At 44.6% G+C, this 57,671-nt stretch carries 56 protein-coding genes and 2 tRNA genes (1 of these 58 running past the window's edge); 43 read left to right on the top strand and 15 right to left on the bottom strand.

Features of this window, described 5'->3' with window-relative positions:
• From ARB69_RS15240 to ARB69_RS15210, 7 genes are all read left to right on the top strand, one after another.
• Positions 1-142: the end of a hypothetical protein gene (locus ARB69_RS15240; protein ID WP_050639007.1), read on the top strand. 1,298 nt of this gene lie to the left of the window's left edge; only the last 142 of its 1,440 coding nucleotides appear in the window; its start codon lies beyond the left edge, outside the window; the stop codon is at positions 140-142.
• A 113-nt stretch (positions 143-255) separates the two neighbouring features.
• Complete coding sequence (locus ARB69_RS15235; protein ID WP_157355652.1) at positions 256-1,173, top strand: ABC transporter permease; 918 nt, start codon at positions 256-258, stop codon at positions 1,171-1,173.
• Between the two features lie 212 nt (positions 1,174-1,385).
• Entirely contained in the window at positions 1,386-2,486 is a 1,101-nt protein-coding gene (locus ARB69_RS15230; RefSeq protein ID WP_055154038.1) for a hypothetical protein, read from the top strand.
• A gap of 62 nt (positions 2,487-2,548) precedes the next feature.
• The gene (locus ARB69_RS15225; RefSeq protein ID WP_055154036.1) at positions 2,549-3,343 is read left to right on the top strand and encodes a TPM domain-containing protein; all 795 of its coding nucleotides are present in this window, start codon (positions 2,549-2,551) and stop codon (positions 3,341-3,343) included.
• A 99-nt stretch (positions 3,344-3,442) separates the two neighbouring features.
• The gene (locus ARB69_RS15220; RefSeq protein ID WP_050639003.1) at positions 3,443-4,540 is read left to right on the top strand and encodes a hypothetical protein; all 1,098 of its coding nucleotides are present in this window, start codon (positions 3,443-3,445) and stop codon (positions 4,538-4,540) included.
• Between the two features lie 61 nt (positions 4,541-4,601).
• Positions 4,602-5,609, top strand: coding sequence for a TPM domain-containing protein (locus ARB69_RS15215; RefSeq protein WP_050639002.1), 1,008 nt, complete (start codon positions 4,602-4,604; stop codon positions 5,607-5,609).
• Positions 5,610-5,664: 55 nt separating this feature from the next.
• Positions 5,665-7,020 (top strand): SPFH domain-containing protein, encoded by a 1,356-nt coding sequence (locus tag ARB69_RS15210; RefSeq protein WP_055154034.1) that lies wholly within the window; start codon positions 5,665-5,667, stop codon positions 7,018-7,020.
• 166 nt (positions 7,021-7,186) lie between these two features.
• Here ARB69_RS15210 and glgD read toward each other — a convergent pair whose 3' ends face one another.
• Together glgD and ARB69_RS15200 are read right to left on the bottom strand one after the other, a co-directional pair.
• Entirely contained in the window at positions 7,187-8,302 is a 1,116-nt protein-coding gene (gene glgD, locus ARB69_RS15205; RefSeq protein WP_055154032.1) for a glucose-1-phosphate adenylyltransferase subunit GlgD, read from the bottom strand.
• A gap of 1 nt (position 8,303) precedes the next feature.
• Entirely contained in the window at positions 8,304-9,443 is a 1,140-nt protein-coding gene (locus ARB69_RS15200) for a glucose-1-phosphate adenylyltransferase (protein WP_050638999.1), read from the bottom strand.
• A gap of 378 nt (positions 9,444-9,821) precedes the next feature.
• Here ARB69_RS15200 and ARB69_RS15195 point away from each other — a divergent pair, with 378 nt between their 5' ends.
• The 8 genes from ARB69_RS15195 (at position 9,822) to ARB69_RS15160 (ending at position 17,473) form a co-directional block, all read left to right on the top strand.
• Positions 9,822-10,907 (top strand): 6-phosphofructokinase, encoded by a 1,086-nt coding sequence (locus tag ARB69_RS15195; RefSeq protein WP_050638998.1) that lies wholly within the window; start codon positions 9,822-9,824, stop codon positions 10,905-10,907.
• 61 nt (positions 10,908-10,968) lie between these two features.
• Positions 10,969-12,546, top strand: a complete 1,578-nt coding sequence (gene dnaX, locus ARB69_RS15190; protein WP_050638997.1) for a DNA polymerase III subunit gamma/tau — start codon at positions 10,969-10,971, stop codon at positions 12,544-12,546.
• Between the two features lie 2 nt (positions 12,547-12,548).
• Positions 12,549-12,902, top strand: a complete 354-nt coding sequence (locus ARB69_RS15185; protein ID WP_050638996.1) for a YbaB/EbfC family nucleoid-associated protein — start codon at positions 12,549-12,551, stop codon at positions 12,900-12,902.
• Between the two features lie 106 nt (positions 12,903-13,008).
• Positions 13,009-13,605: a recombination mediator RecR gene (gene recR / locus ARB69_RS15180; RefSeq protein WP_055154030.1), complete on the top strand. Its 597-nt coding sequence runs from the start codon at positions 13,009-13,011 to the stop codon at positions 13,603-13,605.
• A 32-nt stretch (positions 13,606-13,637) separates the two neighbouring features.
• Positions 13,638-14,738, top strand: coding sequence for a LacI family DNA-binding transcriptional regulator (locus tag ARB69_RS15175; protein ID WP_050638994.1), 1,101 nt, complete (start codon positions 13,638-13,640; stop codon positions 14,736-14,738).
• Between the two features lie 264 nt (positions 14,739-15,002).
• Positions 15,003-15,656 (top strand): fructose-6-phosphate aldolase, encoded by a 654-nt coding sequence (fsa, locus tag ARB69_RS15170; RefSeq protein WP_055154028.1) that lies wholly within the window; start codon positions 15,003-15,005, stop codon positions 15,654-15,656.
• Positions 15,657-15,710: 54 nt separating this feature from the next.
• Positions 15,711-16,547, top strand: a complete 837-nt coding sequence (locus ARB69_RS15165) for a transketolase (RefSeq protein ID WP_055154025.1) — start codon at positions 15,711-15,713, stop codon at positions 16,545-16,547.
• Positions 16,535-17,473, top strand: a complete 939-nt coding sequence (locus tag ARB69_RS15160) for a transketolase family protein (protein ID WP_055154023.1) — start codon at positions 16,535-16,537, stop codon at positions 17,471-17,473. Before ARB69_RS15165 ends, ARB69_RS15160 begins: the two co-directional genes overlap by 13 nt.
• A 66-nt stretch (positions 17,474-17,539) precedes the next feature.
• On the opposite strand, the gene ARB69_RS15155 is transcribed toward ARB69_RS15160, so the two are convergent.
• Positions 17,540-18,052 carry a hypothetical protein gene (locus ARB69_RS15155; protein WP_055154021.1) on the bottom strand — a complete coding sequence of 171 codons (513 nt, stop codon included), beginning with the start codon at positions 18,050-18,052 and terminating at the stop codon, positions 17,540-17,542.
• Between the two features lie 315 nt (positions 18,053-18,367).
• On the opposite strand from ARB69_RS15155, the gene ARB69_RS15150 reads away from it, so the two are divergent.
• From ARB69_RS15150 to ARB69_RS15130, 5 genes are all read left to right on the top strand, one after another.
• Positions 18,368-19,159: a transposase gene (locus tag ARB69_RS15150; RefSeq protein ID WP_050638989.1), complete on the top strand. Its 792-nt coding sequence runs from the start codon at positions 18,368-18,370 to the stop codon at positions 19,157-19,159.
• Positions 19,160-19,228: 69 nt separating this feature from the next.
• A complete protein-coding gene (locus ARB69_RS15145) occupies positions 19,229-20,386 on the top strand; it encodes a LysM peptidoglycan-binding domain-containing protein (protein ID WP_050638988.1) in 1,158 nt (385 codons plus the stop codon).
• A 52-nt stretch (positions 20,387-20,438) separates the two neighbouring features.
• Positions 20,439-21,632 (top strand): DUF5711 family protein, encoded by a 1,194-nt coding sequence (locus ARB69_RS15140; protein WP_050638987.1) that lies wholly within the window; start codon positions 20,439-20,441, stop codon positions 21,630-21,632.
• 8 nt (positions 21,633-21,640) lie between these two features.
• Positions 21,641-22,459: a CvpA family protein gene (locus tag ARB69_RS15135; RefSeq protein ID WP_050638986.1), complete on the top strand. Its 819-nt coding sequence runs from the start codon at positions 21,641-21,643 to the stop codon at positions 22,457-22,459.
• 294 nt (positions 22,460-22,753) lie between these two features.
• Positions 22,754-23,371: a class I SAM-dependent methyltransferase gene (locus ARB69_RS15130; protein ID WP_055154019.1), complete on the top strand. Its 618-nt coding sequence runs from the start codon at positions 22,754-22,756 to the stop codon at positions 23,369-23,371.
• A gap of 59 nt (positions 23,372-23,430) precedes the next feature.
• Here the strand turns inward: ARB69_RS15130 and ARB69_RS15125 are convergent, their stop codons facing one another.
• From ARB69_RS15125 to ARB69_RS15115, 3 genes are all read right to left on the bottom strand, one after another.
• A complete protein-coding gene (locus tag ARB69_RS15125) occupies positions 23,431-23,910 on the bottom strand; it encodes a GNAT family N-acetyltransferase (RefSeq protein WP_050638984.1) in 480 nt (159 codons plus the stop codon).
• A 370-nt stretch (positions 23,911-24,280) separates the two neighbouring features.
• Positions 24,281-25,261 (bottom strand): amidohydrolase family protein, encoded by a 981-nt coding sequence (locus tag ARB69_RS15120; protein WP_055154017.1) that lies wholly within the window; start codon positions 25,259-25,261, stop codon positions 24,281-24,283.
• A gap of 57 nt (positions 25,262-25,318) precedes the next feature.
• Entirely contained in the window at positions 25,319-26,308 is a 990-nt protein-coding gene (locus ARB69_RS15115; protein WP_055154015.1) for a 2-keto-3-deoxygluconate permease, read from the bottom strand.
• Positions 26,309-26,587: 279 nt separating this feature from the next.
• Here ARB69_RS15115 and ARB69_RS15110 point away from each other — a divergent pair, with 279 nt between their 5' ends.
• On the top strand, positions 26,588-27,181 hold the full coding sequence (locus tag ARB69_RS15110; RefSeq protein ID WP_055154013.1) for a TetR/AcrR family transcriptional regulator: 594 nt from the start codon (positions 26,588-26,590) through the stop codon (positions 27,179-27,181).
• Positions 27,182-27,187: 6 nt separating this feature from the next.
• On the opposite strand, the gene ARB69_RS15105 is transcribed toward ARB69_RS15110, so the two are convergent.
• A complete protein-coding gene (locus ARB69_RS15105; protein WP_055154011.1) occupies positions 27,188-27,760 on the bottom strand; it encodes a TetR/AcrR family transcriptional regulator C-terminal domain-containing protein in 573 nt (190 codons plus the stop codon).
• 202 nt (positions 27,761-27,962) lie between these two features.
• On the opposite strand from ARB69_RS15105, the gene ARB69_RS15100 reads away from it, so the two are divergent.
• The 3 genes from ARB69_RS15100 to ARB69_RS15090 are packed head-to-tail and all read left to right on the top strand — an operon-like array spanning position 27,963 to position 32,374.
• Positions 27,963-28,277, top strand: coding sequence for a hypothetical protein (locus ARB69_RS15100; protein ID WP_055154009.1), 315 nt, complete (start codon positions 27,963-27,965; stop codon positions 28,275-28,277).
• A complete protein-coding gene (locus ARB69_RS15095) occupies positions 28,274-30,346 on the top strand; it encodes an efflux RND transporter permease subunit (protein ID WP_055154007.1) in 2,073 nt (690 codons plus the stop codon). Before ARB69_RS15100 ends, ARB69_RS15095 begins: the two co-directional genes overlap by 4 nt.
• A 24-nt stretch (positions 30,347-30,370) precedes the next feature.
• Positions 30,371-32,374: a hypothetical protein gene (locus ARB69_RS15090; protein WP_055154005.1), complete on the top strand. Its 2,004-nt coding sequence runs from the start codon at positions 30,371-30,373 to the stop codon at positions 32,372-32,374.
• An 83-nt stretch (positions 32,375-32,457) separates the two neighbouring features.
• On the opposite strand, the gene ARB69_RS15085 is transcribed toward ARB69_RS15090, so the two are convergent.
• The 4 genes from ARB69_RS15085 to moaC form a co-directional block, all read right to left on the bottom strand.
• Positions 32,458-32,529 (bottom strand) — tRNA-Asn (locus tag ARB69_RS15085).
• Positions 32,530-32,572: 43 nt separating this feature from the next.
• Positions 32,573-32,645 (bottom strand) — tRNA-Ala (locus ARB69_RS15080).
• A 166-nt stretch (positions 32,646-32,811) separates the two neighbouring features.
• Complete coding sequence (locus ARB69_RS15075; protein ID WP_055154003.1) at positions 32,812-33,861, bottom strand: sulfate/molybdate ABC transporter ATP-binding protein; 1,050 nt, start codon at positions 33,859-33,861, stop codon at positions 32,812-32,814.
• A 1-nt stretch (position 33,862) separates the two neighbouring features.
• A complete protein-coding gene (moaC, locus tag ARB69_RS15070) occupies positions 33,863-34,351 on the bottom strand; it encodes a cyclic pyranopterin monophosphate synthase MoaC (protein ID WP_055154001.1) in 489 nt (162 codons plus the stop codon).
• 312 nt (positions 34,352-34,663) lie between these two features.
• Here moaC and ARB69_RS15065 point away from each other — a divergent pair, with 312 nt between their 5' ends.
• The 8 genes from ARB69_RS15065 to ARB69_RS15030 all read left to right on the top strand — a co-directional run bounded on the left by ARB69_RS15065 (position 34,664) and on the right by ARB69_RS15030 (position 42,718).
• Positions 34,664-37,402 (top strand): sigma 54-interacting transcriptional regulator, encoded by a 2,739-nt coding sequence (locus ARB69_RS15065; RefSeq protein WP_055153999.1) that lies wholly within the window; start codon positions 34,664-34,666, stop codon positions 37,400-37,402.
• An 83-nt stretch (positions 37,403-37,485) separates the two neighbouring features.
• Positions 37,486-37,905 (top strand): PTS sugar transporter subunit IIA, encoded by a 420-nt coding sequence (locus ARB69_RS15060; protein ID WP_050638980.1) that lies wholly within the window; start codon positions 37,486-37,488, stop codon positions 37,903-37,905.
• A gap of 4 nt (positions 37,906-37,909) precedes the next feature.
• The gene (locus ARB69_RS15055; protein ID WP_129879030.1) at positions 37,910-38,764 is read left to right on the top strand and encodes a sugar phosphate isomerase/epimerase family protein; all 855 of its coding nucleotides are present in this window, start codon (positions 37,910-37,912) and stop codon (positions 38,762-38,764) included.
• Positions 38,757-39,233, top strand: coding sequence for a PTS sugar transporter subunit IIB (locus tag ARB69_RS15050; protein ID WP_050638978.1), 477 nt, complete (start codon positions 38,757-38,759; stop codon positions 39,231-39,233). The genes ARB69_RS15055 and ARB69_RS15050 overlap by 8 nt, the downstream gene beginning before the upstream one ends.
• Positions 39,234-39,250: 17 nt before the next feature.
• On the top strand, positions 39,251-40,027 hold the full coding sequence (locus ARB69_RS15045) for a PTS mannose/fructose/sorbose/N-acetylgalactosamine transporter subunit IIC (RefSeq protein ID WP_025653611.1): 777 nt from the start codon (positions 39,251-39,253) through the stop codon (positions 40,025-40,027).
• Positions 40,008-40,829 (top strand): PTS system mannose/fructose/sorbose family transporter subunit IID, encoded by an 822-nt coding sequence (locus ARB69_RS15040; RefSeq protein ID WP_081732957.1) that lies wholly within the window; start codon positions 40,008-40,010, stop codon positions 40,827-40,829. The genes ARB69_RS15045 and ARB69_RS15040 overlap by 20 nt, the downstream gene beginning before the upstream one ends.
• Positions 40,830-40,853: 24 nt before the next feature.
• Positions 40,854-41,549, top strand: coding sequence for a transaldolase family protein (locus tag ARB69_RS15035; protein WP_050638977.1), 696 nt, complete (start codon positions 40,854-40,856; stop codon positions 41,547-41,549).
• A gap of 35 nt (positions 41,550-41,584) precedes the next feature.
• Positions 41,585-42,718 carry a glycerol dehydrogenase gene (locus tag ARB69_RS15030; protein WP_055153997.1) on the top strand — a complete coding sequence of 378 codons (1,134 nt, stop codon included), beginning with the start codon at positions 41,585-41,587 and terminating at the stop codon, positions 42,716-42,718.
• A 63-nt stretch (positions 42,719-42,781) separates the two neighbouring features.
• Here ARB69_RS15030 and ARB69_RS15025 read toward each other — a convergent pair whose 3' ends face one another.
• Positions 42,782-43,672: an AraC family transcriptional regulator gene (locus tag ARB69_RS15025; RefSeq protein ID WP_025653607.1), complete on the bottom strand. Its 891-nt coding sequence runs from the start codon at positions 43,670-43,672 to the stop codon at positions 42,782-42,784.
• A gap of 187 nt (positions 43,673-43,859) precedes the next feature.
• Between ARB69_RS15025 and ARB69_RS26740 the strand changes: the two genes are divergently transcribed.
• The 4 genes from ARB69_RS26740 (at position 43,860) to ARB69_RS15010 (ending at position 47,221) form a co-directional block, all read left to right on the top strand.
• Positions 43,860-44,012 (top strand): hypothetical protein, encoded by a 153-nt coding sequence (locus ARB69_RS26740; protein WP_153920760.1) that lies wholly within the window; start codon positions 43,860-43,862, stop codon positions 44,010-44,012.
• A gap of 340 nt (positions 44,013-44,352) precedes the next feature.
• Positions 44,353-45,405, top strand: a complete 1,053-nt coding sequence (locus ARB69_RS15020; protein ID WP_240285560.1) for an amidohydrolase family protein — start codon at positions 44,353-44,355, stop codon at positions 45,403-45,405.
• A 97-nt stretch (positions 45,406-45,502) separates the two neighbouring features.
• On the top strand, positions 45,503-46,492 hold the full coding sequence (locus tag ARB69_RS15015) for a 2-keto-3-deoxygluconate permease (RefSeq protein ID WP_025653605.1): 990 nt from the start codon (positions 45,503-45,505) through the stop codon (positions 46,490-46,492).
• Between the two features lie 114 nt (positions 46,493-46,606).
• Positions 46,607-47,221, top strand: a complete 615-nt coding sequence (locus ARB69_RS15010) for a TetR/AcrR family transcriptional regulator (protein ID WP_025653604.1) — start codon at positions 46,607-46,609, stop codon at positions 47,219-47,221.
• Between the two features lie 2 nt (positions 47,222-47,223).
• Here the strand turns inward: ARB69_RS15010 and ARB69_RS15005 are convergent, their stop codons facing one another.
• Together ARB69_RS15005 and ARB69_RS15000 are read right to left on the bottom strand one after the other, a co-directional pair.
• Positions 47,224-48,774, bottom strand: a complete 1,551-nt coding sequence (locus tag ARB69_RS15005; protein WP_025653603.1) for an acyl CoA:acetate/3-ketoacid CoA transferase — start codon at positions 48,772-48,774, stop codon at positions 47,224-47,226.
• 33 nt (positions 48,775-48,807) lie between these two features.
• Positions 48,808-49,722, bottom strand: coding sequence for a LysR family transcriptional regulator (locus ARB69_RS15000; protein ID WP_025653602.1), 915 nt, complete (start codon positions 49,720-49,722; stop codon positions 48,808-48,810).
• Positions 49,723-50,165: 443 nt separating this feature from the next.
• Here ARB69_RS15000 and ARB69_RS14995 point away from each other — a divergent pair, with 443 nt between their 5' ends.
• From ARB69_RS14995 to ARB69_RS14980, 4 genes are all read left to right on the top strand, one after another.
• A complete protein-coding gene (locus ARB69_RS14995) occupies positions 50,166-51,635 on the top strand; it encodes a UbiD family decarboxylase (protein WP_055153995.1) in 1,470 nt (489 codons plus the stop codon).
• Between the two features lie 124 nt (positions 51,636-51,759).
• Entirely contained in the window at positions 51,760-52,989 is a 1,230-nt protein-coding gene (locus ARB69_RS14990; protein WP_025653600.1) for a benzoate/H(+) symporter BenE family transporter, read from the top strand.
• Complete coding sequence (locus ARB69_RS14985; protein WP_055153993.1) at positions 52,986-53,558, top strand: UbiX family flavin prenyltransferase; 573 nt, start codon at positions 52,986-52,988, stop codon at positions 53,556-53,558. Before ARB69_RS14990 ends, ARB69_RS14985 begins: the two co-directional genes overlap by 4 nt.
• Entirely contained in the window at positions 53,552-53,917 is a 366-nt protein-coding gene (locus ARB69_RS14980) for a hypothetical protein (protein WP_055153991.1), read from the top strand. The genes ARB69_RS14985 and ARB69_RS14980 overlap by 7 nt, the downstream gene beginning before the upstream one ends.
• Before the next feature lie 244 nt (positions 53,918-54,161).
• Here the strand turns inward: ARB69_RS14980 and ARB69_RS14975 are convergent, their stop codons facing one another.
• Positions 54,162-55,067 carry a LysR family transcriptional regulator gene (locus ARB69_RS14975; protein WP_025653598.1) on the bottom strand — a complete coding sequence of 302 codons (906 nt, stop codon included), beginning with the start codon at positions 55,065-55,067 and terminating at the stop codon, positions 54,162-54,164.
• Between the two features lie 1,014 nt (positions 55,068-56,081).
• Here ARB69_RS14975 and ARB69_RS14970 point away from each other — a divergent pair.
• The 3 genes from ARB69_RS14970 (at position 56,082) to atpE (ending at position 57,499) form a co-directional block, all read left to right on the top strand.
• Entirely contained in the window at positions 56,082-56,438 is a 357-nt protein-coding gene (locus ARB69_RS14970; RefSeq protein WP_055153989.1) for a hypothetical protein, read from the top strand.
• Positions 56,435-57,163, top strand: a complete 729-nt coding sequence (locus ARB69_RS14965) for a F0F1 ATP synthase subunit A (RefSeq protein ID WP_025657886.1) — start codon at positions 56,435-56,437, stop codon at positions 57,161-57,163. The genes ARB69_RS14970 and ARB69_RS14965 overlap by 4 nt, the downstream gene beginning before the upstream one ends.
• Positions 57,164-57,277: 114 nt before the next feature.
• Positions 57,278-57,499: an ATP synthase F0 subunit C gene (atpE, locus tag ARB69_RS14960; protein WP_025657872.1), complete on the top strand. Its 222-nt coding sequence runs from the start codon at positions 57,278-57,280 to the stop codon at positions 57,497-57,499.
• Positions 57,500-57,671 lie beyond the last annotated feature (172 nt).

Genomic DNA, 57,671 nt, shown 5'->3' with positions numbered 1-57,671 from the left:
AGTTCCTGTAAGCGTACTGGAAAAGGACAGCCAGAACGCCGCTGTTATAGCAGAGCTTAGCAGAGAAGATCAGATTATAGTTTCATCGGAGAAATATGTGGAAGAAGGTGACCAGGTACGGATAATAGAAAACGCAAACTGACATTCTATCTATTGCTTGCCGCAGCGCTGATTCTGGCGGATCTGTGGCTACTCGGCCGCACACAGGCTGCGGAGACGTATTCCGGTTATCTGTCCCTGAGGTACCAGGAGGGGATGGTCCCGGAGGAATCCTTTGACCAGCTGATGGACAGTGAAGAAGCAAAAAAGCTTGCCTCAGCCGCGGTGTGGAAGAATCATGGCCGGAAGGAGATATCCGCAGAGCAGACGGGCAGGAAGCAGCAGGCAGACTGTTACAGTATCAAGGGACAGCCGGAGGCAGTGTTTGGAAAGACACTGCAGTCCGGCAGGTATTTTCTGAGCAGTGAAACCGATGTCTGCCTGCTGGATCAAAAGACTTCTATAGCCCTGTTTGGCGTCAAAGATGCCTCCGGAAATGTAATTCAAACAGGCGGGAAGACCTACCGCATAACCGGAATATTATCAGGAGAAGAGGCTGTCTGTATGATCCCTGCGGAAAAGGGAAGCGCATTTGACGGCATTTCTGTCCAAAGAAAAACGGACAGCAAGTCCGTGCAGAGTATTGTCAGCATGATGGAAGTATATCTGGGAGGATCCCATAAAGAAATCATAGACGGGCAGTTCTACTCGGCCACGGCAAAAATCATATTTGCAGTCAGTCAGGCTATGCTGTGCGCCGCCCTCTGTATTGCCGCTGGGGTATACGCAAAAAAAAACAGGAAACCGGCAGTTCTGTCCAGGTGCCTGGTGGCAGCAGGCTGGATCATGCTGCTGGTAATTGTAATTCTGGGAATCATGTTCTCCGGCCTGGGAAGAGACTATCTGCCCACTTACTGGTCGGATTTCGAATTTTTCAGCAGTCTTTGGAAAACGAAAACAGAGGCTGTCAGACAATTTGCAGCCTTTCAGCAGTTCTGGCCGGAACAGGAGCTGTACAATAATTGGAGGTTGGTTATGGGGGGCGGGGCAGCGATGACGGCAGTGGCTGCAATTGGAACATTATATGGAATCGTAGGCTTACGCCAATATAGAACTGGACAGACTCAGATATAAAAGAGAATATATTCCAACCGGGCAGAAATCCTTTCGGATGACTGCTCGGTTTTGCGTTTTTATCATATAAAATATAAAAATACTATGATATAATAAACGCAAAGTGAAAGCGGCATTTTTACTATAATGATAGGAGTACATCGTAAATGCTGCCTATTGAAAGGTGCCGCTGTTTGATTGGCGGTGTACAAGAGAGCAGAGGAGTGTGAACTATGAGTACAAGAGGCTATAAGTGCCCGTGTTGCGGCGGCAGCCTGGTGTTCAGCAGCGATACCCAAAAGCTTCAATGCCCGTCCTGCGATCATGAGATTGATATGGAAACAGTCCGTCAATATGCGGAGATCGTAGAGTCAGTAGAAGCGCAGGGGGATACATTCGAGTGGGGTGATGATGCCGGGGAGAGCCAGACTGAATGGGGAGTGAAAGAAGAAGAGGGAAGGAAACTTTATATCTGTCCTTGCTGCGGCGCGGAGGTGGATGCCGACGAGACCACCGCATCTACCACCTGTCTTTATTGTGACAGCCCCGTAATACTGCCGGGGCAAGTATCGGGGGAATACCACCCGGATCTGATTATACCTTTTCAGATGGATGAGGAGGGGGTAAAAGAGATATTTAAAGAGTACTGTAAAGGAAAGAAGTTTTTGCCAAAAGCTTTCCGGTCCGGGCGTAAAATACAGGAGGTAACCGGTAGTTATGTTCCATTTTGGCTGTTCAGCTGCCGGGCAAAGGGAACTTTTATTTATGATGCTCAAAAGATAAAAAAATGGCAGGATGATGATTTCGAATACACCCAGAGAGATTTATACCTGGTGACCAGAAAAGGAGATATGTTCTTCGAATACCTTCCTGTAGGCGGTTCCTCTGAGAAAGATGAAAGTTATATGGAATCCATAGAACCATATGGGATTGATAAAGCGGTTCCTTTTGAGGAAGGTTACCTGTCCGGTTATGAAGCAATTCGGTACGATGTGTCTAAAGATGAGTGCCGTAGCGTGGCAGAGGAAAGGATAAAGAGCTCACTTCAAAGAGCTATGAGCAAGTCAGTCAACCATAATGAGTATTATTCTATCTTTCAAAAAAGCTCCAGCATTGCCTGTACGAAAGGGAAGGTGCAGTATGCCTTGCTGCCGCTCTGGACGTTTCATGTGAAATATAAAGACAAAATATACCCCTTTGCAGTGAACGGACAGACCGGAAAACTGTCAGGTGATCTGCCGACTGATAAGGGGATGTACAGGAAAAATATGCTGGGAGTGTTTGCGGGAAGTACTCTGATTGTATATCTTCTTTTGCTTCTTATATTTTTCTAAGTCATAGACTTGCAGCGACATTAGGAATATGAAAACTACATATTACGGAAGAGGGACTGAGAATGAAACAAATACGATTTATGGCAGTACTGCTTATCCTGTTTCTGGTAAATGGAATGCCTGTTTCTGCGAATGAGGAGAGCAGCCTGCCGAAAGTGATTGATGAAGCGGAGCTTCTGTCCGAGGCAGAAGAGGCAGCACTGACAGAACAGATTTATGGCATTGGTGAAGAATATCAAATAGATGTAATTCTGGTAATGAAAAGGCAGATACAGGAAGCTGATTTAAATGCCGAGGCAAAAAATCTGTATAACCAGAATGGATATGGGATCGGGAACGACAAGAACGCAATTATGCTCATAATTGAATTGAACAGCGGCAATTGTAGAGTTGTTCAATTTGGAAATGAAAATACGTTTCTGTCCGGTGGTGATTTAACGCAGCTGCTTAAGAATGTGGCTGCCAATTATCTAAGCCCGGGTCAGTACAGCGAGGGCTTTCAGATTTATCTGGAGGGGATTGCAGAACTATATAGAAAAAAGCAGCCGGCAGACGGAGGCGCGGCCAAAGATACAAGCCAGACTCAGGAGGATGTGAAAACTGCTCCGAAGAAAAAATCTCCCTTAATTTACCTGATTCCCGCAATGATATGCGGAGGGATTATCACCTTAATTTGGAGGGGATTTATGAACAGAAAACCTGAGTCGGAGTATGATCAGAGTAATGCAGATGCATACCGGAACACAGATGCGTTGTTTCATACTCGTAAAACGGCGGTATTCTTAACAAGCGATATCACGAAAAAACCTATTGAAAAGGAAAAGGATCAGTCCGGAGAAGAAAAGAAGAGAGGGTAATATCAAATTCTCAATGGCTATGATATAATAAATGCAAAGCAATATAGCGAAAACGATATTTCTACTAAAATAAGACGAATGAGAATAGGAGTGTGGAAGATGAGTACAAAAGGCTATAAGTGCCCATGTTGTGGGGGGAGCCTGGTGTTCAGCAGTGATACCCAGAAGCTTCGGTGCCCATCCTGCGGCAATATGATTAGTATGGACGCAGTTCGGCAATATGCGGAGACCGTAGAGTCAGTGGAAGAGCAGGGGGATACATACGATTGGAACGAAGGTTCCAAGAGAAGACAGGGAGAATGGACGGTAAAACAAAAGGATGGCAGGAAAGTCTATACCTGTCCGTCCTGCGGCGGAGAGTTGGATGCGGCAGAGACTACGGCAGCTACGAAATGTCCATATTGTGACAGTCCTGTAATACTTCCTGGACAAGTATCGGGGCAATTCCAACCAGATTTGGTTATTCCGTTTCAGCTGGATGAGAACGATGCAAAAGAGGTATATAAAGATTTCTGTAAAGGAAAGAAACTTATACCGAGGGCGTTCCATTCTGAGCACAATATAAAGGAAATGACAGGGGTTTATGTTCCGTTCTGGCTGTTCAGCTGTCATACAAAAGGTACTTTGGTTTATGATGCGGAAAAGATGAAAAGATGGAGAGATGATTACTACGAGTACACTCAAAAGGACTTATATTTAGTTACCAGAGAAGGCAGTATGTTTTTCGAAAATATTCCGGTAGATGGTTCTGCTGAACTTGACGACACCTATATGGAGTCTCTTGAACCATTTGATATGAGTAAGGCAGTGCCGTTCCAAGAAGGCTATCTGTCTGGTTATGAGGCTCTTAAGTATGATGTACCTAAAGAAAAATGTCGACGGCGAGCAGAGGAACGGATAAAAAGTACATTTATAGATGTTATAAACAGTTCAATTAACAGAGGGGAGTATTATAGCATTAGGCAGAAAAGTTCAAGAGTTGCCTGCAATAGGGGTAAAGTCCGGTATGCTTTGCTTCCGGTATGGACATTTAATGTAGAGCATAAAGATAAGACATACCGCTTTGCAGTGAATGGGCAGACAGGAAAACTGGTAGGTGAACTGCCTGTTGATAAGGGACTGTTTTGGAAACATGCAATAGGAGTATTTGTAGGAAGCAGTGTGATTCTAAATTTACTTTGGCTGATTTTTCGTTAGGCTCATGCAATTATGGAGCGATTAGATATTGAGACGACATAAGATGGAAGAGGGATAGACAATGAAAAAAATACGATTTATGGCAGCACTGCTTTGCATGTTTCTGGTAAATGTATTACCAGTTTCAGCTACTGAAGAAGCAAGTCTGCCGAGAGTGGTTGATAATGCAGAAATTTTATCTGATGCAGAAGAATTGGAGTTGACATCGCTGGTCAACGATATTGCTACAGTATATCAGATTGATGTAGTCCTGATAACTGAAAGCCAGAGACAGGAAGCCGATATCCAAGCGGAAGCGGATATGTTGTTTGACACGAATGGATATGGCATAGGAGAAAAGAAAGATGGAGTGCTGTTTGTATTGGATATGGGGAATAGGGAGTGGGCGATTTCTACACACGGAGATACGATTACGCTGTTTTCTGACTACGATTTGAATTCGCTGGGCCAAACTGCAGCACAGAATTATTTTGCCAATGGCCGGTACCGAGACGGATTTGTGAGCTATGTGGCTGGGATTGTAAATATATGTGAGAAAAAAATGAATGTTCAAGGGAACGGACAAAGTGCTGGAAATGAGAGTACAGAGGAAAATGGAGCACCAGCTGCAGAAACGAATGGGGCAACAGATGGAGAAACAAATGGGACAGCAGATAAGGATGAGAAAAATCAGTCATCAAACAGTGCGACAGCAGGTACTAACCAGGATCAGACAGAGATGGAAACCTCATCAGAGTCATCTGAAAATAATGGCTATCCGGGCTTTGCAGGCGCATTAATTATAACCATCATATACATGATCAGAATGAAGAAAGGGATGAAAAAGGCACGTAAGCAGCAAAATGCAGATGTATATCAGAGTAGAGATGCATCAATGCAGATACGTAAAAGCGATGTATTCCTAACTACCAGCATCACGAAAACTCCGGTGAAGCAGAAGGATCCAGATCCACCGAGACGCCCGGATCCGCCGCGCGATTCTGATTCACAGAGATACAGCAGGACAACAACGACAGTTCATACAAGCGATAACGGCGAAACACATGGTGGCGCCAGCGGTAAGTTCTAGATTCAATAAATATACGTCGGGACGTACTCAAATATAAATCAGGAGGTATCTAACTATGGGCTTATTAAAAGCAGGAATCGGAGCAGCAACAGGAGTGCTGGCGGATCAATGGAGAGAGTATTTTTACTGCGAATCCCTGGGGGACGGCATCATTGCTGCAAAGGGGATGAAGCGCACATCCAGGAGAAGTTCTAATAAACGCGGAGAGGATAACATCATCAGCAACGGTTCAATCGTAGCAGTGAATGAAGGCCAATGCATGATGATCGTTGATCAGGGTGAGATTGTCGCATTCTCTTCGGAACCGGGAGAATTTGTATGGGAGAACTCCACGGAACCCTCTATTTTCTATGATGGATCTGAACAGGGAGTGGAAGAGGCATTTAATACCTTTAAAAAGCGTTTTACAATGGGCGGAGACACAGGAAAGGATCAGCGAGTCTATTTCTTCAACACAAAGGAACTCATGGGAAACAAATACGGCACACCGAATCCTGTGCCATTTCGTGTAACAGATAAGAATATAGGCCTGGATATGGATATTTCAGTCCGCTGTTTTGGAGAATATTCTTACCGCCTGAGCAATCCGATATTATTCTATAAAAATGTCTGTGCAAACTTTGAATACGAATTTACCGTTCGGGATCTGGAAAGCCAGCTGAAAAGTGAGCTGCTGAACGCCTTGCAGCCCGCATTTGCACGGATATCAGAAATGGGTATCCGCTACAGTTCACTGCCCGGGCATACAATGGAGCTCACCAATGCATTAAAGGACATCCTGTCCGATAAGTGGAACGGTACAAGAGGAATCGAAATGGTATCCATCGCCATCAGCAGCATCCGGGCATCCGAAAAAGATGAGGCATACATAAAGGAACTGCAGAGATCCGCAGTCTTCAGAGACCCGACTATGGCAGCGGCGTATCTGACAGGAGCTCAGGCAGCTGCCATGCAGTCCGCAGCCAAAAACGAAGGCACAGGTTCAGCCATGGCATTTATGGGGATGGGGATGGCAAACAATATGGGCGGAATGAACAGCCAGAACCTTTACCAGATGGGACAGCAGCAAAAAGCCAGCCAGCAGCACACAAACCAGGCAGGCCAGCCTTCAGGGGCGGTCAGCCAGGCTCCGTCAGCAGACGGCTGGACCTGCAGCTGCGGCTGTACAGGCAATAAAGGGAAGTTCTGCGCAGAGTGCGGCGCCCCAAGGCAAGTCCCGGCAGAAGGCTGGAATTGTTCCTGCGGTACTATAAACAAAGGCAAATTCTGTACAGAGTGCGGTGCGAAAAAACCCGCGGGCGTCCCCCAGTACCGCTGCGATAAATGTGGCTGGGAGCCTGAAGACATGGCCCATCCACCGAAATTCTGTCCCGAATGTGGAGACCCCTTTGATGACGGGGATCTTATATAGAAAAATCATATGAACATCTTCTGCTTACCAGGCAAGAGATAAGACAACTGGGGCTGTCGGGAAATGATATTTACTAACTACATATTGAGGCGGACTATGAAGTCAGGCTGCAATATATAGTATGAATCAATCATTTCCCGACGGCCCCATTCTCTTACTAACTCCGCTAAATGGTATCTCCCCGTCTGATATACCCCGGCCTCTCCGGCGGCGCAATCAGTTCCTTTGCATGGATCAGGTTCGCTCCCTTATCCACAACTTGATTTTCAATATGCACATCCCTCCCAATCACCGCCCCGGGCAGAATCACACAGTTTTTAACAACAGCGCCCTTTTGGATGGTGCATCCCCGTCCGATCACCGAATTCTCTACAGTTCCTTCTATCAGACATCCGTTAGACACAACAGAGGTCTTAACGGCAGCCGTCTCGAAATACTGCGTCGGACAAGAGTCGTTCGTCCTTGTATAGATCGGCCATTCCTCGTCAAACAGATTCATGGCATTCTTATAATTTATCAGCGACATATTTGCGTCATAATAGCTCTTAAAGTCAGTAATTGACGCAAAATAACCTCTGTGGGATACCCCGCGGATATCCAGTTCATTACACTGGTTATTTACAATCTGTGCAAGCGTATACATGGAGGAAAGGCTTTTCGCCTTATGGATCAGCTCAATAAACAGCTCCTTTTTCATGATATAGGTATCCATAAAAATATTTCTGCTCTTTGCTGTTCCGCGGTTTTTCTCTATAGAAAGAACGCCCTTCTGGCGGTTCAGGTTCAACAGGTCGCAGTTCAGGAATGTTTCCTTGGCATTGTCTGTGGCGTGATACAAGAGCGTAATGTCAGCGCCTGAATTTATGTGCGTATCCAAGAGCTTGTCATAATTCTCCGTATACACCATGTAGTTCGGTACAATCACCACATACGGATAATGCATTCTCTCAATGCACTCCAGGTTCTCGAGGAACGCGGCAATATCCGTATTGTAAATATCATTGTCAGAGCTGTTTTCAGAGAAAAGGACACGCAGCTTACCCCGCTTGGAGTTGATGTTATAGTGCCGCCCTGTTCCCAGGTGTTCCACAAGCGAACGCGGTTTACTGCGGGCATAGACCTGGATCTGGTCGATTCCGCTGTTGCTCATATTCGAGATTGGGAAGTCGATAACGCGGTATCTGCCCAGGAATGAAAATGCCCCGATGGTGCGGTATGACTGAAGCCCTTCTACTGAGATGTGGTTTCCGGCAGGATTTACGATTCCAAATGCTTTATCCATATTATTCTTCCCCCTTTACATTTTTAGAAACGAGTTCGATATGCTCGCTTCCTGCGCTGCCTACAACAGCATTCTTACCGACCTTAACGCCGTCGGCGATGAGCGCCCTCGTAATGCATGCGCCCTCCTCAACATCAACGCCCGGCATAAGCACGCTGTCTATGACCTTTGCCCCGGTTCTGACCGTGGCGCCTGTGAACAGGACGGAATTCTTTACCTCGCCGTTGATCTTGCAGCCCTGTGTGATGAAAGCGCGGTTGATATCGGCGTCCGGCCCGACATAATGAGGAAGGGTATATCCGTCTTCCGTGTAAATCTTCCAGGTGGAATCATTGAGATCCAGCTCATTATTCTTGTCCAGGAGATCCATATTGGCTTCCCACAAAGAATCAATGGTTCCCACATCTTTCCAGTAACCCTTGTATTTATATGCGAACAGCTCTTTCCTGTCGTTCAGAAGCGTTGGGATGATATCCTTTCCAAAGTCATGGCTGGAATCCGGATTCTTCATGTCTGCAAGAAGCATTCTGCGCAGCAGCTTCCAGTTGAATATGTAAATGCCCATGGAAGCCAGGTTACTCTTGGGCTGCGGCGGTTTTTCCTCAAACTCTACAATACGTCCGCTTTCGTCCGTATTCATGATCCCAAAACGGCTGGCCTCTTTCATCGGTACCTCGATTACCGCGATTGTTGCGTCTGCCTGGTGTTCCTTGTGATAGGACAGCATCTTGGCATAATTCATTTTGTATATGTGATCGCCTGACAGTATAAGGACATATTCCGGTGAGAAGCTGTCGATAAAATCAATATTCTGGGAAATTGCATCTGCGGTTCCGCGGTAGACGTCCAGATTGGCATCTGCTTTTTCACGCGGCGGAAGGACATATACTCCACTGTCCTGGGCATCCAGCCCCCAGCGGCGGCCGGCAGCAACATAGCTGTTTAATAAAATGGATTCGTACTGTGTCAACACCCCTACGACATCAATCCCGCTGTTGGCACAGTTGCTCAAAGGAAAATCGACAATGCGGTATTTGCCGCCATATGAAACTGCCGGTTTTGCCACCTTATTGGTCAGTTCGTGCAGGCGTGAACCCCGGCCTCCGGCTAAAATCATCGCTAACATATTATTCTGTTTCATAGTGTGTCCTCTCTTTCGTATTACTTGTTCATATTGTACAATTTTTTGGAAGATTTTACAATCCCTTTGTGCAAAAATGAGATAAATATAGACATTTTTTGTTGGAGATAATTTAGGTTTGTCGGCGAATGGAGCGCATAATGAAGGGATAGCATCCAGTCTCCAGGGACTTCTTAGGTCCGGGGCTGAATTTTTGTACAGCCAGTGTGCATTTGGACGAGTCGAATCGAACCCGTGAAATGAATATTTTCTTGTTACGGTATCCAAAATGGGGTATAATCATAAGAGTAAGAGCAGCTTCACCTTACGGTGGAGCTGATTGTAGTTTATAAGATCTGCAGCGGAAGCGGCAGAAGCTTAAATAAGGAGGAATCGATTATGTTGAGGATTGGTATGCTGACGAGCGGCGGAGACTGCCAGGCATTGAATGCCGCAATGCGCGGTGTGGTGAAGGGCGTATGTTCCAAACGTGATGATGTAGAGATATATGGATTTAAAGATGGCTATAAAGGTTTAATCTATGCAAATTTTGAGATGCTGACTTCCAAAGACTTTTCGGGAATTCTGACCCGGGGCGGTACGATCCTGGGGACATCCAGACAGCCGTTTAAGCTGATGCGGGTACCGGATGAGAACGGGTTGGATAAGGTTGCGGCTATGAAGCATACATACCATAAGCTGAGCCTGGACTGTCTTGTGATATTGGGCGGCAATGGTACGCATAAGACGGCCAATATGCTGAGGGAAGAGGGGCTGAACGTGATCACCCTTCCCAAGACGATTGACAATGATCTCTGGGGAACGGATATGACCTTCGGATTCCAGAGCGCAGTGGATATTGCTACAGATACAATTGACAGAATCCACACAACGGCTACCTCACACAGCCGTGTATTTATTATAGAAGTAATGGGACATAAGGTGGGTCATGTAACACTGCATGCGGGGGTTGCGGGGGGCGCGGATATTATTCTGCTTCCGGAGATTCCTTATGATATTGACGTCATTGCTGATGTGATTCAGAAGCGTTCTGCGGCGGGCAAGCCATTTACCATACTGGCGGTTGCCGAGGGAGCGATTTCTAAGAAGGATGCTCAGCTGAAAAAGAAGGATTATAAGGAAAAGCTGGCTAAGAGAAAGTACCCGTCTATTGCCTATGAACTGGCCGAGCAGATTCAGCAGAAGACAGATAAAGAAGTGCGCATTACGGTTCCGGGACATACCCAGAGGGGTGGTTCTCCATGCGCGTACGACCGTGTATTTTCCACAAGAGTGGGTGCCGCGGCAGCAGAACTGATTCTGAAAGAAGAGTTTGGCTATATGATCGCCATGAAAAATGGAGAGACGACTAAGGTGCCGCTTCAGGATGTGGCAGGGAAGCTTAAGACAGTGGATCCGAATTGCAGCCTGATTAAAGAGGCGAAGATGACGGGGATCAGTTTCGGGGATGAAGTGTTCCGGTAACTGGTGAACCGGGGTAACTGGTAAGCTGCGGGATAAATAAGATTAGACAGAGGTGTGATTCATGTCGTATACGGCGCTTTACAGAAAGTTCCGTCCCACCTCATTTGAGGATGTAAAGGGACAGGACCATATTATTACAACATTGCAGAACCAGATTAAGGCAAACCGGATCGGCCATGCCTATTTGTTCTGCGGAACCCGGGGAACCGGGAAGACTACGGTGGCGAAGATATTTGCCAAAGCAGTTAACTGCGAGAACCCGGTGGATGGCAGTCCCTGCGGGGAATGCGCGATGTGCCGATCAATAGCGGCGGGAACGTCGATGAATGTGATTGAGATTGACGCTGCTTCCAACAATGGTGTGGATAACATCCGGGAGATCCGGGAGGAGGTGGCCTACCGCCCCACGGAGGGCCGGTATAAGGTCTACATCATAGACGAGGTGCATATGCTTTCCATAGGCGCTTTTAATGCGCTCTTGAAGACGCTGGAGGAGCCGCCGGAGTATGTCATCTTTATACTGGCAACGACAGAGGTGCATAAGATACCCATTACGATCCTTTCGAGGTGCCAGCATTATGACTTTAAGAGGATCAGCATCGAGACGATATCGGCCAGACTCCAGGAGCTGATGGTGACAGAGCAGGTGGATGTGGAAGATAAGGCGATCCGGTATGTGGCCAAAGCTGCGGACGGTTCCATGCGTGACGCGCTGAGCCTCCTGGACCAGTGTATTGCATTCTATCTGGGGCAGAAACTGACCTATGACAATGTGCTGGAAGTACTGGGGGCAGTGGACACGGATGTGTTCAGCCAGCTGCTGCGCAATATCATAAAGCGGGATATACCAAGGGTATTGGACACGGTGGAAGACCTTGTGATGCAGGGGCGGGAACTGACCCAGCTTTCTTCAGATTTCACATGGTATCTCAGGAACTTGCTTCTGGTGAAAACATCTGATAATATAGAGGATGTGATTGATGTATCTACGGAGAATATGCTGCAGCTGAAGGAGGAGGCTCAGATGATTGAGCCCGATATGCTGCTCCGCTATATCCGTATTTTTTCCGAGCTGTCCGGGCAGCTCAAATATGCAACGCAGAAGAGGGTTATGCTGGAAGTTGCGCTGATTAAGCTGTGTACACCAGCCATGGAAGTGGAGCAGGATACGTTGCTGGACCGCATCCGCGCTGTGGAAGAAAAGTTGGAGAAGGGAATTCCAGCAGGCGCAGTTACGGAAAAGGTTGTTTATGTCAGCGGCGACGGCGGTACGGCTGGCCGGCCTGAAAAGCAGGCAGAACCGGAGCTGCCCAACGCAATTCCTGAAGATATCCAGGAAGTTGTGAAGAACTTCAGACCTATTGCAGATGAGGCCTCCGGAATGCTCCGCACCTTTCTCAAGAAGGCCAGGCTGAGCCTGGGGGGAGACAACCGGCTGATGATTGTGATGCCGGGAACACTGGAGGCAGAGGTGGTTGGCACAGAAGGGCACCGTAAGGAGCTGGAAGAGCTGATTGAGAACCGGATCGGAAAGAAAGTGGAAGTGGAGGTCCGTCATGTAGAAGAAGGGCGGCACTTTGAGGATACATTTGTAGACATCGAAAAGAAAATTAATATGGAAATCATAGTGGAGGATTAGTCATGGCAAAAAGAGGTGGATTTCCAGGCGGCGGAATGCCTGGCAATATGGCAAACTTAATGAAGCAGGCGCAGAAGATGCAGCGCCAGATGGAGGAGCAGGCAAAAGAGCTTGAGACAAAAGAATACACGGCAACAGCCGGTGGCGGCGCAGTAGAGGTAACGATGAACGGTAAGCGTGAGGTACTGCGCGTGAAACTGGAGGAAGAAGTAGTGGATCCGGAAGACATCGAGATGCTTCAGGATCTGATCGTAGCGGCAACCAACGAAGCCCTGAGAAAAGTGGATGAAGAGTCCAATTCAGCAATGAGCAAGCTGACGGGAGGACTTGGCGGCGGAATGCCGGGAATGTTCTAAATATTCTGACAATGGTGCTCAAAAGGGTCAGACCCCTTTGCAGAAGGGTCTGACCCTTTTGGACTACTTTGTTAAGGATGTAACAAAGAAACAGGAGTGATACGAAATGGATTATTACAGTAACCAAATCAGCCGGCTAATCGAAGAGTTTTCCCGCCTGCCCGGGATCGGGACTAAGTCTGCGCAGCGCCTGGCTTTTCATATTATTAATATGCCAAAGGAACAGGTGGATAATCTGGCTAAATCGCTAGTTGATGCGCGCAATAATGTGCGGTACTGCGCACAGTGCTGCACGCTGACGGACCGGGAACTCTGTCCGATCTGCAATAACCCGGATCGGGATCAGAAGACAATTATGGTGGTGGAGACGCCCCGGGATCTGGCGGCCTATGAGAAGACAGGAAAATACAACGGCGTTTATCATGTCCTTCATGGAGCAATATCCCCCATGCTTGGTATCGGGCCGGGAGATATCCGGCTTAAGGAGCTTATGGAGCGTCTGCAGGGGGATGTCGATGAGGTGATTATAGCCACCAACTCCAGTCTCGAGGGGGAGACGACGGCTATGTATATCAGCAAGCTGATTAAGCCTACAGGGATTAAGGTCAGCAGGATCGCCAGTGGTGTTCCGGTGGGCGGCGATCTGGAGTATATAGATGAAGTGACCCTCCTTCGGGCTTTGGAAGGCAGAACTGAACTGTAAGCAGATGAATCAGGTACGAAGGAAGTGGGATGATGTATAAGAAAAAGGTGACATCTTCAGATGTGGCGCGCAAAGCGGGGGTATCACAATCCACCGTCTCCATGGTCCTTAATAAGAAGTATAACGTTTCCTTTTCAAAGGACGTGGTGCACAAGGTCGAGGAAGCGGCCCGGGAGCTGGGATATGAACTGCCTAAGAGAAAACGGAAAAAGGAAAATAAGCGGGAAAAGCTGCTGGTTGTGCTCTGTCCTAATCTGACAAACCCCTATTATGTGATGCTGCTGCAGGGAATCGAATCCCGCGCGACAGAGCAGGGATTCGGGCTGTTTGTCTGCAATACACAGAGGAACCTTGAGCTGGAAGAGCGTTATTTGAAAATGATGCCGTCGCTGAACCCACAGGGCGTGATCTATACCTGCAACCCAAGCAGATGTTTTATGCCCATTGTGGAGGAAATGTCGGAGCGGATTCCATTTGCCATCATTAATAATCAAAATGAAAAGCTGGATGTGGACGCCGTAGAGCTTGACAATTCCAAGCTCGGCAGAATTATGGCCCGGCACCTGTTGGAACTGGGGCACAGGCATGTGGCATATATAGCGCCGCCTTTAACAGTAAGGCAGAAGCAGCGCTCAAAGCGGGTGGAAGGATTTCTTAAAGAATTTAAAGATGCGGGCCTGGGGGAAAACGTGATTATCAAGGCTGCCAATGAGCAGATTGATAAGGATATTCCGGGAATTGATTCTGAGTACAGAATCGGGTATGACCTGACTAAGGAGCTGCTGGCGGAATATCATAATCTGACGGCCATTGTAGGGCTGAACGACATGATTGCCTTCGGCATCCTGGATGCTCTATATGATGAAAAGTACAGAGTACCCGGCGATATGTCCGTAATGGGCTGTGACAATACACTGTTTGCAAGAATGCATAACATATCCCTAACGACGATAGAGCACTTTGTAATTTATAAAGGCCGGGATGCCTGTGATATTATTATGAAGAAAATAAAGACGCGGGACAAGCAGTATTCCGAGATGGAACCTGTCAGCATTTATCATGTAGAGTATGAACCCCGGATCGTTACAAGAGGGACGACCTCATATCCCCGAAGCAGAAAAAAGAAAAATTAATGCGGTGGAAAAAATTATTATTAATAATTCAATTAAAAAACAATCGTGTTCATAAAAGTTCGCCTTATAAACAACTGTAAAAGGCGTGTATGAATTTTACAGGGGTATTATAGAGGAACAATAACCACTTGAAGATAATTAATATTTTGATTATATTAATAGAATGAAATTATTAATAATTTTCGGGCTATTGACCCGCCCTATACGAGCGCTTATAATTATAATATAGAAACTAAGGGATTTTCGTTCAAGGAGGAACAAATCATGAAATTTTTTATCGACACAGCAAAAGTAGAGGATATTAAGAAAGCTAACGATATGGGCGTTATCTGCGGAGTAACAACGAACCCTTCACTGATCGCAAAAGAAGGACGAGTTTTTGAGGAAGTAATCGCAGAAATCGCCTCGATCGTAGACGGACCGATCAGCGGCGAAGTTAAGGCTACCACAACAGATGCAGAAGGCATGATTGCAGAAGGCAGAGAGATTGCGAAGATTCACAAGAACATGGTCGTTAAGATTCCGATGACAGTAGAAGGCCTGAAGGCATGTAAAGTCCTTTCTTCTGAAGGGATTAAGACAAATGTAACATTAATCTTCTCCGCAAATCAGGCTCTTCTTGCGGCGAGAGCCGGAGCCACATACGTATCTCCGTTCCTGGGACGCCTGGATGATATTTCGGTACGTGGAACAGATCTGATAGCAGAGATCGCACAGATATTTGAAGTTGCAGGCATCAAATCAGAGATCATCGCAGCAAGCGTGCGTAATCCGATCCATGTAACAGACTGTGCACTTGCAGGAGCAGATATTGCAACCGTTCCATACAGCGTGATCGAGCAGATGACACATCACCCATTGACAGACGCAGGAATCGCAAAGTTCCAGGCAGATTACAGAGCAGTATTTGGTGAATAATTTAACAAACAGGGGCAAAGGGGTCAGACCCCTTATGAAGCAGGAGGAATTTCAATGAATAAGTTAGAATTGATGAAGACTGCAAATGAGGTCCGCAAGGGCGTTGTAACAGCAGTCCACAGTGCAAAATCAGGCCATCCAGGCGGTTCTTTATCCGCAGCCGATATTTTCACATATCTGTATTTTGAAGAAATGAATATTGATCCGAAGGATCCTAAGAAGGCGGATCGTGACCGTTTTGTATTGTCTAAAGGGCATACGGCTCCCGGATTATATTCCGCACTGGCTAACAGAGGATATTTTCCGGTTGAAGATCTGAAGACACTGCGCCACACCGGCTCTTATCTTCAGGGACATCCGGATATGAAGCACATTCCGGGTGTTGATATGTCATCCGGTTCTTTGGGACAGGGAATCTCGGCAGCAGTAGGTATGGCAATCACAGCCAAGCTTTCAGGAGATGATTACAGGGTATATACCCTTGTCGGTGACGGCGAGATCCAGGAAGGACAGGTATGGGAGGCTTCTATGCTTGCAGCACACAGAAAGCTGGACAATCTGGTTGTAATCGTGGACAATAATAACTTGCAGATTGACGGAGCAATTGATGAAGTTAACTCACCATACCCGATCGATAAAAAGTTTGAGGCTTTTAATTTCCATGTAATTAACATTGATGGAAATGATTTCGATCAGATTGATGCTGCATTTAAAGAAGCGAGAACTGTAAAAGGGCAGCCGACTGCAATCATCGCGAAGACGGTAAAAGGAAAGGGCGTTTCCTTTATGGAAAATCAGGCTTCCTGGCATGGAACGGCTCCTAATGACGAGCAGTATGAGGTTGCCATGAAAGATTTAGAGAAAGTGGGTGAAGCATTATGTCAGAAGTAAAGAAGATTGCAACAAGAGAAAGTTATGGCAATGCTTTGACTGAACTTGGAAAAGAACATGAAGATGTGGTAGTACTGGATGCAGACCTTGCAGCAGCGACAAAGACAGGTGTATTCAAAAAGGCATTTCCTGAAAGGCATATCGACTGTGGCATTGCCGAGAGCAATATGATGGGAGTTGCAGCGGGGCTGGCAGCAGCCGGGAAAGTGCCGTTTGCCAGCTCATTTGCCATGTTTGCGGCAGGGCGTGCTTTCGAGCAGGTGCGCAATTCCATCGGATATCCGAAGCTGAATGTAAAGATCGGCGCTACACATGCAGGGATTTCCGTAGGAGAAGACGGTGCGACGCACCAGTGCAACGAAGATATTGCCCTGATGAGGACGATACCGGGTATGGTTGTGATTAATCCGTCCGACGATATAGAAGCAAAGGCAGCCGTGAAGGCAGCATATGAACACGTTGGGCCGGTATACATGCGTTTCGGAAGACTGGCCGTGCCGGTGATCAACGATAATCCGGACTATAAATTTGAGATCGGAAAAGGGGTTGTGCTTCGTGAGGGAAAAGACCTCACAATTATCGCAACGGGCCTTCCTGTAGCAAACTGCCTGGAAGCAGCGGAAATGCTGTCGGCAGATGGAGTCGATGCAAAAGTGATTAACATTCATACCATTAAACCTTTAGACGAGGATTTGGTAGTTGTAGCTGCGCAGGAAACCGGCAAAGTCGTTACAGTTGAGGAACATTCCGTAATTGGGGGACTGGGCAGTGCTGTGTGTGATGTACTCTCAGAGAAGGCGCCCACAAAAGTTATGAAGATCGGCATTTATGACACTTTTGGAGAGTCAGGGCCGGCAGTAGAACTGGTTAAGAAATATGGACTCGATGCTGAAAGTATATATAAGAAAGTAAAAAGTTTCCTTTAGGTCCTAAAGAATATGAAAGGGGTCATACCCTCTCCGCAGGAGGGTATGACCCCTTTGAATTTTGAACTACCGCTGGCTTGTCTCCAGAGTCCCGCAGTACTTATCTGTAAAGGTAGTGATCCACCCCTCTTTTGTCCGGGGAACACGAAAAAGCGTTACCGGCCACATGTGGCTCAGGATAATATCTTCCTCCTTGTGGTTAAGCTCAAAAAACTTTTTCGCATGCTTAAAAGCACATTTTGGATGTGTCATTCCGTGAAAGTGATCTCCGGTCCGGGCGGCATGTGTATGCCAATCATATAGAAACAAGTCGTGAAGCATACCTCCACGGGCGGCCGACCGCGCATCAAGCTGAAAAAATCTGCACCAGACATAGTTGTAATAAGCGACATGAAGGCAGTGCTGATAGCAGCTGGTATGGCCATGGTGAGGATACAGCTTCATACGTAATACAACGGGATGCTCAGCAATATCCTTAATGCATTCATAAAATTCATCCCCCCAGTCCCGGCGCAGGTCTTCCTTCTTATAGGAAGCCTCACGGCGGAGGTTATGCAATAATTTATTTTTAAATCTCATGACAGACACCTCTAAGTATTTATTTATGTGTAAACATTATCTATAATTTATATCCAAATTTATATCCATAATAACACTTCATATATTCAGTTTCAATTTTTCATAGAAAATTTAAGAAAAATATGATATTCTATTATTAATCTGATTCTATTCTTTAATGCAAAAAAAATAAACCGTTCGGGAGAATATCCGATCATCAGCGGCGAAAGCCATTCCCATTATTTTCAATTCCATTTCGGAACAACAATTCACAGTAAGCATTTTTAAAAATTTACTTTAGACAATTGTTTCAGGCAAAGACAGAGGAGGAGTTATATGCCGAGAAAGAACAGAAGAGAGAGCAGAACAGAAGTCTACCATATTATAGCCCGCGGCAACAACAAAGAAAAAATATTTGAAAAGAACAGTGACAAAATAGCATTTATGAATATTTTGAAAAAAAGGCAGGCAGACTATTTAACTGAAATATATGCCTACTGCGTTATGTCTAATCACATACATATCATGATGAAAGCCAGGTATGACATCCTGCCCAGGTTCATGCAGCGCATCAATTCGACATATGCTGAGTACTATAATGCCAAATACGACAGAACTGGACACGTATTCCAGGGACGTTATTACAGTGACTGCGTAGAAACAGAAGAATATTACTGGTGCTGCCTGCGTTATATCCACAATAATCCGGTCAAAATTAACCTGGCAGCACACCCTTTTGACTATGAATTCAGTAGTGCAGCGGAATATCGCGCGGGAACTGCAGAGCTCATAGATGAGGGCTCATACAACATGTTAAGAACCCGATTTCCCAACCCGGAGGACTTCTGGGGATTCCATCGCCTGTTTGAAGAAAAATCATTTCTCGACACCGTTGAAGATGAGAGGATTCATAACTATGAACGAGTTAGAATTTTAGTTCAGAAATACATGTTCGAAAAACAAATTGAAGATATTCAGATTGTATTAACAGTCAGGAAGATAAGGCGGGAATTCCTTGAAACATGCATGCTGGATACAGGACTTTCAGAGCGGAAAATTGAGAATATTCTGAAAACGGAGTGCAAAGGGGTCAGACCCCTTCACAGTATTTTTGTCGAACGCACCTGACACCAAGCGATAAATTCAGCCTTTTCGTTATGCTATGCTTATGAAAAATTTTATTCAGAGGTGAGTGTAATGGAGAGACAAATTCCTAAAAATGTGCGTCAAATCGGGAATGTCAGTGACAGCCCGAAGATTTATGTAGAAGATTATGTAGATACATTTTTCGCCCAGTTGTGCGAAAAAGCGGGGGAGGGACCGATCGGTGCATTCCTGGTAGGAGATATCCAGAAAACAGATGATGAGGAGTATGTATACATATATGGAGCGATCCAAATGCACGATTTAAAATTATCGGGCAGCGATTATGTAATAGACGAGGATACATGGAAAACAGCCTACGAAGACTGCAAACAATATTTTGAAGACGGAGAGATGCTGGGCTGGTTTGTTGCGCATCAGGGGGTACCGCTGACGCCGGAACACAGTACGGTGAAGCTCCACAGAAAATCGTTCCCGAAGAAAAACACGGTGTTTATCATGAAAGATCCTGTGGAGAAGGACGAGGTGTACTTTGCACTGAAGTTCAATGATCTGATGGAAATAGGCGGACACTATACATATTATGAAAAAAATCCATGTATGCAGAACTATATGATCTCGACTAGAAAGAAGAATGGGGTGTGTCCCTCGGAAACTGTTGAGGATAGAGCTGCAAAGGACTTTCGCAGTCTGGTTAGAACCCGCGAGGAACAACAGCAGCAGAAAAGAAGCAACCACCTGATGTACGCTGTCAGTGCGTGCCTGGTGCTGATCGTCATTATCATGGGTGTCACCACGATCAACAATTTTGACAAAATGAAATCGGTGCAGACCGCTTTGAACAATCTCACGAGTACCACGTCTTCGGACAAGCAGCCTGTGGAGGCGAAGGAGACCAGTGGGAATGTAACAGCAGTTACCAATGAACCGTCGGGTGAACCACTGCAGCAGGAGGCCGGGCAAAAGGATGCTCAGGAGGATACCGGGCAGAAAGACGATGAAGGACAGGCTCCCGCCGATTCGGATCAGCCGCAGGATACTGACGAAGGCGGTCAGGATGCCGATGCGGCGAAAACAGACGCGGGTGTCAACGGCAGCGATGGCGTATATATCGTGGAACAGGGCGATACACTGGCAATAATAAGCCGGAAAACATATGGAGATGTCACCCATGTGGATGCGATCTGCAAAATGAACGGTCTGACGGATGGAAATCTGATTTACGTCGGGCAGAAATTGCTATTACCATAAAATGATGTTATAATCTTTTGGTAAGACGAAAGAATGCATTAAGGGGACAGACATGACGCAAAAGAAAAATCCATATTTGAAACTGGCCGGCCCGGTGGATTTGGAGAAAATAAAACAGTCGGCAAAGCGGCACAGAAAAGATGCGGTAAAGCGATGGAGCATAGCCGCTCTGCTGATCATCATGATCGTAAGCGGATCGTACCTGCTGGTAAAAAACCGGTCCTACACCAGTGTACGTACGGCTGCATCATACGAAGAAGAAACCTCGGACACCAACCGGTATGCCCAGTTCGGCGACGGAATCGTGCGTTACAGCCGGGATGGTATCGTATATTTGAACAGAAAGAATGAAGAGCAGTGGATTCAGCCATGCCAGATGAAGAATCCGGTGATCGATGTCAATGAAGAAACATTTGCCGTGGCAGACAGTGGAGGCAACGCCATATTGGTATTCACGGAAACGGGCCTGAAAGGCGAGATGGAGACGACGCTCCCAATTGAAAAAATGTCGGTATCCAGCCAGGGAATTGTAAGTGCAATCCTGAAAAATGAAGGCGCCCCAATGATTGTATCATACGATGCCACGGGAAATATTCTCGTAGAACATCAGGCCACATTGAACAGCACGGGGTATCCGCTTGCTCTGGACCTGTCACGGGACGGCATGACACTAGCCGTTTCCTACTTGTCAACGAAGGACGGAACTGTGAAGTCCAGAGTTGCCTACTACAATTTCGGCGAGGAAGGCAAATCCAGGACCGATTATGAAGTGAGCATGGAGGAGTACGACGGGAGTATCATCCCGGAGGTATATTTTATGGACGATACCACATCTGTTGCGGTCAGTGACAGTTCCTTTATCATATATGAGGGAAAGGAAACGCCGCAGAAGAAAAAGGAAGTGGAGATTAATCAGGAAATAAAAAGTGTATTTCATACAGACAAATACATAGGCTTTGTGCTATTGAATAAGAATAAGTCGGGCTACGAGGCCCGCCTGTATAATAAGTCAGGCAAACAGGTCATGAACAAAGCATTTACCGGAGAGTACAGCAACGTCAGAATGCATGAGGATGAGATCATCATGTTTGAGGGAACCAAGTGCTGTATTATTACAAAGAACGGAATCATGCGGTTCAAAGGCGACCTGCAGACCAATGCATTGGAAGTCATCCCTGCGAGGGGAATAAACAGATACCTGGTGATGAGCGCCGATGAACTGAGAATCGTTTATCTGGTGAAATAGGAGAAGATATGAATAACTGGTTATTAATCATGGTCGGCGTTATATTTATAATCTGCATGGCAGTGGGATATCTGAGAGGCTTTTTCAGAATAGCGCTTTCTTTGTTATCCGTTGTGCTTACAATCGTACTTATGATTGTACTGAACCCTTACGTAGCACACGCACTGACCAAATATACACCGATTTCTGAAATGATAGAAACAAAATGCACTGAGGCATTCATGCCTGAGATCTCGGCAGATGAACTGTCAAAAGTGGATTTAAGCGGTACCCCCCTTGCCGGGCTGAGCGGAGACGATCTGGCGAACCTGAAAGAGCTGGACTGGGAACGGCTGGGGATTACTGCAGAGGATGTCCTTAAGGTAGTGGGGGAGATTCCAAAAGACGCACAGATAAAGCAGATCGAGAATTCGGCGCTGCCATCCTTTATGAAAAACATCATTCTGGAAAATAATAACTCAGAGATATACAGCGAGCTCAATGTATCCAGCTTTCCGGAATACGTGGCCTCCTATATATCCAGAATGGTTATAAAAATAGTATCATTTCTGGTGACATTCCTGCTTGCCATCATCATCGTAAGGGCATTGATGGCCGCTGTGGATATCATCGGAGAACTTCCGGTCGTGGGCCTGCTCAACCGTTTTGCGGGTGCACTGGCAGGAATTTTTGTGGCGCTCCTGATTGTGTGGATTGCGTTCCTTATCCTGACTCTCGTATATACGACGGCAGTCGGTAAAATGTGTTTTGACCTGATCGAGGACAGTGCAATACTGACGTTCTTGTATGATAAAAATATCCTGCTTCAGAAATTACTGAAGTTTTAATATAGATGCAACAAAGTTTTTTGGTGTTTTAATATATGGGGTGCTGTAAAATAACTGGGGAACCAGTTGTTTTATGGCGCCCTTTTATTGGAACTGAATTGTAACAGCTAAGGTTACTATATCTGATATAAAATATATAAGAAGATTCATTTACAAACTTGAAAAAAATGGATATAATGAAAATTGTCGTAACAGTTCAGCCAAGCCTGAATTGTTACAAAGTGTCAGCCTGTTTCAAATATTTTGCTGATTATGATACAACTTAGAGCATAATAAATTATTGGGAGAAATAAGATGGGATTTTATCAAAATGCATGTAAGCCCGAAGGATTAGACGGGAAAAAGATGATTCATCAGATGAACAGCCGCCACATCGCTATGGCAGAGTGGGGCTTCAGCCATATTACAATACACGAAGGTGACGCAGCTTTAGATATTGGCTGCGGCGGCGGGGTAAATATAAAAACGCTGCTTGAAAAAAGCGTTTATGGCAAAGCAAAAGGGATTGATTACTCGGAAGTCAGTGTAGAAGAGTCCAGGAAGATGAATGAAGAGGCAGTTAGATCCGGACGATGTGAAATACTGCATGGAGACGTGATGGACCTTCCGTTTACGGACGCATCGTTTCATGTGGTAACCGCATTTGAGACGATATATTACTGGCCTGACCTTTCCAAAGCCTTTGCACAGGTATATAGGGTTCTAAAAGAGAGTGGAATTTTTATGATCTGTAATGAGTCCAACGGTGAAGATGAAGAAGGGGAACAATGGGCGGAAATCATTGAAGGGATGACGGTATATAATTCTGAGCAGATTCAGATTTTATTGCAGCAGGCTGGATTTGCAAACATCAAAATAGATACAAATGATAAGGGCTGGCTCTGTGCAGTTGGAGAGAAAAACAGCAGATAGGTTATCGCGGACGTATCTGCGGCCTCTGTTGGGGAATAGGGGGGATCCGGAGTGTGCGGTCAACACTCCAGATATTTTACCATAATATATTCCTCCTGATTCTCACGTACAACCTGAAAACCTAGATCAAGATACATTTTTGCGGCATAATTGGCCTTCTGAACAGACAGGGAAACCTGTCTGTAATTATTTTCTTTTAGTAGAGAACACATGCTTTTCATCAGAGCGGTTCCGATTCCAATACCCCGGTACTCTTTATAAACAGAGACGGCTAATGACGGAGTTTCATCATCTATATGCCCATAGTCGTTCATAATACGTACCCAGACTGCCCCCACGATTCTACCGCCGGCTTCTGCCATCAGGCATTTATCAGCCTCCTGTGTGCCGAAGCCAGAGACATAAACCTGGAGATCAGGCGATGCTGTAACGGATCTTGGCGGCGCTTCTGTTCCATCCGGAATAAAGATTGCTTCGTACAAAAAAGTATCTAATAAAGGGTATTCTGAATCAGTTATTTCACGTATCTGGTAATTCATATCCATCCTCCTGATTAGTGAATTCATTGCATCTGTTTAGTGGGATAATCTATACAATTATTTATCTTAACATATCTATTTCTCCATTAAATCCAGTATAGCATGATTATAATAAAAAAGAAAAGAAAGTTGGATAAACATATAGAAACTAAAACGTATCTATGTAAAACATAATATGGGAACATCTAATACATAGAGCCAGGATGTATGGAAAAACAGATAATAGGCGATGCGATACATAAGGGATGGAGCATAGGAAATCGAATATAGGCAGGGTATATAAAAATCCCCGGGCTGGAATAGCTCGGGGATTCTAATGATTTTAACATACAGTACGTCTTTTCACTACCAGCAAAAACATAATGGTCTTTTAGAGTTTGAACAGACGTTCTGCATTGCCATGCGCAAATTTTTCCCGGTCCTCTTCGCTGATACTCGGACAATTGAAGAGCTTATCAGCTCCTTCAACAGAAGCAAACGGATAATCTGCAGAGTATATAATGCGGTCAGCACCAAGGACTTTTACACAGAACTCGAAGCATTCCGGTGACTGAATACCACTGGATGTAACATACATGTTATTGCGCAGATAATAGCTTGGGTCATGCTTAAGTCCTGCAAATTCTTTCGGCATAGCGGTATCAAAACGATCAACGTAATAAGGCAGTAATTCTCCCCAGTGACCAAGGATCATCTGAAGATCCGGGTGACGGTCAAATACACCTGACATAACCATATGCAGCATATGAAGGCCTACATCTGTATGCCATCCCATACCATAGCGGGAGTATGCAGAGACCATTTCGTCATTAAATCCGGAATAGCACAGCGCTGTGATCTCTGCCGGCGGAGCTCCTGGATGGAGGTAAATAGGTACATCAAGTTTCTCGCAGGCTGCGAGAAGATCTTCAAATTCAGGATCATCAAGGAATTTCGTTCCGTTTACACGGTTCCCGATCAGGCAGCCGACAAATCCTAATTCTTTCACTGCACGTTCCAGCTCAGGGGCGCACGCCTCCGGAACTGCCGTTGGAATTGCCGCAAAGCCTGCAAAACGATCCGGGTGGCGTTTTATAGCCGCTGCCAGAAAATCATTGGCTTCCTTACAGTTCTGCACAGCTACTTCAGCTGTCCAAACCTGGCCGAATGGAGTGGATAGTACCTGCATTGTCACGTCATCCTGATCCATAATTCCAATACGCACATCGTCAAGATCTGTTGCACACGCTGGATTGGTTAACCAGGGGGCTCCGAGCATCGTGCCCTGTTCCAGCGGCGGTAATCCTTTCGGTGCAGGTGCACCAGGCTTTGGCGGCATAACAAAATGTTCTTCTGCTGCGATAATCTTCATAAATCATTCTCCTTTTTAATATAATATTTTTTTATTGATATTAATGCTGCATTAAGTTTAATTAGCGGCTGCTTTACTAACAACTGCTTTCTCTTTATTGGATGGAACTTTTGGTGATCCCCACATCCCCACAACCCATTTTGTAATAAATGGACTTACAAGGCCCGTAATAACAATGGCCAATGCAATCTGTGAACCTGCTGTGCCGATATATGCCTCATAAGTCGGGTCGGCAGCCAGCATTGCGGGTACTGTCATTGCGATACCGGCTACGCTGCACCAGGCTGTACCACAGTAACCCGGACGACGATTGATAACTTTGTCTACAAAAAGCATAATTACAACGTTGATAATCAGGAATACAACGGCTAAGAGAACACCTGATAAACCTGCTTTTAAAGCACTGACAAGGTTGATTGACGAGCCGAAGCAGGCTCCCATAAATGGAATCAGGATCGGGGTGGCAGGCTTCATCATTTTAGCAAAATTCGGGTCAATATTTCCAAGCAGCATTCCTAAAAAGAAAGGAACTAATATGGTGATTACACTCATAATATCAAAAGCTCCGCCCGTTGCTGTTGCTAAAATCATGATAGGGAAACAAGGCATGGAAGCCAGATTCATTACTGCAAAGTTTCCTAAATCCGCAGGCTCGCCATAGTCTGCTGCTAATCCCATGAATACTCCGGGGTTTGTACTGCAGATAACCGTAACAAATGCAACTGCACTGATTCCCCAGATACCGTCAACACCAAACATTTTTACGAAGAGAGTGCCGAATCCAAAAGCAATTGCAAATTTGGCTATCGTGAGAGCACCGCATCTTTTGAGAACAGTTCCTAAAGTCTTAACATTAATACCTGCACCGGTAGCAAACAAGATGATCCCCGCAACGGTCAATGTACCTGTTTTATACATTGCGGTTGTCATTCCTCCGAAAGAGGTCAGTAAGTCGGGAAAGATGGTATTAATTAATGCCACAGTAAACATCGGGAAAAGCAATGATCCACCTGGTATCTTCTTAAAAATTCCATAAATATCTATCACTGTATTTTTCTCTCCTTTCAATAACTAAACATGGTTAACATCTATTGCATCGGCCTTTGCTTTTTCTTAATATTAACAGTTAAAAACACAGATTTCGACCATTAAAAAAATAAGTTTTGTTGGTTAACCGTCACCCCTCTTTTTTGTGGTGAGTAACCGGAAGAAAACCCACAAAGTAAGCGAAATTGATTATTATAAAAGATAAGGTATTATGCTATAATTTATAGAGCTGGTAAGGTTGATGAGAAAGAAAAGCAGAGAAGTGGAAGGGAGATTTCTATGGCAGATTTGAGGAAAAAAAAGACCAAAGCACTAATTCAAAATGCATTAATCGAGTTGTTAAAAGAGAAGAGTATTCATTGCATTACAATTACAGATATATGTGCGAAAGCCCAGATTAACCGCTCCACATTTTACAGCCACTATGAAGATATTAATATTTTTTTGGAACAGACGATGACAGAAGTTGCGCAGGGATTAACAAAAGCGGTTTCAGACTCCTTTGAAAATCCAAATAAGCTGATGAAAAAAGGCGAGGCATACGAATGCTACTACAACTGGTTCTGTCATGTTCGGGATCATGGTGAACTATTTTCTTTACTATTAGGTCCGAACGGTTCTTTAGAATTTGATGCATTAATTCTGGAGCAGGGAATCGACTGGTATACTACGATGCTGCGCCCCATTGCCCATAAATTCGAGGATATCATTCCGCTGGATGTTTTGACGAATTATATTATCGGTGCGCACTATGGGCTTCTAAAGTTTTATATAAAAAGTAATTTTAAGTATAGTGCAGAATATATGACCGAAAAAATGGTCAATCTGACTTTTACCGGAATTATACCGATGCTGGGGATACTGAATGAATAAAGTCTGCTATTTATATGCTTTAATTACGGATGGAACAGAATTGTGCACCACAATACTAAAATATTCAATTAAACGTTCTTTATCATATTTTTCTGGATGCCGGAATAAGTTAATCAGCATACCAGCAATACCTTCGGCATAAAGATCGCATAAAAAAATCCGGAAATCATCAGAAATGGTGGTTTCCATTTTTGTTTCAGTAGTTCTAATAATTGTTTCGATAATACCAATAAAATCCTGATAGAAAAAACGTTTTAATTCATCCCTTCCGACAGAGTCGTAGATACAGTTCAGAAAATATGAATTTTCTTCAACATAATTAATTACAAAAAGAAAGGCATCCTGATAATCAATAAGAAGATCAAATTTTTTTACTACTTCAATCGCTTCTTGTTCCAGCATCCACTTCAATAATCCATAAATATCTTCAAAATGATAATAGAATGTCTTGCGGTTAATGTTACATTCACGAATTAATTCGCTGATCGTGATCTTAGAAAATGTCTTATGCCTCATTAATTCTTTTAAGGCGTCACATATAGCCTTTTTTGTTCGTAACGAAGTTTCTTCGTGCGTCATTTTTCGAATCTCCTTTCACAGATATCCATAAAAAAATCATATATTTATTATACAACTGACCATCAAAATAGCAAGGGTTCTGCATTATGATTTGACCGTCAAATGAGTGCCATTTGTCCGTATTTACACAGATAAGGCTGGTTTGACCGTGGAATGACAACCGCTATTTTCCTATAATTAGCTCAATCGGAGGTGAAATTGTATGGAAATGACCTATACGGTTCAAGTAAAAGTTCCGCTTGGAATTCGGCACGGCAAAATGCGGCTGCAAATAAACAATGGAATCATTGCAGGAGAATTGGAATTACTTGGTTCAGTTGAAAAAGTAGAAGGGGTTCTATCGAAGAACGGAACTATTCGTCTGAATGGAAATCTTGCATCTCCGATCCGGTGCATTCCATTCAAAGGAACAGGCACCATGAAAGATGGCGCAATCCATATGAAGCTTGTGCATGGTGAAGCCGATTACCAGCTGACAGGAAATCTGTCGGACGGGAAAGGAGAAAACAAAGTATGAAGAAGTTTTATCAATGGGTTGTAAATCATCCCTCAATTATTATTACAACATTTGCAGTTCTCTTCATCATCTGTGCATTGTGCAAACAAATGGTATCTGTAGATTATGATATGAATGATTATCTGCCGGAGAACAGCCCATCCACGGTTGCACTTGATCTCATGGATACAGAATTTGGAGGCGGCATTCCCAATGCCAGAGTCATGGTAAAGAATACGACAGTGCCGGAGGCCCTGGAATATAAGGCGGAAATCGAGGCAGTAGATGGTGTAACTGCGGTCACTTGGCTAGATGATGCTGCGTCTATGGAAGAACCATTAGAAACCATGGATACAGATATGGTGAAGAACTATTATAAAGATGGGAATGCACTGTTTTCCGTTACCATTGACAGTGAAAAAAGAATGGATGCAGTCAATGCAATCCGTGACCTGATCGGAGAGGATAATGCCATGACAGGCAGTGCAGTCTCCACTGCCGCAGCAACACAGAGTACGGTGAAAGAAATATCAAAAATAGCAGCAATAGCGGTACTTTTTGTTTTGCTTGTACTGGCAGTCACAACAACATCATGGATGGAACCTATAATTGTTATGATTGGCCTGGGGCTTGCGATTATGATCAATGCAGGGTCAAATCTCATTTTTGGAGAAATCTCATTTGTAACCAATGCGGCCGGAAACATCTTACAGCTCGCGGTTTCGCTTGATTATTCTGTGTTTTTGCTGCACCGTTTTACAGAATGCAGAAAGAAGACCTGCAATACAAAGGAAGCCATGATTGAAGCACTGTGCATGTCAACATCTTCCATACTTTCCAGTGGTCTGACAACTGTTATTGGATTTCTGGCATTATGCCTCATGAAGTTTCAGATTGGGCCGGATCTTAGAAGAGCACTTGCAAAAGGGATTGCAATCAGCCTGCTTACCGTATTTGTATTCATGCCGGTTCTGATCCTTGCAACATATAAGTGGATTGACAGATTTGAACACAAGCCGCTTTTTCCATCTTTTAATAAGTTCGGAAAATTGGTGCAGAAAGTGATGATACCAATGGTTATCCTGTTCTTTATCGTGCTGGTACCCGCATATCTGGCTTCTAATTCAAACAGTTTTTACTATGGGGCGTCTGAGATATTTGGACCGGGCACCCAGTTAGGAGCAGATACAGAGGCAATAGAAGATATCTTTGGAAAAAGTGATACCTATGTGCTGTTAGTTCCTAAGGAAGGCAAGGCTGCTCAGAAAGACTTGTCAGATGCATTGCATGACATTCCGCAGGTAAGCGGCATCATTTCCTATGTGGATACCGTTGGGATGGAGATTCCGGAAAGCTATCTGGAACGTTCTGTTTATGAAAAACTTTGCTCAGATAACTACGCCCGCATGGTAATTTCTGTGGATGCGGATTATGAAGGCGCAGAGACCTTTTCACTCGTGGAGAAGGTGAGAGATATGGCAGAGAAGTATGATCCCGGAGAATGGTATTTGGCAGGAGAAGGCGTTTCTACCTATGACCTGATGGATACGATTACCGCGGACATGGTAAAGGTAAATCTTGTTGCAATCGGCGCGGTATTCCTAGTACTATTACTGTCGTTCCATTCGGCTGCACTGCCAGTAATTCTGGTATTAAGTATTGAGACTGCAATCTGGATCAACCTTTCCATTCCATATTTTGCAGATTCAACGATTTTCTATATCGCTTACCTAATTATCAGTTCCATTCAGCTGGGTGCTACAGTCGATTATGCAATTCTCTTTACAGACCGGTATAAGGAATACAGAGAGACAATGCGGAAAAAAGAAGCAGTTATAAATACAATTTCAGCAGTAACTGTATCCATACTGACATCAGGAAGTGTCCTGACAGTCGTTGGCTTTCTGCTTGGGATTATTTCAACTCATGGATTATTGTCACAGCTTGGTTACTTCCTGGGAAAAGGAACCTTGTGTTCGTTAGTGGTTGTATTGTTTGTTCTTCCAGGTTTACTTTATATCTTTGACAGGACATTTGTGAAACATGGGGGTGCAAAAACACAAAAACGTATCGAAAGAGTAAAAAAATAACTGAGATATGGGAGGTATCAGATCATGAATAAAAAAAGAATAATTGCAGGAGTGCTTGCTGCATCCGTCATGATAGGTAATATGGCAATGACAGGCACAAGCGTTTATGCATCAACACCATCAAATGGTCAGAAAGAAGAAGTCGTATATATTATGACAGATGCCAATGGAAAGGCGGATACAGTAGATGTGGTCAATATATTTGGAAAAGGCGATATCATGGATTATGGAAATTATAGTTCGGTAAAGATGTTGACTGCAGCCGATACGATCACACAGAATGGAGATACCATCACATTCTCCACGAATAAAGATAAAGTGTACTATCAGGGTACGATGAATGATGCACAAATTCCATGGAATATCTCCATTACCTATATACTGGATGGAAAAGTACGGTCAGCAGAGGAGCTTGCGGGTCAGTCGGGTGCATTAAAGATTCAGATACAGATTACAGAAAATACAAAATGCAGCAATGATTTTTTTAACAACTATGCGCTGCAGGCAGCATTAACTCTTGATACAAAGCGTTGTAAGAATATCACGGCAGATGGAGCTACCCTGGCAAATGCAGGTGCAGACAAACAGATCAGTTATACCATTCTTCCGGGAAAAGGACTGGATGCAGTTATAACCGCTGAGGTGGCAGATTTTGAAATGGATGCCATTGCAATCAATGGAATAAAACTGAATCTGAATATCGAAATTGATGATGCAGAGCTGATGGGCAAAGTAACAGAGATCATGGATGCATCTGCAAAGCTGAACGATGGTGCAGCAACCCTTTCGGATGGAACTGCAAAATTAAATGATGCAGGAGGAAATCTCAGCAGTGGTGCAGACTTACTCTATGACGCTACAAGTACATTAAACAGTGGAATCAGTTCCTTAAGTCAGGGCGCCCGTACTATGCAGGAGGGATTAGATACATTAAACGCCAAGTCTTCTACGCTGACCAGTGGTTCAACACAGATTAAAGAGGCGCTTGCCACAATGCAATCCAGTCTTGCAGATGTGTCTGTCTCAACAGAACAGTTAAAACAGTTAACGGACAGCTCATCAGCTATCAGTCAGGGAATCAGTGACCTGTATGATGGTGCGGTTACCTTACAGACAAATCTGTCCTACGAAGCCTATAGAGGCGCCATGAATCAGAACGGGCTCAATATTGATGATTTAAAATATGGAAACAGTGCTGCAATTACCACCCTCTCCGAACAGATGGCAGGGCTGCAGGCACTTTTAAATGATATTCAAACGGCATATCCACAATATGCTGAGGATGAAACGCTGGCAGCGCAGGCGGCACAATTAGAAGCACAGATTACAAGCCTCTCTGAAATAGCCGGATTATTAAACGGGAATAATGCAGCCATCGGAGGTACAGAAACCTATCTGAATACCGTCTCATCTGGTGTGGATTCACTTGTCAGCGGTCTGTTGGATTTAAAGGACAAATATGAGACATATGACGCTGCAATTGTGGCACTTGCGAATACATTATCTGGTCTGGCCGTGAATATGAGTTCCTTGAAAAACGGAATTGAGCAGTTGGTTACCAATTATGCAGCATTCGATTCTGGTATCACGGAATATACGAATGGTACGGCAGCCATTGCAGCGGGTTATTCAGAACTTGTGGATGGTGTCAGCACGTTAGCCGCCGGCAGCAAAGAACTATTGGAAGGAACAGGAACCTTGAAGCAGGGGACATCAGATTTATATGATGGTATGATTTCTCTGGGTGATGGTGCAGCAGATTTAAATGATGGAACCAGTGAATTTTATGAGAAGACATCAGATATGGACACTCAGGTGGAGGAGAGTATAGAGGAAATGATTGCTTCTATTTCCGGGGATGAAACAGAGACGGTTTCATTTGTGTCTGATAAGAATAAGAATGTGAAATCGGTTCAATTTGTGATCAAAACATCAGCGATTGAAAAAGAAGAGGCAGTTATAGCAGAAGATACTACAACTACAAAGTTGAATTTCTGGCAGAAATTACTTCATCTATTTGGGAAATAAAGAACAAACCGCGTCAACATCACGCGGAAACACACTCTGGGATATAAAAAAATCCTGTAAAATAATTTACAGGATTTTCACAGCTCCCCGAGTTGGGCTTGAACCAACGACCCTTCGGTTAACAGCCGAATGCTCTACCACTGAGCTATCGAGGATTATGATTTGATTGTCTCCCAGTGCCTTTGCACTGGGTGATAGTGGAGAATACGAGAGTCGAACTCGTGACCTCCTGCTTGCAAGGCAGGCGCTCTCCCAACTGAGCTAATCCCCCATGAAATGTTATTGTTCCCAACAACTTTTATAAAATACCATATTCCATGGGAGCTGTCAATATATTTTGTGATATTTCCTTGATTTTATACATAAAATTCTCAATTTAATTTTAAATATAGAAGTAGGGCTGCCGTTAGTCTTCATAAAACAAACGGCAGTCATTCTTATTTTAGCAGCAGTATCTTATCCTCCGGGATCTGAAGATAATCAGGAATTCCCTTTTCGTCCAGCATGCCCCAGTCATTTCTCTGTACAAACCAGCATATTTCCTCCGCGCCATCTTCAGCGCCTTTCAGAAAATATTTTCGTTCGAACTGCAGTTCCGCCATGCTGTTCACCTTTACGGGAATGCAGTTTTTGGCCGCAGCGCCCCACCGCGGAATAAAATCGTGAGCACGGACTCCAAGATACCGAATATCCCCGGGGATTTTCAGATGTAAATCCAGTGCTACTCCCCAGTCAGGCGCCATTAGGGTGTTTGTCCCCAGGTGGGTGACCTGCGTGATATTTTTACAGCCCGTGAGCCTGGCTGCTTCTTTCCACTGTGGATTTGCAAATATTTCTTTTGTCCTGCCGCAGCAAATGACCTGTCCGTCGTCCATAATCAGGAGCTCCTCGCTGAACCGGTAGATCTCATCCCTGCTGTGGGATACCAAAATAACGGTGCCCTCATAATCAGCCAGGATTTCGATCATTTCCTGCTGGAGCCTGTCTTTTAAAAACACATCCAGTGCGGAAAATGGTTCATCCAGCAGGATCATATCCGGCTCGTATGCCATGATTCTTGCCAGAGCGGCTCTCTGCTGCTGGCCGCCGGACAGCTCCCCCGGCAGCCGCTTGCCCAGACCGCTCAGCTGGAACTTCCCGAGCATTTCCTCAACTCTTTTGTCCTGCTCAGCCTTCGTCCCTTTTAACCCGGCGGCAATGTTAGCCTTTACAGTCATGTTTGGAAAAAGGGCATAATTTTGAAACAGGTATCCCACATTTCTTTTCTGGGGCTTCCAGTTTACTTTTTTTTCAGAGTCAAAGACTACTTTTTGATCTACGATAATTCTGCCTTCATCCGGCGTGACAATTCCGGCTATACTTTTCAGCGTCATGCTTTTTCCGCACCCCGAGGCGCCCAAGATACCGATGCGGCGGTTGCTGCTTTTCAGGTGCATGTCCAGTGTGAAACTTCCCAGTTTCTTTTTAAAGGTCATTTCAACAGCCATGTCAGTGCTCTCCCCTGTCCGTTTCCCAAAGCCCGCTTTTTCCTCCAGTTTTCCTCAGTAAACGTATCTCGCCCAGTTCCATGCCCTTATCAACTGCCTTACACATGTCATAAATGGTGAGCAGTGCGACGTTTACCCCGGTCAGTGCCTCCATCTCCACGCCGGTCTTGCCAACCGTCTTCACAGTGCATATGGCCTCTATTGCACAGCACTGGTCGTGATATGCAAACTGAAGCTCTGCATTTGTCAGATTTAACATATGGCACAGAGGAATCAGTTCGGAGGTTCTTTTAGCGCCCATAATGCCAGCAATCCGGGCCACTCCCAGGACATCTCCCTTTTTAATATCTCCGGTTTTTACCAGTTCGTAGCATTCCCTGGACATCCATATCATTCCGCTTGCAGCTGCCTCACGTTCAGTATCCTGCTTTTTGCTGACATTTACCATGATGGCATTGCCCTGGGTGTCAAAATGTGTAAACTCTCCCATATATTGCGCCTTCTTTCCCGCCTTATTCTGCCCTGCCGCCCCTTATATCAGCCGTGCGGCTTTTCTTTGTTAAATCATACCTTACTCTATTTAAAATGTCCAGACGGTATTACTGTCTACAGATTTTCTTTGAGATACGCGCCAGGCATTTAGCTAGTGTTAAGAATCATTTCACACTAATTTTTTTTATCCTGGGGAGTGTCGAAAACAGAAAAAGTTTCGTATTTAGTGTTATAATTTTTTAAAAGAAAAGAAGTGAAAAAGGTTTTGAAGTATGATTGTGCCATAAGGAAAGTAAAGGAGGTGATAAATATGGTACATGTAAGTTCAAAAGAACAAGTTTATGAATATCTTGAGAAACAGACAAAGAAATTTGATATGAAATATGTATCATCCTATACAACGGTAGATATCTGCAATCAACTGCATATGTCGAGGTCTCTTGTTTCCTTATACTTGAATGAAATGGTAAAGGAAGGAACCGTTATCAAAGTGAATTCCAGACCGGTATATTATCTCAACCGTCTGGTATTGGAACAAAAGTACCACATGCAGATTGAAAAAAATGAATATCTAAGTATTTTAGAACTTACAAAAGAAATTGAAAAATTTGTCTCAAAGGAAAGTGATTTTGACAAGGCAATTGGAAACGAAGGGAGCCTTAGTTACTGTATTGCACAAATAAAGTCTGCGCTGCTGTATCCGGGCGGGCTTCCGATTCTTCTGAAAGGGGAAATGGGGAGCGGAAAAACATTTCTGATGAAGTTAATCCAGGAGTACTGCGTCAACCATAAGATTTTAAAAAATCCTCAAAACTTTCAAAGAATCAAATTCAGTTCCAGGGAAAATGCACTTTATTATGAAGAATTACTTTTTGGAAGTGAAGACACGGAAGGCGGCCTTAAGGCCGGACTGCTGGAGAAGCTGGACGGAGGGATTTTGTACTTGGAAAACATCCCGGAGCTGGATGAGCGGCTTCAGGAAAGGCTTGCGGATTATATTACGACAGGGGGGAAGAACAGAGACGGAGAAAAAAAGAGTGCAAAGAGAGTTGGTGTCCGGATGATTTTAAGTATGGACATCAAATCAGGCAGACGGATGTCGCCCGGTCTCCTGGTGAATATCCCCGTGGTTTGTGAAGTGCCCTCATGGATTGAAAGGAATGAGGACGAGAGGAAAGAATTTATAGTCCGCGCATTCAGGGAAGAGCAGGACCGGTTGAACCGCATGATTTATATTTCTGAAAAGCTGATTTTCAAGCTTGTCAACTACCGGTTTGAAAATAATATTACGGAACTTAAAAAATGTATCAAAATGATCTCGGCAAATGCATATGCACAGTGCAATTCACCCCAGGAAATGAGCATCTACCAGTATCATCTTCCTGCCGGTATGCTGGAAATATTAAGCCCGGATGAGAAAGATTCCGCTATGGTCCGGCTGGATATGATTCAGGCAGACTCTTCGGGGGACAAGATTTTGGAAATGTGGCAGAATCTTGCGGACAATTATAAAGAGACAATAGAAGTGGAAGGTTCTTTTTCAGAATTTTTAGAACGAAGCAAAAGGACGCTGAAACACTATTACGATATTTTGATTTTTCAGGAGTCCTTTCTGGATACCCGGCTGCATCCGTTGGAAAATATTGTGGCAGGTATGATTGCAAATATCAGAGGAACATATCATATCAATTTTCCGGCCAATTGTTCGTATGTGATTGCCAGAATGCTGATTGCCCAGCAGAATCACAATTCAAAGATCAAAATCTGGGAGAGGGAGAACCAGGAAAGAATTCAGAAGATGTATCAATTTCTGGTAGAAAATATGCCGGATCTCCATTATTTGGCTGATTTGCTTGAAAAGCAGATTTTATCAAATATTAACATGGTGCTCTCTCCCATGAACCGGGTATTTATTATGATTAATATTCACTCGTACAATAACAAATTAAAACTCATGGATACCACAGGGATTGTGCTCTGTCACGGGTATACCACAGCAAGTTCCATTGCCGATGTGGTGAACACAACACTCCAGGCGCAGCTTTTTGAGGCGATTGATATGCCGATGGAGAGCTCCATTGATGAAGTGATTCAGAAATTATCCGTATTTATTAATGAAAATAAATATTTTAAAAATATTATCCTGATGGTAGATACCGGCTCTCTCGAAGGGCTGGGCGATATGATAGACAGAACGGTGAATTTAGGAGTCATTAATAATGTGTCCACGATCCTGGCCCTGAATATCGGAAATATGATTCTGGCAGGGGACAATATGCAGGATATACTGGAGACAGCCTGCCGGGAAAATCAATGCCGCTTTAATATTATCTCCAGAGAAAAAAAGGAGAAGGCGATTGTTTTCACAAGTGAAGTAGGAAAGAATATTGCGGAAAAGTTAACTCGAATGTTTCGCGGAAGCCTGCCCAAGTCTATTCCTTTGGAAATGATAGCATATGATTTTGACAAATTGGAGCAAAATGGAAGCAGTGACCTGCTTTTCGAAAAATACGAAGTAGTGCTGCTTGTAAAAACACTCAGCCTAAAGATAGAAGAGGTCAATTCAGTTTCTTTGGAGGAAATCATTAACTTCAAAAAGATCCATATTGTGGATCATGTACTTTCAGACTATCTGAATCAGGAGGAGATTGAAAAGTTTGACCAGGCGCTTTTAAAAAACTTTTCGCTGCAGTCCGTAATGGAAAATCTAACAATCTTAAATGCCCAGAAGTTACTGGATTATGTCAGTGATGCCACTATGCTGCTGCAGCACATGCTGAAACGAAAGTTTCTGAGCAAGACAGTTGTGGGGATCAATATGCATATCTGCTTTTTGATTGAACGGCTTGTGACAAAGACACCGATAGAAAAATACAAAGAAATTGAAAAATTTAAGGGAGAACAACAAGAGTTCATCCGGATTGTAAATGAAAGTTTTCGGACACTTCTGGAACAGTATAATGTGAAACTGCCGGACAGTGAAATTGCGTATCTGTTTGAATATATAAAAAATGATGTGGAAGTGGAAGAAAACGACAATAATTTTTGATAACAACTCTATAAGGCAGGAAAAGGCCGGATTCATGAAGTTCCTGTCCCCAGAGATGTTGAATATAAAGGAAAGGAGCTCACATGCTTAGATTGGTGCTGGCATCCCACGGCAGACTTGCTGAAGGGATGAAAAATAGTGCGCAGTTTATTGCCGGTAAAACGGCAGAGATATATACAATCTGTGCATATTTAGAAGATAAAGTAACTTTGGAGAGTCAGATAGATGAATTATTCAGCAGATTTGCTGATACGGATGAAATCATCGTAGCGACGGATATTTTTGGGGGGAGTGTAAATAATGAATTTCTTGCCCGTATTCGGAAACAAAACTTTTGGCTTGTATCCGGCATGAACCTGCCAATGATTGTACAGCTGACGATGATCAAAGAAACGGATGATATCCAAAGTAAAATAGAAGAGGCCGTGGAAGGCGGAAAGGAAATGACCTGTTTCTGCAATCCAATGGTGGAGGATATGTCTAAGGAAAAGGAGGAATTTTAAAGGAGTGATATACAGGGAACAACTATACGCCATGAATATTCATTACCGGTATTATGATTTGGAGTATTTTTTTGAAAAATGCCAGAATATGCAGTTTGTGAATGCAGAATTATGGTTGTGCCCCCAACATTTTTACATAAACAGTTATTGGAGTGAGAGTTCTGATAAGCTGAAAAAACTAATGGAAAAGTATGGCGTAAAAATTGCCTGTCTCTGTCCGGAGCAGAATAATCCAAAACCAAACAATATCGCAGCCAGATCAGAGCTTTTGGTTCATAATACGGAAATGTATTTTAAAAAGGTCATCAGTCTGGCCGGTGAAATCGGCTGCAGAAAAGTGCTGGTGACGCCTGGGTGGAATTATCATGACGAAGAGGCAGAAACAGCAAGGGCCAGATCTGTAAAAATGCTGCGGCGGCTGTGTGATTACGCTGCGGATCTGGGGATAGAACTGGCGTTGGAAAGTATCTGGAATAAGTCTTCGGAAATTGCTAATACAAGGGAGAAGATTCAGGTACTGAAGGAAGCGGTAAATCGAAACAATCTGAAGCTGACCATTGATCTTGGAGCATTGGGAGCTGTGGGAGAATCCGTGCAGGAGTGGTTTGATCTGTTTGGAAAGGACATCATTCATTGTCATTTTACAGATGGAAACCCGACCGGACATATGCCATGGGGACTGGGGCAAAGAGATATGAGGTCGGTTCTGAAGAGCTTTGATAAAAATAAATACAAGGGAGGCTTTTCAATGGAATATGTGGATTCCAGGAGTTTTAAAGAGCCGGAAAAATGGGATGATCAGACGCTGAAAAAGTTTGAAGAGTGTACAGAAAGAATGGGAGGTTATGCAGATGATTAAATTATGCAGGGTGGACCATCGTCTGCTGCATGGACAGGTAGCCTACGTCTGGTGCCGTTCGCTGGACGCAGATGCGATATTAATTGTGTCAGACGCAGCCGCTAAGGATGAAATGCGGATGGCAACAATGCGGCTTGCAAAGCCGTCAGGAATAAAGCTTGTCATTAAAAGTGTGGAAGATTCTATTAAAGCGATTAACAGTGGAGTAACAGATAAGTATAAACTGCTGGTTGTTGTAGAGAGCGTGCGGGATGCACACTGCCTGGCAAAACAATGTGAGGCCGTGAAATCAGTCAATTTAGGCGGCAGTAAAATCAAGGAAGATTCGAAAAAATTAGATGTTGCCTTTTATGTGACAAAAGAAGAATGCACGCTGCTGAGAGAAATGCTGGATGATTCGGTCGAGCTTGAAATCCGGCAGGTGCCGGAAGATAAGAAGAAAATGGTTACAAAAGAAATGTTGGGCTAATAAGGAGGGAAAAACAAATGTTACAGGCACTTTTGGTTGGTCTTGTAGTATTTATCGGAAAAGCGGATTATTTTGTGGGGACCGCGATGCTTGGCAGGCCTCTGGTACTGGGGGCGCTGGTTGGAATTATCCTGGGAGATGTCAAGACCGGCGTCATGATCGGCTTCCAGTTGGAACTGGTATTTATGGGAATGTATGCCATTGGGGCTTCCATTCCTCCGGATATGATCGTTGGTTCTGTACTGGGTACTGCTTTTGCAATTACAACAGGGAATGGAATGGAGACTGCAATTACGATTGCCATGCCGGCAGCAATTTTATCCGCATTTGTTGTCAATCTGTTTTACGGAGTCATTACACCGATAATGGCAAGGGCGGCAGACCGGTTTGCAGAAGAGGGAAAGTATAAGAAAATAGAAGCAATTTTCCTGTCCAATGGTTTCCTCTTTGATCTTACATTTGCAGTGATTGCGTTTGTTGCATTTTTGTTCGGAGGGGATGCTGTACAGGCAGTAGTATCTGCGATTCCGGGCTGGCTGACATCTGGAATTACCATTGCAGCAGGAATTCTTCCTGCACTTGGTTTTGCACAGCTGATCAGCATGATCATGTCCAGAAAGGTTGCGGTATTCTTCCTGTTTGGATTTTTATTAAGCGCATATTTGGGTGTGTCTACGGTAGGTATTGTATGCTTTTCAGTTGTAATAGTAGGTATTTTACTGATTGCAAAAGATTTTATGCCGGCTCAGAAATCAGCAGTACAAGGAGGGATAGATGATGACAACGAATTCTAGAAAAACATTGACAAAGAAAGAACTGAAAAAGGGGTTCTTTCGAACATTTACCACTTCTCACGCATGGCATTATGAAAGGCAGCAGCACATGGCATTTGAGTATGCCATGATTCCTGTAATCAATAAACTGTATGACAAGGAAGAGGACAGGATTGCGGCATATGAGAGGCATATGGAATTTTATAATTGCCAGACCACAATGCAGCCTTTTATCTTTGGTATCACTGCCGCCATGGAAGAAGAGAATGCAAATAACGAAAATTTTGATACCTCTTCTATCAGCGCGATGAAAGTATCTTTAATGGGGCCGCTGGCAGGTATCGGAGACTCCCTGATCGCCGGGACTCTGCGTATTATTGCAACAGGAATTGCGGCAGGGCTATGTATGAGCGGGAGTATTCTGGGACCGATTTTGTTCCTGCTTATCTATAACATTCCGACAATTGCATTGCGTTATTTTGGTATAAAGTTCGGGTATGGTCTTGGAAATAAGATTATCAGCAAATTGTCAGAATCCGATTTAATGAATAAGCTGACCCTGTCAATGTCCATTGTAGGGTTGATGGTGATTGGAGCCATGGTGGCTTCCACAGTGGCGGTGACAACTCCCATTGCATTTAATATCAGCGATACAAATTTTTCGCTGCAGGAGACATTGGACAGTATTTTCCCGAGTTTGCTCCCGCTTGCCGTCACGCTTGGCTTGTACAAGCTGAATAGAAAACATGTGAATGTTTTAGTGCAGGTGATTGGAATTATGATATTGGCAGTTATATTGGGCGCTCTAAAAATTTTAGGATAACATAATAGTGGAGGGAGACAAGACATGGAATATTGTTTAGATACGGGTGATTTGGAAATGGTAAAAAAGGTGGTGGATCTATACCCGGTCCGGTGTTTCAGTATGAATCCGAGTATTGCTGTCCGCTGCCTGAAAGGGACGGGGAGAACATTTCTGGAAAATGCCAGAATGATACGCGAAGTCATCGGAGAGGAGTATCCCTTTTATCTCGAAGCGATGGGGGATACGGCGGAGGAAATGATAGAGGATGCGCATAGAATCCGGGAAGAAATCAAGGGAAATACGTTCATAAAGATTCCGGCATGCCCGCAGGGGTATAAGGCGATCCGCCTGTTAAAAGAAGAGGGGATCTTATGTTCCTGTACTGCTATTTATGATTTTAACCAGGCAATGCTTGCGGCAGAAGCGGGCGCTTACTGCGTCGCAGTATATGTCAGCCGTATTGACAATGCCGGAGGAGATGGAATCGGAGTCGTGAAAAAAATAAAAGATGCCTTTGTGCTGGAGGGACTGGAATGCAAGGTGTCGGCTGCATCTCTGAAAAGTGCAGTTTATTTGGAAAAAGCAGCTTTGGCCGGTGCAGATAATGTTACGGTTACTCTGGAAATGCTGGATACAATGGCGGTTCATCCTATGACACAAAAGACGCTTGATACTTTTAAAGAAGACTGGGAAGGGTTATTTGGAAAAGGAATCCGGGTAGCAAATATGGAGAAATAGGACGCGGCCGGTAGAAATGGCAGGATAAAAAAAGAATGAGAAGAAATACAAATTACCGGGCATGGGGGTCCGTAGGACATTACATACAGGGCCCCGGCCTTTTGGAAGAGATTGAAAGTTACGCGAGTGAATTTGGACAAGCACACTTTTATATTATTGATGTATTTTTTTATGATGAGTGGAAAGAAAAACTGAAAGCTTTGTACCGGAACAGTAAAAGTACGTTCAGCTGCGGGGCGTATGAAGGAGAGATAACACACCGCAAAATTTCAGAATTTCAGAAACAGGCAGTGGGAACTGAAATTGATACAGTGATTGCAATCGGAGGCGGTAAATCCATCGATGCTGCAAAGGTGACCGCGGCCCGGATGGACTGTGCGCTTCTGATCTGCCCGACAATTGCATCCACAGATGCGCCAACCAGTGCGATGTCGATTCTTTACAGTGAAGACGGTAAAATGAATGAGATAATGCTTCATAAAAGGAATCCAGATCTGGTGCTTGCAGACAGCAGGATAATTGCACAGGCTCCGGCAAGGTTCCTGACTGCGGGAATGGGCGATGCGCTGTCAACCTATTTTGAAGGTTTGTCAAATATACAGAGCGGACATGAAAATTATGTATGGTGTGATAAAAAGCCGTTTGTTTCAACAGTAAGCGGCCGGGCCATTGCAAAATGCTGCTATGAAACACTGATTCAGGATGGATATGCGGCTAAACTGGCATGTGAAAGACATTTGTGCGTTCCCGCCTTGGAAAATATCATCGAATGTAATATTCTAATGAGCGGGCTGGGATTTGAGAATGTAGGATGTTCGATTGCCCACGCGATAGGAAATGCCATCACCGTGCTTCCGGAGGGAGAAAACCTGATGCATGGAGAACGTGTAGGATTCGGTGTAATATGCCAGTTGGCTGCCGAGCATTATGACACTAAAACGCTGGAAGAAGTTCTTAACTTTTGCATTATGATTGGAATACCAGTCTGCTTTGAGGATATGTCAATTGAACTTACGGAAGAAAATTTACAGCAGATTGCAGAAGAGTCTCTGGAAGCAGACTCATGGCAGGCATGCAGCAGGACATGCCAAAAAGAGGATATTGTTCAAATAATGAAGATTGCGGATGCATTTGGGTGCGATTATAAAAAGAAGCACGCCGTAAAATGAAATTGAAGAGAGCAAAAAGCAGCAGGTCTGCCTGGCATGCAGTATTTTAAAAACTCACTGCGGTTAACGATTCCGGTATTCATAAGGCGTACAGCCCATATGTCTCCGGAAGACTTTCCCAAAATAACTGCTGGAAGCAAAGCCACATCTGAGCGCAATATCTGTTATATTGTCTGAGGTATTGCGCAGCAGGCCGCATGCTGTTTGAACTCTGTATTCTCCCAAGTAAACAAACGGGGATGTATGGAGGCCTTCTTGAAAACAGCGCAGTGCCTCACGCTCACTAATGTTCGCCGCATTAGCGATGTCTTTTAATGTAAGATCGTGCATGTAATGCTCCTGTATATACAGGAGCATTTTTTTTAGCCGGTTTTCCCGGAGTGAGGAGGATGCAGGAACCGGATCGGGCGGTATATTACTAATCTCCGCTATGTGCAGCCAGATGTCGGACATGAGATTTCTGGATTTCATATCATATCCAAAGGGCCTGATCTGATTCAATTCGGATAGCTCGAGCAGCTGTTCCAGAATCTTTTTCCGGGCAGGATCAGACTGGGACAACAAAAGGGAAGATGCGGCATTCGCCTGGAGCAGAGGGCTGACATACTTTTTATCGAGATAACTTCCTTCTTCTGCAAGAAAATTTTTACGAAACATAAATACTTTATAAAAGATTTCTGAATCGGGTTCAGAGGAAAGAACCTGGTGCAATACGTTGCTGTTTGTGAAAAGGCCGTTTTTTTCTTCGATCCGCAGACTCACCTGCGGAGTATGATAAGTCACGGCTCCCTTTTGGACATAAATCAACTCCAGTTCCTCGTGCCAGTGCCACGGAGCGATCATGGATTTTCCGCGCTGCGGATAGACATGTCTGATAATAAAAGGGTATTCTGGCCTCATTTCAAATATCTTTTCTTGTTTATTCGAAGCGAACATTAAGTCTTCAGGAAACATCCGGTTTCTCCTTATGGTTTAATCCCGGCAGCCGCTTTACAGTGACGGGTTTAAGAGTGCATCTTTCATTATGGCGATATTTTACCATAAAACAGTCGTTAAGGAAATATATTTTATGCGTTATGTGCGGTAAAATTATAATAGAAGCAGAGCAAAGCCGGACCTGAATGTGAGAGGAGGTACTGATATGCAGAATACAATATTTGAAATGCTGAGGTATATTGAGCAGAACAGCGGAAATGAGTTTTGCGAACAGCTGCCTCAACTGACGGAAGAAGAGGCTGTGAGAATATATGAGGAAGATTTTAAACAGAGAATTTTCCTTCCGAAGAAGGCTTAGAAGAGGTTAATTGTGGAAGAATACAGGGACGATTAAGAGAAAAAGTAAATTTTGGACAGGAATATTTCCAGGGCCTTACAGCGTTTTTTATGAACTACGTGGTGTAAGGCCTTTTTTGCTTTAATTACATACGGCAGAGCACCCATGCATCGGACAATTTCATCAAAAATGTTTGTTATCACAATCTTCCCGAACATTCCTTCTGAAAATGGAGGAATCCCTACAAAAACGAGGTTTCTGAGGCTGGCAATTCAAAAAATCCATTGCTATAATATACCCATAAACAACAGAAATCTGGCGCGCAAAAGATTTCCCAAAAAACTTTCAGGAGGTATTTAATATGAGTTTTGAATTCAGAAAAGAATATATAAAAGACTATGTTGCTCCTTACGGGCAGGAAATCATGCATGGCAAGATTGCTCTGGAAGAACACTACGAGTCCCCTCAGTGGGAAGCCACAGGCGATCCGCAAAATGAGACCGCCAGAAATAAAGAGGATTATTTCGAGGCCGTTAAGGCAAGATTACACTCTGCAGATATCCGCATTGCGGATATGGACCGTAACGGAGTTGAAATGTTTATCATGTCCCTGACACAGCCAGGTATCCAGGAAGTCCTGGATACAAAAGAAGCGGTAAAACGCGCCCATGAGATGAATATCTGGATTTATGAAAATTACATACAGAAATATCCCAAACGTTTTAACGCTTTTGCAGCAGTAGCAATGCAGGATCCCGAAGCTGCCTGCAAAGAGCTGGAATTCTGTGTTAAAGAACTGGGATTCGTGGGGGCACTGATTAACGGCTATACTATGAAGAATGACAAGAATAACGTAGAATATCTGGATGAAAAACAGAATTTTGTTTTCTGGAAGAAACTTGTGGAACTGGATGTTCCGCTCTATCTGCATCCCCGTGATCCGGTACCGAACCAGCAGCGGGCATACCAGGGCTATGAGGGACTGTTAGGCTCAGCATGGGGATTCGGCGCCGAGACGGCCCTCCACGCGATCCGCTTGTTATGCAGCGGTATCTTTGATGAGCTTCCAACGGCAAAACTGATTCTGGGACATCTGGGTGAGGGACTTCCATTCGGGCTTCCGCGTCTCCAGCACCGCCTGAATAATCAGAAAGCCTGCGGCGCCCATAAAAAGCCGTTAACCGAATACATGGAAAAGAACGTTTATATGACAACAAGCGGCCATTTCCACACACGAGCATTTATTGATACCCTGATGGAATGCGACAACACGCATGTTATGTTCTCCTCAGATACTCCGTATGAGAGTCTTGATGAGGCTGCCACCTGGTTTGACAACGTACCGCTCAGCTATGCAGACAGGATTCGGATTGGAAGGACAAATGCCGCTGAACTTCTTAAATTAGATATCTGATCGTTGTGCCGTCCGCCTGTAATCAGTTATCCGGCAGAAAAAGCCGGCTAACTGAGGCAGAGGCTGGATGTGTAAAATTCAAGATAGGAGGGATATCTTGAAGATCTTAAAAACGGTGGAAAAGTTTCCTGGGGGACTCATGGTCGGTCCCCTGCTGATCGCAGCGGTCATACATACATGGGCCCCGGGAATCGTTGAAATCGGGGGACCAACCACGGCGCTTTTCTCATCAGCCGGGACCATGTGTCTTGCCGGGCTGCTGCTCTTTATCATAGGGAGCCAGCTACCCGTCCGGCAGGTCGGAGCGGTTTTAAAGCGCCATGGCACTCTGCTGGTTATAAAGCTGGCGGCTGCGTTTGCCGTGGGCATGCTGCTGATGCACAACTTTGGGGCTAAAGGATTTTTTGGCATATCAACCATGGCCTTTGTATCCGTGCTTTCCAGTAATAATCCCGGAGTATTTCTTGCACTCACGAAAATTTATGGAGATGAAATTGATCATGCGGCCTTCGGACTCTGGAATGTGGCCTGTATGCCCACCATTCCCCTGCTGATTCTGGGAGCAGCCAGCGGTGCAGCCTTTGATTATATGGCGCTCATAGCACTTCTTGTACCGTTTCTCCTGGGAATTCTGCTTGGGAATTTAGATGCAGATATCCGAAAACTTATGGCGCCCGGATCCATGATTATGCTTCCATTTTTAGGCTTCTGCTTTGGAATATCTGTAGACCTTGTAACCGCATTCCGGTCGGGCCTGCAGGGGCTGGTTCTGACTCTTATATTTTACATCATAAGCGTAATTCCGTCATTTTTCACAGACCGGTGGATTTTACGCCGTCCGGGGTATGGTTCTATAGCAACCTGCTGCGTAGCAGGGCTTGCAATCGGTGCTCCTGCGCAGATCGCTCAGGCAGTTCCCGAACATGCGCCTTATCTGCAGACGGCAACCGCGCAGATTGCGCTGGTTATGATACTTACTACGGTTATTACACCCTTCTTGACCAGATTTGCCGCCGGCAGATTTGGCACTGCCTCATCCGGTGCAAAATCCCACCGTGCGGTAAAGAACGCACCCTCAATTTCCTAAGCGCGCGTCACTGTTTACGGGTGAGACTGTAAACAGTGACAAACGCACCCCATTTACAAACGGCTTGACTGGATTTATAATATATATAAATCAATCTGCCAAGGAGGGGTATCAATGAAAGAGTGTGGAGACCGCAGAAAAAGACGCAGCCGCCAGTATCTGGTTGAGGCTCTAATTCATCTGATGAACCAGAAAACAATAGATGAGATTACCGTCCATGACCTGGTAGAAGAGGCACAGGTTGCCAGAAGTACATTTTATTCGCAATTTGAAGATAAACAGGATTTTTTAGACACGATAGTGGAGGAGATGTTTTATCAGCTACGGAAAGAAACAAAGCCGGATTCCTATGCCAGGGAGTCCGGCTTAAATTCCCAAAAAAGCTGTAAATACTATGTAAAGCACTTTGAATATATTGCAAAAAACGCAGACTTTTTTAGGGTAATGCTTGGAAGTAACGGTCTTTCTTCCTTCCGCCAGAAGATGGAGGAAAGCGCCCGGATTACCTATACTGAGATCCTGAGCAGGTTCAGCGACGATAGTCTGTCCATTCCTAAAGAATACCTTATCCAGTACATTATTTCAGCCCATATCGGAATCACAGGCAAATGGCTGGAAGACGGTATGAAGTATAGCCCCTCTTATCTTGCAGAGCTGTTGACACATCTTACATTTCAAGGAGTGTTCCATGGACTGGAACTGGATAAGATTATCGAACTTCCTAAATGAGATTAATGGGGCGCAAGCCCCATTTTTCCTTCCCGGAAAATACGCGCATCCATCCATTTTAAGTCCTTGCTGACGGCACATTGGAATTCCATGTGGTCAAGCACATCCTTTTGTAAGTCTATTCCGGGAGCGATTTCAGTAAGTATAATTCCGTCTGCTGTCATCTCAAACACGGCACGCTCCGTGATATAGAGAATCTCCTGCCCTGATCTGCGCGCCCGCCCACTGCTGAAAGTGACCTGCACTAGTTCATTTACAAATTTGTTAATCTCGCCTTCCCTGACTATAACAAGCTTTCCGTCTACTGCCTTTACCTCCAGATTTTTTGCTGTAAAGGTACCGCAGAACACCACTTTTTTCGCGTTCTGGCTGATATCGATAAAGCCGCCGCAGCCCGCAATTCTGGAACCAAATCTACTGACATTAATATTTCCCAGTCTGTCACATTGGGCCAGCCCCAAAAACGCTTCATCCAGCCCGCCGCCGTCATAGAAATCAAACATAGATGCCTGATCCATTATACATTCCGGGGCCGCCGCAGCGCCGAAGTCCATGCCGGATAAGACCATGCCGCCGGTCACCCCGCCCTCAATTGTGAAAGTCACAGTCTCTCCAATCCTTTCTTCATAAGCGACCGCGGCTACAATCTCCGACAGGCCGATGCCCAGGTTCACAATGGTTCCATCCGTCAGCTCCAGGACGCACCGCCGTCCGATCAGTTTGCGGATGTCCATTTTAAGCGGCTTGGATCTCCTGGACAGCGCAGAAGTTTCTGATAAAGCCGGATCAAACTGTGTCCCAAAGGTCTGCATATGGTATTTCCTGTCAGATACCGGAACCACTACATCGACCAATGCGCCGGGAATTCTCACATAACGGGGATCCAGTGTCCCTGCTTTGACTACATTTTCCACTTGGACGATAACCATTCCGCTGCAGTTTTTCACCGCTTCTGCAATTGCAAGAACACCCAGATTAGTACATTCTTTTTCCATAGAAATATTTCCGCGCTCATCTGCAAAGGTTCCCCGGATAAAGGCGTAGTCCAGGGGAAGCTGGTCATAGTTTAAGTATTCGTTTCCGTTAATTTCTATCAGGCTCACCATTTCTTTTGTGGTGACTGTATTCAGTTTTCCTCCGTCCAGCCTTGGATCCACAAAGGTATCAAGACCTACATGGGAAATGGTGGGCCTGCCCGCTGCAATATCCCTGTACATTTGGGATATGACGCCCTGGGGCAGGTTATAGGCCTCCATCTTATTTTCCAGAGCCAGTTTCTGCAATCTGCCCGACAGGTTCCAGTGACCGCCGATGGTTCTGGAGAGCAGCCCTTCTTCCCCTAGATGATTGAGCCCCCGCTCATCGCCGTCTCCCTGACCTGCGGCATAAATCAGAGTCAGATCCCGTGGGCTTCCCGTTTCTCTGTAACGATTCTGCAGTTCCAGAAGCAGCTCTTCCGCAAGGGCAGCGCCTACAAACCCTTCCGTACATAATGTCCGATTAGACTCCACCAGCTTTACAGCCTCTTTTGCAGTCATGATTCTTATACTCATCTCTTATCCCCGCATTCCATTTACCGGTTGAATCTATAAATAACCTGAGGCGTTATCCAGTTCCAGCGTTTTTTGAGCATTAGACTTAATTTTTTCTATGAGCGGCTTCAGCCGTTTCAGGCTTTTTTTGTTATACCAGATGAAAATATCCCGCTCTGTATATCTGCCGGTTACTTTAATACTCTTTCTTTTTGAAAAATAATCCTTGCCTCTTTCGGTTCCGATTCCAAAAGAACTTATAAAAACAGGCCAGGGAAGTTTATCCCTTTCTGCAAAATATGTCATATTGTCCAGTGCAATTTCATTCACAAAGTCACAGCGGTTATCGCGCTTTATCTCATCTATCCAGGCTGCAAATCCCAGCGGATTCACATGTCCTAGCATCGACAGTCCGTTCAGATCCTTTACATTTACCTCGTTTAATCTTACCAGCGGATCATCTTTCAATACGGAAAGAATTAGGTGCTGGTGATAAAGCAGTTCTTTTTCTGAATACTTATGTGCGGCATTTTTTAAGTACCTGTCATCTGCGATTATAATATCTGCAACACCGGACGAAGCAATTCTGACGAGATCCTGGTTGGAGACAAGCAGACAGTTCAGACGGAAACCTTCCATGGTAAAACATTCTTCGGTCAGCAGGTTTCCCGCCACACCGCCTATGCGGTACAGGTTCACCGATTGGGAATCCTCGTGTACACTAAAGTATTCCTCCGCACGCTCAATGGCGTCTGTGACGATCTGGGCATAGTTTAGCAGAACCTTGCCATTCTCTGTTAATCTGAGATTCCGGCCCTCTCGTATGAACAGCGGTCTTGCAACCTCTTCCTCCAGCTTCCTTAAGGATGTGCTTAAGGCTGGCTGTGTGATGTAGAGCACTTCAGCCGCTTTGGTGATGTTGCCGCATTCCGCAATCGTCTTAAAATGGTACAATTGGTTGCTGTTCATTCTATTTCCCCCTCGTCCTTTGTATCTGGTGATTTTGTTCCCTGCGAATTAAATATCGTACATGGTGTGTGTTTCTTAAGAACTTAGAATCGTATACTGCTGCTATTTCTTACGAATTTAGGATAGCATACCAGAACTGTTTTTTCCAGAGTGATCATTGCGGTGCAGATGGGGAACGTTCCCAGATCAGTGTTCAGGGGACGGCCCGGCAGTAGCGGTCAGAATAGGAGATTCCCAGCAATTCCTCATAGACTGGCGCTTTGCGGGCAGAACTGCAGATACGCTGCAGTAAAAAAGGTATAAATTTTAGTTATGCTTCCATAAAATTTATGAACTATTGATTTTGGTTATGAAACGATAAAATATGTAAAGTGTTCATTTGTCTGTGTGGATGATACTATTTAATCAACAAACAAATTCAATTTTAAAGGAGGACAAATTTTATGCAGCCAATTAAAAGTTTCCGGGAATATGTGGAAAAGCTGAGGGAGTGTGGGGAAATTGTTACAGTAGAGCAGGAAGTGGACTGGAATATGGAAATGAGCGCTATTACCAGATATGCCTATGACCTGCCGTCACCGGCTCCTCTTTTTAAGAATATTAAGGAATGCACACCAGGATTTGAGGTACTGGGAGCGCCGGTGGGGTTGAGCCCTGATAAGGAACATCCATTTAAACGTGTGGCACTTTCTCTTGGATTGCCTGCTGATACTTCTGGCCCTGCACTTGTTGAAAAATGGTCACAACTTCCGGATGTAGAGCCCATTGCCCCGCGTCTTGTTGAAACAGGCGCATGTAAGCAAAACAAGCTGTTTGGCGAAGAGATTGACCTGACAAAGCTTCCGGTGCCTCACATTCATTATGGAGACGGAGGGCGTTACATCAATACTTATGGAATTTTCATTGCTCAGACACCAGATGGCTCATGGGTTAACTGGGCTATATCACGTGCAATGCTTGACGGACCGCAGACCATTGCCGGTGTGGTAATTCCGACACAGGATTTTGGTAAGATTTATGCCGAGTGGAAAAAGATTGGCAAGGAAATGCCATATGCACTTTGTCTGGGCGTAGATCCTGCCATTGCTATGATCGCAGGATATCCGCTTCCTTCCGGAGTGAATGAGGGTGAAATGATCGGCGGCTGGTATGGTGAAGCTGTTGATGTGGTCAAGTGTGAGACAAATGATTTACTTGTACCTGCTTCTTCTGAGATTATAATTGAAGGCTTTGCATCTCTGGATGAGATGGTTCCGGAAGGCCCGATGGGTGAGTATGGCGGATATGTATGGTCAGGCCGCAGCAAGACAGTTCCGTGCTTTAAGGCGTCCGCTATGACATACCGGGATAATCCGATTATGCCGCTGTGTGTGGCAGGCGTTCCTACTGAAGAAAATCACACCAACTGGGGAATCAGTATTGCGGCAAGCATTCAGAATGTACTGCAGAAACAGGGATTCCCGATAAAGGAATGCTTCATTCCTATGGAGACCGCAACCCACTGGTTCGTTGTTTCCGTAGACAGAAACCGACAGACAGAAGACGATGAGCAGCTGGCTCTGGAGATCGGAAAGGCTGTATTTGCATCAAAAGGTGGGTCCTATATGCCAAAGGTCGTGGTTGTGGATGACGACATTGATCCAAGTGATCTGAAACAGCTTGTATGGGCAATAGCTACCAGACATCATCCGGACAGAAGGATTGTGATACCGGATCAGTACATCTTCCCGCTTGTTGCATATTTAAGTGCGGATGAGAAGAGCAAATCCGTTTCTACCCGGGTTATTTATAACTGCCTGACACCTTTCCACAAGTGGCCGAAAGAGCAGCAGCCTGTAGAAGCATCCTTCAGAGGATATCCAGAGGAACTGCAGAAGCATGTACTTGAGAACTGGAAAAAATATGGATTTTAAGATTATAAAGGGATAAAAATTTTAAGAGACCGCGGGGAATATTGCAGGCTTAGGTTATAAAAGCCTGCCGTATACTCCGCAGAAAAAAGAGGAAAGAAATCAATACTTATTTAGGAGGGTAATCATGAAATTTATAGAAGAAGGGCCTGGACTAAGGGCGGGCCTTAAAGATTTGCCGAAAAGTTTAAATGCGGGCACAATTGGCAGCGGACTGATTGCGTCCATTTTCGGGTGTACAGGACCTGCAATGGTTGTTATCAGCGCAGCAACTACTGTTGGCTTCTCTGCCAGGGACACGGCAAGCTGGCTGTTTGGCATCTATGTGTTCGGCGGATTGATCGGCTGTTTTTTGTCGCTGTATTATAAAATGCCGATCTGCGGCGCCTATGCAATTTCGGCGGCGACATTGATGGCTACGGCTCTTGCAGGATATACGTTCCCGCAGGCTGCAGGGGCGTTCATTCTGGCTGGTATCATCGTTTTAATATTGGGTCTGACTGGCCTGGTCGGGAAGATTATTAAAATATTGCCGATGGAAATCGTAATGGCGATGGTGGCAGGGTGTATGCTGAAGTTTGGCGTGAATATCGTTACATATACACAGTCAGATACGTTAATATGCGGTCTGGCAGTGCTGGCATTTTTTATTGTACCATGTTTTATTAAGAAGTTTCCGGGTGTACTGGCAGCATTGATTGTCGGTATTGTTACAGTGGTTGTAACTGGCGGATTCAGCGGCTCTATGAATGAAATCACATATATTGCCCCCCACATTGTAAAACCTTCCTTCGAGCCATCTCTGATCCTGTCATGTGCGGTTCCGATTGCAGCTTTGGTAATCGGTGCGGAAGGGGCACAGGCAATGGGCGTTATGGAGGCAAAGGGCTATAAGGTGCCAGCCAACAGTATGACAATTTTAAGTGGTATCGGAGGAATCTGCACAGGTCTGTTTGGTGGACATAATGCCAATATTGCAGGGCCCATGACGGCAATCTGTGCTTCGGAAGAATCCGGTCCAAAGGAGGGCAGATATGCGGCGTCGGTTGTCAATGGCGCAATCTTTATCGTGTTTGGCGTACTTAGTTCTTTTGCCATGGCATTTATCAATCTGATTCCGTTAAGCCTTGTGTATACGGTTGCAGGCCTTGCCATGATTAATGTCCTGATCGGTGCATTCCGGGATGGCTTTAAAAGCGGGCGGTACAAAACCGGCGCCTTCTTTTCCCTGATCATTGGTGTGTCCGGCGTAAGCATTTTAAATATCGGAAGCGCATTCTGGGCGCTGGTGTTCGGCGTGCTTGTTTCATTGATTTGCGACCGTAAAGACTTTAAAAAGGCAGTGGTGGCAGCATGAGAATAACAGTAGGAGTATGCGGGGGCACAGGTGTGGAGATGAGCGGCTACCTGTTAAAGGCGTTGAAAAGTATAGAAGACTGTGAAGTGCACTTAATTTTGAGTGAGGCGGCAAGGATTACCTGGGAACTGGAGAGCAGCATTCCGATAGAAGAGTTAGTGAAAATAGCAGATCATATTCATGATGAGCATAATATGGCGGCCTGTATATCCAGCGGCTCTTTTGTGACTGACGGCATGATTATCATGCCGTGCAGTATGAAGACGCTTGCCGGAATTGCGGCGGGATATGCGGAGAATCTGATTCTCCGCGCAGCTGATGTCTGTATGAAGGAGGGGCGCAAAGTCGTTCTTGTTCCCAGGGAGATGCCATTGGGCAAGATCTATATCAGAAATCTAAAGGAGGCGGCAGACATGGGGGGGGTGATTGTTCCGCCGCTGCTGACATTTTATAACCGGCCCGGGACGATTGCGGATCAGATAAACCATATTGTTGGAAAAGTGCTGATGCAGTTCGGGATCACCTATGACAAATTCGTGCCGTGGATGGGGGCGGGAGAAGAGTGTTAAAAGAAGAATTATTTGACGGCCTTTCTATTATTTGTGAAGCCATACGGATGGGCAAAGATTATACTTTGGCTGTATATGGCGGGGACACACCGCACGCAGGCAGTGTTGTGATGACGGTTGCCAGGCCGAGCCTTACGGGTGAAGGCATCGGGGTTACTACCTCAGTACTTACTGGAGCAGGACATAAAGATGATATCATTGCCCGGCTGTTTTCGGAAGCGTTGGCGAAGGCTCAAAATTGTACGGTAGTATGTTCGTGCGGAATCCATGTGGAAAACCTTAGGCCAGAGCAGCTCGAGATCGTCCTTGAGAAGTGCGGAGATCTACTGCAGAGGCTGCTCGGGGAGGAAAGCGAATAGATATCTTTAGCTAAGTACCGGGAGAGAAAGACGGAAGGGTGTGAAAGTAATGCAGGTCACACCCTGTTATAGAGAATCATAAAAAATGGGGAAAAAGCTCCAATCAAATATTTTAATTCTGTATGTTTTCCCGACACTCCCAGACAAATCTCCCGAAAGTGCAGGATTTCATACAAATTTGCAGATTTTAATGTTGGAAATCCTAGAAATCCTCTGCTATAATGTGTTCATAAGAACCACGGCATTATTCTTTGTTCGCCTCATGATAAGTTGACTCGAAATACTGAAAGAGCAGATTCAAAGGCTCTGTAATAGGTACATTTTTGGGTCGCACCAGACAGATCTTTGATGTGACAGGCTTCTTAAAGTGTGTAACCCTGATATTGGGAAACATTGAGGTGGATACTAAATTGCCGGGAATAACAGCAACGCCAAAATTTGCATTTACCATGGACAGAATCTGCTCATGATGTTTAAAAATATAAGAGAACTTTGGATACAGTCCTCTTTCGTGGAAAAGATGTTTAATGGTTCTGTGAAGTGAGGAGGATTTGTCAAAGCATATAATTGGATAATCGGCGAGTTCCTCCAGCGTGACATATTCTTTATTCAGTTCTTCCATCTGGTCGGGATATATAATCACCAACGGTTCCTCCATGTATGTAATATATTCATATTTGGACAAATCCAGTGAATCCATGCGGATGATAGCGGCATCGATCTGTCTGAACTGGAGCATATTTACCAGTTCTTCCTGCTCTCTCTCGAGCAGGTTCACATAGCTGTTGGAAGAAGCAATTAACTTTTGAAATAAAACAATATCATCGTTTAGATTATACTCATTGATAATGGGCAGCACACCTAAAACCAATGGGCTTTTGTAGGAATCACCATTCATTTGGTTTAAGTCGGACATCATAGCGGCATAATCTTTGGAAAACTTGTTTGCATAGACTAAAAAACGCTCACCTTCAGCAGTTAAAGTATTTTCTTTCGCTTCTCTGTTAAAAAGAGTATGTCCAAGTTCAAGTTCTAGTGCTTTAATTTGTTTGGATAAAGAAGATTGAGATATGTACAGTTCATCACTTGCCTGTGTAAAGGTTTTGTATTTTACAACCGCTAAAAAATACATTATCTGCGAAAGGGTCATAGACCGTACCTCCGTGATTCATGCGTGATAAGTTTCCTGTGTATACTAAATTATATGATGTGATATTCCTAAATAATACTTAAGCAAATAGAATAAAATCAGACAGTAGAAAGTTCTTCATATATTAAGTATTATATAAAAGTGCCATTATGCATGCAATTCGATTATGGAATAATACTATGTACAAATGAGAATTGCGCCGAATGCATGGAGAAATATATAATAATTAATAGAACTCTTGCTATTTATTGAACAAAATGCACAATGAAATGTGGACGGGCCGTTATATATGCGCAGGGTCTTGAACCGTGCCTATTTTTAGATAAACCGGCAGGTTCATACAGGATAGATTATTATAGAATATGTAATAGGCCGGAACTTAAAGTAAAGTCTCCGACCTATTTCTATCAAGCCATATATTTAACTTGGAAGTATGAAACATGCCTGTCTAAGCAGTGAGTGGGGATTGGGCTGTTTTGTCTGTGGATCAGATAGGGCGTGGTATGGAATACTCCTTATAAATCATACGTTACTGTTCACACCCTGTGGGCTTGCACAGTAACGGCACCTACCCTGAGACCATCACATCATCGGCTCCGATGTCGTGCAGCGGGGTGCATGGCACGGTCTGAACAGTAACAATCATTCTATTATGGAATGATTGTTATTATAAATTGAATTGATCTATCAGATAAAATGTACTAAAATAAAATTACCAACAAGGTGACCAAAGTAAGCAGAGTATTATATAATGTTTACTATATAATAAGAAGTTATACTTTGCAAGCGTTGTTACATTTTAACAAGAATATCACACTCGAAAAGGCGCGATGTCCTAATTTTAAACAAATTTCTTCGATATGAAGTGAGCATAATTTACTATTTACTGCATATTGAAAATGTTAGAATATGATCATATTAATATAGACGTCTAAAAAGTATAAAATGGGAGAGGGTGAGGAATCTTATATTTGAAAGATAACTGCATATAGGCTTTAGAAAGGGACGAGAAAAATGAAAGACAATAAGAGCGGTAAGTTAGCAGCTATCTATATTCTTTATATTATAGTGTCCGGGATAATCGGTATCCTATGTGGAACCGGATACAAGGCCATGATTGGGCTGCTTCTGGGATCCGCAGCCGCCTTCGCTAATTACTTCTTATTAAAATTGGCGGTAGGCCGGCTGCTGGGTGTCAGGAATATTTTTGTTGTCCAGATATTTCTTTTCCGTTACCTGCTTTATATCGCAGCCGCGTACGTGTCCATGAGGGCCGGGAGGGCGGCAGTGCTGATGTATGCAGCAGGAATCTTAGGCTTATCGCTGGCTATTTTCATCGTATATGGAATAGGAGGAGTAAAAAAACAATGATAAACGTGGAAGAACTCGGCGCCCGGATTATATTGGGCTTCGGAGAGGGAAAGCTGTTTATCACAGAGAGCACATTGTTTGGACTTGTGATTGCCGTGATACTGGCGGTGCTGGGGATCTGGCTCGGAAGCGGGCTGAAGACGGTGCCGAAAGGAAAACAGGTGGTGGCGGAATTTATCGTGGGCTGGGTGTATAAGTTTACGGAGAACAACATGGGGAAGGAGAACAAGTCCTATGCGCCCTATGTGGGGAGCATCCTTGGGTTCGTATTCTGTGCGAGCTGCCTGGGGCTGTTTGGGATCCGTCCGATTACGGCGGACTTAAACGTGGCGTTTGCCCTGTCAGGGCTGACGTTCCTGATGATCCTGGCCAACTCACTGAGAGTGCACGGGGTAAAGGGGAAACTCAAAGAGATGTGCGACCCGTACCCGTTCATGTTCCCGCTGAAGATCCTGGAGGAGTGCACATTACCGATCTCCCTGGGGCTCCGGCTTTTCGGGAATATCCTGGGAGGGTTCATCGTAATCGAACTGTGGCTGCATCTGATGACGCACCTAAGCAACATGATTACGACGGTCCCGTTTCTGCGTGCGGTTACGGTACTGCCGCTGAATGCGATCTTTGACATAGCGGAACCGTTAATCCAAACGTACATATTTACCACGCTGACCGTGATAAACCTCGGTGCAGCAGTCAAAATAATGTCTGTGGGACACAGCGAGTAACAGGCCCGGCTGCAGAGTGCGGCATAGAAGGGCATACAGGGCACCTGCGGAAGAAAAGGGCAGGGAGCAGAGAAAGAAAAAAATAATAGGAATTGATTACAGGAGGAAATAGATATGGGAATGGTTGCACTGGGAATCGGGATGTGTATGGGATTAGCAGCACTGGGCATCGGCCTGGGGCAGGGGCTGGCACTGAGCAAGGGGCTGGAAGGCATGTCAAGGCAGCCGGAAGTAGCAGGCAAGATCCAGACAGGTATGATTGTAGGTATGGCAATTATGGAGACCATCGGTGTCCTGACCTTCGTTATCGCCATTATGCTGTCGGGAAAGGTATAAGAGAGAAGGGAGGCAGCCGGATTTGAAAGTACAATTATATCAGGATCTGCTTACAATCAACTGGAACCTGCTTTTTTCGCTGATCACCGTGGTTGTGTTAGTGTTAATCTTGAAAAAGTTCTTTTTTGAGAAAGTACACCAGTTTATGGAGGCAAGGCAGCAGCAGGTGGTG

Origin of the sequence: Faecalicatena contorta (genome assembly GCF_001404335.1) — a bacterium.
Classification (GTDB): Bacteria; Bacillota; Clostridia; order Lachnospirales; family Lachnospiraceae; genus Faecalicatena; species Faecalicatena contortus_B.
The sequence above is the reverse complement of the archived record's forward strand: the minus strand, read 5'-3'. Positions and strand labels throughout refer to the sequence as shown.

What these genes read in the sequence shown, in the direction of transcription:
- ARB69_RS15235 (WP_157355652.1), top strand. Translation starts at nt 256, where the DNA reads ATGGTCCCGGAGGAATCCTTTGACCAGCTGATGGACAGTGAAGAAGCA.
- ARB69_RS15230 (WP_055154038.1), top strand. Translation starts at nt 1,386, where the DNA reads ATGAGTACAAGAGGCTATAAGTGCCCGTGTTGCGGCGGCAGCCTGGTG.
- ARB69_RS15225 (WP_055154036.1), top strand. Translation starts at nt 2,549, where the DNA reads ATGAAACAAATACGATTTATGGCAGTACTGCTTATCCTGTTTCTGGTA.
- ARB69_RS15220 (WP_050639003.1), top strand. Translation starts at nt 3,443, where the DNA reads ATGAGTACAAAAGGCTATAAGTGCCCATGTTGTGGGGGGAGCCTGGTG.
- ARB69_RS15215 (WP_050639002.1), top strand. Translation starts at nt 4,602, where the DNA reads ATGAAAAAAATACGATTTATGGCAGCACTGCTTTGCATGTTTCTGGTA.
- ARB69_RS15210 (WP_055154034.1), top strand. Translation starts at nt 5,665, where the DNA reads ATGGGCTTATTAAAAGCAGGAATCGGAGCAGCAACAGGAGTGCTGGCG.
- glgD (WP_055154032.1), bottom strand. Translation starts at nt 8,302, where the DNA reads ATGGATAAAGCATTTGGAATCGTAAATCCTGCCGGAAACCACATCTCA.
- ARB69_RS15200 (WP_050638999.1), bottom strand. Translation starts at nt 9,443, where the DNA reads ATGAAACAGAATAATATGTTAGCGATGATTTTAGCCGGAGGCCGGGGT.
- ARB69_RS15195 (WP_050638998.1), top strand. Translation starts at nt 9,822, where the DNA reads ATGTTGAGGATTGGTATGCTGACGAGCGGCGGAGACTGCCAGGCATTG.
- dnaX (WP_050638997.1), top strand. Translation starts at nt 10,969, where the DNA reads ATGTCGTATACGGCGCTTTACAGAAAGTTCCGTCCCACCTCATTTGAG.
- ARB69_RS15185 (WP_050638996.1), top strand. Translation starts at nt 12,549, where the DNA reads ATGGCAAAAAGAGGTGGATTTCCAGGCGGCGGAATGCCTGGCAATATG.
- recR (WP_055154030.1), top strand. Translation starts at nt 13,009, where the DNA reads ATGGATTATTACAGTAACCAAATCAGCCGGCTAATCGAAGAGTTTTCC.
- ARB69_RS15175 (WP_050638994.1), top strand. Translation starts at nt 13,638, where the DNA reads ATGTATAAGAAAAAGGTGACATCTTCAGATGTGGCGCGCAAAGCGGGG.
- fsa (WP_055154028.1), top strand. Translation starts at nt 15,003, where the DNA reads ATGAAATTTTTTATCGACACAGCAAAAGTAGAGGATATTAAGAAAGCT.
- ARB69_RS15165 (WP_055154025.1), top strand. Translation starts at nt 15,711, where the DNA reads ATGAATAAGTTAGAATTGATGAAGACTGCAAATGAGGTCCGCAAGGGC.
- ARB69_RS15160 (WP_055154023.1), top strand. Translation starts at nt 16,535, where the DNA reads ATGTCAGAAGTAAAGAAGATTGCAACAAGAGAAAGTTATGGCAATGCT.
- ARB69_RS15155 (WP_055154021.1), bottom strand. Translation starts at nt 18,052, where the DNA reads ATGAGATTTAAAAATAAATTATTGCATAACCTCCGCCGTGAGGCTTCC.
- ARB69_RS15150 (WP_050638989.1), top strand. Translation starts at nt 18,368, where the DNA reads ATGCCGAGAAAGAACAGAAGAGAGAGCAGAACAGAAGTCTACCATATT.
- ARB69_RS15145 (WP_050638988.1), top strand. Translation starts at nt 19,229, where the DNA reads ATGGAGAGACAAATTCCTAAAAATGTGCGTCAAATCGGGAATGTCAGT.
- ARB69_RS15140 (WP_050638987.1), top strand. Translation starts at nt 20,439, where the DNA reads ATGACGCAAAAGAAAAATCCATATTTGAAACTGGCCGGCCCGGTGGAT.
- ARB69_RS15135 (WP_050638986.1), top strand. Translation starts at nt 21,641, where the DNA reads ATGAATAACTGGTTATTAATCATGGTCGGCGTTATATTTATAATCTGC.
- ARB69_RS15130 (WP_055154019.1), top strand. Translation starts at nt 22,754, where the DNA reads ATGGGATTTTATCAAAATGCATGTAAGCCCGAAGGATTAGACGGGAAA.
- ARB69_RS15125 (WP_050638984.1), bottom strand. Translation starts at nt 23,910, where the DNA reads ATGAATTACCAGATACGTGAAATAACTGATTCAGAATACCCTTTATTA.
- ARB69_RS15120 (WP_055154017.1), bottom strand. Translation starts at nt 25,261, where the DNA reads ATGAAGATTATCGCAGCAGAAGAACATTTTGTTATGCCGCCAAAGCCT.
- ARB69_RS15110 (WP_055154013.1), top strand. Translation starts at nt 26,588, where the DNA reads ATGGCAGATTTGAGGAAAAAAAAGACCAAAGCACTAATTCAAAATGCA.
- ARB69_RS15105 (WP_055154011.1), bottom strand. Translation starts at nt 27,760, where the DNA reads ATGACGCACGAAGAAACTTCGTTACGAACAAAAAAGGCTATATGTGAC.
- ARB69_RS15100 (WP_055154009.1), top strand. Translation starts at nt 27,963, where the DNA reads ATGGAAATGACCTATACGGTTCAAGTAAAAGTTCCGCTTGGAATTCGG.
- ARB69_RS15095 (WP_055154007.1), top strand. Translation starts at nt 28,274, where the DNA reads ATGAAGAAGTTTTATCAATGGGTTGTAAATCATCCCTCAATTATTATT.
- ARB69_RS15090 (WP_055154005.1), top strand. Translation starts at nt 30,371, where the DNA reads ATGAATAAAAAAAGAATAATTGCAGGAGTGCTTGCTGCATCCGTCATG.
- ARB69_RS15075 (WP_055154003.1), bottom strand. Translation starts at nt 33,861, where the DNA reads ATGGCTGTTGAAATGACCTTTAAAAAGAAACTGGGAAGTTTCACACTG.
- moaC (WP_055154001.1), bottom strand. Translation starts at nt 34,351, where the DNA reads ATGGGAGAGTTTACACATTTTGACACCCAGGGCAATGCCATCATGGTA.
- ARB69_RS15065 (WP_055153999.1), top strand. Translation starts at nt 34,664, where the DNA reads ATGGTACATGTAAGTTCAAAAGAACAAGTTTATGAATATCTTGAGAAA.
- ARB69_RS15060 (WP_050638980.1), top strand. Translation starts at nt 37,486, where the DNA reads ATGCTTAGATTGGTGCTGGCATCCCACGGCAGACTTGCTGAAGGGATG.
- ARB69_RS15050 (WP_050638978.1), top strand. Translation starts at nt 38,757, where the DNA reads ATGATTAAATTATGCAGGGTGGACCATCGTCTGCTGCATGGACAGGTA.
- ARB69_RS15045 (WP_025653611.1), top strand. Translation starts at nt 39,251, where the DNA reads ATGTTACAGGCACTTTTGGTTGGTCTTGTAGTATTTATCGGAAAAGCG.
- ARB69_RS15040 (WP_081732957.1), top strand. Translation starts at nt 40,008, where the DNA reads ATGATGACAACGAATTCTAGAAAAACATTGACAAAGAAAGAACTGAAA.
- ARB69_RS15035 (WP_050638977.1), top strand. Translation starts at nt 40,854, where the DNA reads ATGGAATATTGTTTAGATACGGGTGATTTGGAAATGGTAAAAAAGGTG.
- ARB69_RS15030 (WP_055153997.1), top strand. Translation starts at nt 41,585, where the DNA reads ATGAGAAGAAATACAAATTACCGGGCATGGGGGTCCGTAGGACATTAC.
- ARB69_RS15025 (WP_025653607.1), bottom strand. Translation starts at nt 43,672, where the DNA reads ATGTTTCCTGAAGACTTAATGTTCGCTTCGAATAAACAAGAAAAGATA.
- ARB69_RS26740 (WP_153920760.1), top strand. Translation starts at nt 43,860, where the DNA reads ATGCAGAATACAATATTTGAAATGCTGAGGTATATTGAGCAGAACAGC.
- ARB69_RS15020 (WP_240285560.1), top strand. Translation starts at nt 44,353, where the DNA reads ATGAGTTTTGAATTCAGAAAAGAATATATAAAAGACTATGTTGCTCCT.
- ARB69_RS15010 (WP_025653604.1), top strand. Translation starts at nt 46,607, where the DNA reads ATGAAAGAGTGTGGAGACCGCAGAAAAAGACGCAGCCGCCAGTATCTG.
- ARB69_RS15005 (WP_025653603.1), bottom strand. Translation starts at nt 48,774, where the DNA reads ATGAGTATAAGAATCATGACTGCAAAAGAGGCTGTAAAGCTGGTGGAG.
- ARB69_RS15000 (WP_025653602.1), bottom strand. Translation starts at nt 49,722, where the DNA reads ATGAACAGCAACCAATTGTACCATTTTAAGACGATTGCGGAATGCGGC.
- ARB69_RS14995 (WP_055153995.1), top strand. Translation starts at nt 50,166, where the DNA reads ATGCAGCCAATTAAAAGTTTCCGGGAATATGTGGAAAAGCTGAGGGAG.
- ARB69_RS14990 (WP_025653600.1), top strand. Translation starts at nt 51,760, where the DNA reads ATGAAATTTATAGAAGAAGGGCCTGGACTAAGGGCGGGCCTTAAAGAT.
- ARB69_RS14985 (WP_055153993.1), top strand. Translation starts at nt 52,986, where the DNA reads ATGAGAATAACAGTAGGAGTATGCGGGGGCACAGGTGTGGAGATGAGC.
- ARB69_RS14975 (WP_025653598.1), bottom strand. Translation starts at nt 55,067, where the DNA reads ATGACCCTTTCGCAGATAATGTATTTTTTAGCGGTTGTAAAATACAAA.
- ARB69_RS14970 (WP_055153989.1), top strand. Translation starts at nt 56,082, where the DNA reads ATGAAAGACAATAAGAGCGGTAAGTTAGCAGCTATCTATATTCTTTAT.
- ARB69_RS14965 (WP_025657886.1), top strand. Translation starts at nt 56,435, where the DNA reads ATGATAAACGTGGAAGAACTCGGCGCCCGGATTATATTGGGCTTCGGA.
- atpE (WP_025657872.1), top strand. Translation starts at nt 57,278, where the DNA reads ATGGGAATGGTTGCACTGGGAATCGGGATGTGTATGGGATTAGCAGCA.